The following is a 56,012-nucleotide window of genomic DNA, read 5'->3' as shown; positions in this document are numbered from 1 at the left end:
CTACTACGTGAGCAACCGCGTGACCACCATCGAGGATGCCGTCGCGCGCGTTCAGGAGGCGGCCCCCGAGGCGCGCGTGGGCGTGGCGCACGGTCAGATGAGCGCAGCCCAGGTCGAGGACGTGATGATGGAGTTCAGCGAGCGCGAGATAGACGTGCTCGTGGCCACGACCATCATCGAGAGCGGCATCGACAACCCGCACACCAACACGCTGATCATCGAGGACTCCCAGCGCCTGGGCCTGGCCCAACTCTACCAGCTCAAGGGTCGCGTGGGCCGCGGCCACGTCCAGGCCTACGCCTACTTCATGTTCCCGGGCGAGATGCCCCTCACGCCCGAGGCGACGGACCGCCTCACGGCCATCAACGAGTACCAGGACCTGGGCAGCGGCATGCGCATCGCCATGCGCGACCTCGAGATCCGCGGCGCCGGGTCGCTCATGGGCGGCGAGCAGCACGGCAACCTCTCCAGCGTGGGCTTCGACCTCTTCACGCAGATGCTCGGCGAGGCGGTGAGCGAGGCGCGCGGGGAGGCTGCCGACGTCTCGCAGGCGGAGGTCAACATCAACCTTCCGGCCGACTTCTACCTGGCCGAGGAGTACCTGCCCGAGGTGGACAGGCGCGTGCTGGCCTACCGCAGGCTGGCGGTGGCGGCGGAGCTCGCGGACGTCGACGCGCTGCAGGGGGAGCTTGAGGAGAGCTTCGGCGCGCTCCCGCTGGCGGGCAAGAACCTCTTCGACCGCGCGCGCGTGCGCATCCGTTGCCAGAGGCTGGGCGTGACGAGCGTCTCGCTCTCCAATGGGCGCATCACCTACCAGGGCATGGAGGTCCCGCGCTCGGTGGTGGCAAAGCTCAAGGCAGAGCGGGCGATCGTGTACCCAAAGAGCAAGAAGCTCAGCTATCCCTTCCGGACCGGCAGGGAGGAGCTGCTGCCGGTGGCGCTGCGGGTGCTCGAGGCCGTGGGCGGGGACGACGAGGGCGAGTAGGCGAGAGGGGCATGCCGCGGTGGGCGGCAGGGCTGTAGGGCTGCCGCCGAGGGGCAAGGGCTGCCGCCGGCTGCGGCTTGTCGGTACCTCTCGCCTCGAAATGTGCCGACAAACGGATGATTTATAGCCCGAGTGGGCTGGCGCCGCGAGTTTGTCGGTACTTTTTTCCCAAGGGAGTACCGACAAGCTTGGCGGGGTCGTCGGCCGCTCTTCGTGAGGCCATGGCTTGCGGGCTGTCGTGCTCCCTGCGGGAGTATGCTCATTGAATCAACGGGCGAGAGGAGCCTCCATGAAGCAGCTGCTGATTCGTGCGGACGACCTGGGATACTCCTATGCGGTCAACGTCGGGCTCGTGCGCAGCGCGGCCGAGGGGCTCGCTCGCTCCGTGGGCGTCATGCCCAACATGCCCGAGACGGAGCGGGGGCTTGCGTGGCTGCGCGACTCCGGCGCCGACGTGGCCCTGGGGCAGCACAGCAACGTCTGCCTGGGCGCGCCGGTCGCGGCAGCATCGCTCGTGCCCAGCCTCCTCGGGCCAGACGGCAACTTCAGGAGCAGCCGCGAGTACCGCGCCAGCTACCAGCGCGGGGAGGACTTCGTCGCCTTCGACGAGGCGGTGGTCGAGCTCGAGGCGCAGCTCGCCCGCTTCCGCGAGCTCACGGGCAGGGACCCGGACTACTTCGAGGCGCATGCGGTCCTCTCGCCCAACCTGAACCGGGCGGTCTCGCATGTCGCGCACACGCATGGCCTGCTCGAGCAGCCGGTCTCCTTCGATCCGGCCGCGACCGTGGACTGCGGTGGGACGCCCGTGCGCATGGTCATGCGCAGCATGAGCCCCGACTACGACCCCGCCGCAGCCATTAGGCAGACGGTCGAGTCCATGGCGGACGGCGAGACGGTCGTCTTCGTCTGCCATCCCGGCTACCTGGACGACTTCATCCTGCACAGCAGCTCCCTGACCACGGACCGAACGAAGGAGGTCGACGCGCTCGTCGACCCCGCCCTGCGCGCCTGGCTCGAGTCGCGCGACGACCTGAGGCTCATCGACTACCGTGACTTTGCGTAGCCCGCACCTGCCGCCCGCATGCTGCGGGGACGGTTTGTCGGTACTTCTCACCTTGAAAGGTGCCGACAAGCGGACGGGTTTGCGCTCGAGCGTCAAGTTGCTGCGAGGTCGTCGGTACTTTGGACCGGAGGAAGTGCCGACAATTGCGGCGAAGAAGTCGGTTTGCCGCCAACGCCGTTGCTCGCGGGCCACTGGGCCCCTCCAGGGCTATGCTCTTCGCTAGGACCAACTGCGCTCTGGCGGGCGCGTGGGCAGACGAGCAGACGGGGAGCGAGACATGGCAGAGGAACAGAGCGACCTGAGCAGGCTTGCCGACGAGGTGGACGCCCAGACGGCCGCCCGTCCCGGGGCGCCTGCGTCACATCCGGAGTTCGACCGCCTCGTGCGCACCATCTGGCGGCTGCGCCAGCCCGACGGTTGCCCCTGGGACAAGGTCCAGACCCACTCCTCCATCACGCGCAACATGATCGAGGAGGCCTACGAGGCGGTCGACACCATAGCCGCCGGCGACATGCCCCACCTGCGCGAGGAGCTCGGGGACGTGCTCGAGCAGGTGCTCCTCCACGCGCAGATCGCCCAGGACGAGGGTGACTTCGACGTGGACGACGTCTGCCGCGAGCTCAACGAGAAGCTCGTCCGTCGCCACCCCCACGTGTTTGGCGACGCCGCCGCAGCGGGTGCGGTGGACTCGGCCGGGAAGGTCCTGGACATCTGGGACGAGGTGAAGAGGTCCGAGCGAGAGGGGCGCTCGTCCGACGTCGCGCCCGAGGGGCTCCTGGACTCCGTACCGAGCTCGATGCCCTCCCTCATGCAGTGCCAGAAGATCTCGAAGCGCGCCGCGAAGGCGGGCTTCGAGTGGGAGTCCATCGCCGACGTGTGGGACCAGTTCGCCAGCGAGCGCGCCGAGTTCGAGGCCGAGGAGCCCGGAAGCCAGGAGGCGGCAGAGGAGTTTGGCGACCTGCTCTTCTCACTCGTCAACGTCGCGCGCCATGCCCGCATCGACGCAGAGGAGGCGCTCGCGAGCTCCAATCGCAAGTTTCGTCGTCGCTGGGCGCGCATGGAGGCGCTTGCCCGCGAGTGTGGCCTCGCGATCGACGAGCTGGGGACATCTGCCCTCAACGAGCTTTGGGACGAGGTCAAGAAAGAGGAGCGTGCCGCTCGCGGCTAGCTATCGAAACGCCGCCAGACCTACGCCGCCCCAGCCCCTCCGTGGTGTNAACGTCGAGGGTGTGGCGGCGTCCGTGCTCGGGCGCCTGGCGTCGCTGTAGCGGTGGTGGCCTGGCGGTGCGCCCGCGGCTGGTTGGGCTGTAGGGTGCCGGCGGCTCGTCCGTTGGCATCGGATGAGGGGACTGACGGTGCGATTAGTGTGCACAAACTGGGAAATGCAAAAATATTGCAACTAGTTACCTGGGATTTTTTTCATAATGCACCAAGTTTGTGTACACTAGTTTGCCTGGATGGACGCTGACGCAGCCTCGAGGCGCACTGCATCGCCGCCAGCCTCCCGCAACCGGAATGTGACCAGAGGCGCAAAAAGTCGAGCCCGCCGGCAGCTGCCAGGCGGGCTCGCTTCGCTTGCGATGGTGCCCCCAACGAGACTCGAACTCGTGTCGTCGCCTTGAAAGGGCGATGTCCTGACCGCTAGACGATGGGGACGCGGGCCAAAGTATAGCAAAGTCGCAGGCGCGTCCCCTCCGCGTCCCCGTCTACCAGTCGTAGCCGGTCTTCCGCGCATAGTCGCGCGCCGCGCCCTCGATCTCGGGAATGGCCTCCGCCCAGGCGGGCAGGTCGGGCACGTCCACGATGACGGGGTCGGCCTCGTGGACGGNCGCGAGCGCCACGGGGCGCGAGGCGGGAGGAGGCCTGGGCGGGCTGGCCGCGTCTGCCGCCCGCAGGCTGTCCTCCCTCAGGGGGTTGGACCCCTCGGACGTCGCAGACTCCGCCCGCAGCTTGGGTACTCGCCTGCTGGGGCACAAGGTGGCCCTCGTCGTCCTGGTCGTCCTGGTCGTCGTGGCAGCCTCGCTCTATGGTCCCGTCAAGGGCTATTACGCCGCGCGTCGCAGCGGCGAGGACCTGCAGAGGAGGTACGACGAGCTGAGCGAGAAGAACGACTCGCTCCAGGGCGACCTCAAGAGCCTGACGTCCAAGGAGGGCATCGAGGACGAGGCGCGCAAGCGCGGGTACGTCCAGGAGGGCGAGACCAGTGTGACCGTCGAGGGCTTGGACAGCCAGGGGAAGGCCGACCCCTCCGCCCCGGTCGAGTACCAGGACACGCGTGCGTGGCCCACGAAGGCCCTCGACTTCGTCTTTGGCTACGACCCGGAGGCAGTATGGGACGAGTAGCCTGCATCGACGTCGGCACGGTGACCGTGCGCCTCGCTGTGTGCGACGTCGAGGGTGGCCGCGTGAGGCGCATGGCCAAGACCTCGACCATATGCAACCTGGGCGAGGGCCTCTCTGCAACCGGCAGGATCGGCGATGCCGCCAGGGCGCGCGTCCTCGACTGCGTGGACCGCTACCTCGCCAACGCCCGACAGGCCGCGGCGCGGGTCGTCTGCTGCACGCTCACCTCTGCCGCGCGGGACGCCTCCAACTCGGCCGAGCTCGAGGGCGACCTCATCGCACGTGGCCTCCTGCCCGAGGTCATCGCCGGCCGCGTCGAGGGCTCGCTTACCTTCCTGGGCGTTGCGCAGGACTTCCCCGACGAGCGGATCCTGGTGGCGGACAACGGCGGCGGCTCCACCGAGTTCGCCGTGGGCAGCCTGGGCGAGAGGGGCCTGCGCCTCGAGGCCGTGACCTCGGTGGACGTGGGATGCCGCCGCGTGACCGAGCGCTTCCTGCCAGGGGACGGCCCGGCGTCCGACGACCAGGTCGCTGCCGCCCGCGCGTTCTGCCGCGGACCCTTCGAGACGGCGTTCGAAGGCGAGGGCCTGCGCGACCGTGCCAGTCGCCTGGTGGTCACGGGTGGCACCGTGACGAGCCTCGTCGCCGTGCGCGACGCCCTCGTGCCCTACGATCCCCTGCGCGTGCATCTGAGCGAGCTTGGCCGCGGTGACGTGGAGTCGCTCGCCGTGCGCATCGCGGGACTCTCGCTGGGCGAGAGGGCCGAGCTTCCGGGGCTTCAGCCCAAGCGCTCCGGAGTGATCCTGGGCGGGGCCCTGGCCGTGGCGGAGCTCATGGGCGTCGCGGGCTTCGACCGCCTCACGGTGAGCGAGAGCGACCTTCTCTTCGGCCTTGCCATATGCGCCGAGGCGACACGCACCGGCGCGGAATCGCCCCTGGGCTGGCACCCGCGCCTCGCCCCGCTGCGCTAAGATGCCCTTGTCGCGCGGGCCGCATCGAGCTGTCCGCGTCCGCTGGACCTTGGGGGCGTGGCGGAATTGGCATACGCAGGGGACTTAAAATCCCTCGCCGAAAGGATTGTGGGTTCGAACCCCACCGCCCCTACCAGCCAGCCGCCGCCGGTGGCCGGATTCCGCGAACGGGCGTCTTGCCGCCTTGCGCGAGGCCCCTCTCCCCGGCACTCTCCCTTTTTTCATGGGCTTGGCTTGGATGGACTATCCTGTACACAAGTTGCCTGTACAGTAGTTGTCCTGTATACGACCTATCCATGTCATGGACCAAAGCGAAAGAGGGATCCCGTGAGAGAGCAGCGCTTTGGGTTTCCGACGCTTCCTGACCCCCTTGCGGCAGACGCCAGCTGCATTCTGACCCAACCAGCGCTTGCCTCCGAGGGCCCCCTGCACGTCCAGCTCGCCTCGGCGCTGCGCCAGGCCATCGCCACGAAGGAGTGGCGGCAGGGCGACGCCATCCCCTCGGAGTCCGAGCTCATGGCCCGCTACGGCCTCAGTCGCGGCACGGTGAGGCGTGCCATCCGCACGCTGGTGGAGGAGGGGCTGCTCGTCAGTCGCAAGGGGAGCGGCACCTTCGTCACCGAGGGAGGGCTTGCCAGGCCCAGCGTGCTGAGGCCCCTCTCGTTTGCCACCCTCCTGCACGAGCGCGGCGTGGCCTACGTCACCGACGTGCTGGCCAAGGAGGTCGTCGAGGCTCCTCGCAGCGTGGCCGGCGAGCTGGGAATCGCCCCCTCCGCCCCCGCGCTCTTCATGCGCCGCGTACGCTCGTCGGCCGGCTCGCCGCTACTCTGTCAGGAGAGCTGGTCCAACCTCTGCGCCTGTCCGGGCCTCGAGGCCTCGGACTTCTCGCGCGAGTCGCTCTTTGACGCTGTCGAGCGCTGCTCGGGGCGCAAGATCCTCAGGTCCAGCGTGCGCTACCTGTCATGCCCGGTGGACGAGGAGCATGCCGGCTACCTGGGCTGCGACGACGGCGAGCCCATTCTGGTCCTGGAGCAGAACNTGGGAGCGGCGCGACCGCCTGGTCGTCTCGAAGGCGCACTGCTCGGTGGCGCTCTATCCCGCCATGCTCGCGGCGGGCCTCATCAGCCAGGACGACCTGGACCGCGGGCTCTTCGGCCCCGACGCCGTCCTGTTCAAGCACCCCCACCGCGACCCCTCCCGGGGGATCGAGACCTCGGGCGGCAGCCTGGGCATGGGGCTGGGCTACTCGGCCGGCCTCGCCCTGGCGATCAGGAGGCGCGGGCTCGACTCGCGCGTGTTCTGCGTGGTGGGCGACGGAGAGTGCGACGAGGGCTCCATATGGGAGTCCGCCGGCTTCGCTGCGTTCAGGCGCCTGGACAACCTGACGGTGGTCGTGGACGCGAACGGGATGCAGCTGGACGGCTCGACCTCGGACATCCTGGACAACGGTCCCATCCAGCGCAAGTTCGCCTCCTTCGGCTTCGAGGTCTGCGAGGTGGACGGCCATGACGTCATGGCGCTGCGGGCAGCCCTGAGGGCACGCTCGACCCGGCCTCGCGTCGTGGTGGCGCGCACGGTGAAGGGCAAGGGCCTCTCCTTCGCCGAGATGAGGGTGGAGTGGCACGACTGCGCCCTGGACGACGAGCTGTACGTGCGTGCCATGGAGGAGCTGGACGCCCGCGAGAGGGAGATCTGCGATGAGTGAGAGAGGCGCTGGCATGCCGGTTGGGGGCGCGGGCGAAGGCATTGGCCTCGTCTCGCCCGAGGAGGCGGCGCGCTTCGCCGGCATGTCTCACAAGGCGGTCTTCGGCGAGGTGATGGAGGGGCTCGCCCGTGGCGGCGACGAGCTATCCGTCGTGGTGTCCGACTACGGGCGCCGGCTCAACCTGGGCGGCCTCCGCGAGCTCTGCCCCGAGGCCTTCGTGCAGTGCGGCATCGCCGAGCAGAACCAGATCGAGGTCGCGGCCGCCCTGGCCAACGAGGGGTTCTGCACCTTCGCGCCTTCGTATGCGACCTTCATCACGGCGCGCGTCCTGGACCAGATCCGCGTGAACCTGGGCATCATGCGCTCGCCGGTGATGCTGGTGGGCGTGAGCTGCGGCTGCGACTCGGCGATTCTGGGGGCGAGCCACATGGCCCTGGAGGACGTCGCCTGCGTGCGGTGCATCCCCGGCATGGTGGCTGCGAGTCCGGCGGACAACGCCGAGTTCGCGGCGGTGCTGCGCTGGCTTGCCGCCAACCCGCGTCCGGCCTACGTGNCTCGTCCGCCTTGCGGTAGCGGGCGGAGTCGAAGAGCGCCCTCACGATCGCCGCGCGCACGCGCAGGCGGGGGCGGGCAAACACGTCGTCCCAGGCGTCCGCAGCGCCCCCGTCGGACCAGGACGGCTCGGGCGAGTCGTCGAGTATGTCCAGCAGCAGCTCGAGGTAGGGGTCGACGTCCAGGTCCCGCGCGATGGCGTCCAGGAGCCGGGCATCCGTGCACTGTGGGTCGACCGCAAGCGCGGCCGCGCAGTCCTGGCGCATGCGCGCCATGCGCCGCTGCCGCGTCTGCAGGTAGGCGTCATCGTCCAGGAGGTCGTCGTCCTGGAGCGACGCGTCGTAGCGCTCCAGGGCCTTCTGCACCAGCAGCAGGGCCTCGTCGCCCTTGTCGTCCATGAAGGAGCTGGGGTCCTCGCGCACGGCGAGGAGGAGCTCCGCGTACCCGCTGGACGAGAGCCCCAACGCGATGCTGCGCTTCTGGGCGAGCCTGAGCACAAGCTCCTCGTGCGCGTCCACCTACTCCGCCTCCCTGCCGACGCCCCACTCGACCTCGTCGGCAAACACGTGGGCGCGCTCGTCGTGGCCCAGGCGCCCCAGGCATTCCTCGCGCAGCCACGCGCCCAGGGCACCGCGCCCTTCCTTGTCGCGACCCTCCTGCAAGAGGACGGTGCCCTCGGATATGGCCAGGATGAGTTCGTCCTCGCTCCTAGGCTGCGTGACCAGGCGAGAGAAGACCCCATCTGGGAGCTCGCGCTGTATGGCCAGGGCCGAGAGGGCGTTGGGATGGGTCTCGGCGAGCCTCGTGATGGCGTCGCGCGCGCCGACCAGGTCGTGGCTCTTGTAGGCAAGGGCGATGCGCGCGAGCTGCGTCCAGGCGTCCTGCGTCGCGGGCATGCCGCGCCGCGCCTCGATCTGGGCGCCCTTTCGACAGAGCTCCTCGAGCCCCTGCTCGTCCTCGACCTTCGCAAGGGCGATGAGCGCGGTGTACCTCACGTCCGCCTCGTCGTCGGGGTCGATTCGCATGAGCTCGCGGGCGATGTCGATGGCGTCCTTGTTGCGGCCGCAGATGACTGCCTTGCTCGCCTGCATGGCGCGCCAGCGGATGAAGGGCCGCAGGGCCAGGTTGGCGGCGATCCTGCCGCGCTCCCCGCCCTCGCGCTTAAGCGCGTGCTCGTGCTGGCGCAGGCACCATGCGCGCACGTCGTCGCCCTCGGTCCTGAGGAAGTCATAGTAGCCGTCGAAGGAGTCTATCTGGGAGGCCTGCTGCATGCGCAGGGCGTCATAGCAGTGCGCGTCGAGGACGAGCGCCTCGTCCAGGAGCTCGTGGCCCTTCTGCACCAGCGCCGCCGCCTTGTCGTCGTCCGAGAAGGGAAGCTCGTAGTCTATGACCGTGGTGGCGCGCGCGACGAGGCCGAAGGCGCGGTCAGCGTCGTCCTGCGGGAGCGAGTCGCGGTCCTGCGAGAAGCGGCGGCCGAATCCGGCGAAGGCCCTTGCCGCGGCAAGCGGGCCCATGCGGTCGGCGCTGCGCATGAACTGCAGGCTCAGACGCTGGTAGTCCTCCCTGTTTGGCTCGTATGCCAAGCGTGCCTCCCTTGCCTCTTCTCCCGGGTCCGAGCCCGGGAGCTGGTGCGACAATCGTAGCGGAGCGCGTCCCGCGGCGCGCGTGACGGCTGCGGCGAGGGTGGCCTGTTTGGGCTGTTATGGGGGAAGGTGGCCGGGCCTCTCTCTCGCCCAGGCATGAATATAAATGTACAGTAAATACTGGTCATTCAATTTTGTCAATACATGTAGGTAAAATATTCAGCAATCGGGCCTTAAAAGTCGACAAGTGGTTTCGTATACCCAATTTTATTTCATGCAGGTATCCTCAGGAGGATATGGGGCTGAGCCAGGTCGCGTGCGACAGTCTGCGCGTCCTGGGGCACAGGGCCTCTCTAACCATCGCGGCTCCGCGGGGGCGGGGCCAGTTGAAGGAGGAGAGTTTATGGGACGTTTCACCAACCCGCGTGACCTGTACTTCGGCGAGGGCGCCCGTCACGAGGTGAAGAACCTCAAGGGCTCCAAGGCCATCATCGTCTCGGGCGGCAGCTCCATGCGTCGCGGCGGCTTCCTGCAGGACGTCGAGGCGGACCTCAAGGAGGCCGGCTTCGAGGTGGCCTTCTTCGAGGGCGTCGAGTCCGACCCCTCCGTCGAGACCGTCATGAAGGGTGCCGCGGCCATGTCCGAGTTCGGCCCCGACTGGATCATCGCCATCGGCGGCGGCAGCCCCATCGACGCAGCCAAGGCCATGTGGATCAAGTACGAGTACCCCGAGTGCACCTTCGAGGACATGTGCAAGGTCTTCGGCCTGCCCGAGCTGCGCAAGAAGGCCCACTTCTGCGCCATCAGCTCCACCTCCGGCACCGCGACCGAGGTCACCGCGTTCTCGATCATCACGGACTACCAGAAGGGCATCAAGTACCCCCTCGCCGACTTCGAGATCACGCCTGACGTTGCCATCGTCGACCCCGAGCTCACCTACACCATGCCCGCGAAGCTCTGCTCGCACACCGGCATGGACGCCCTGACCCACTGCATGGAGGCCTACGTCTCGACCGTCGCCTCCACCTTCACCGACGGCCCCGCCCTCCACGGCATCCGCGAGATCACCACGTGGCTGCCCGTCTCCTACACGGGCGACAAGGTGGCGCGCCAGCACATGCACGACGCGCAGTGCATCGCCGGCATCGCCTTCTCGTCGGGCCTGCTAGGCATCGTGCACTCCATGGCCCACAAGACCGGTGCCGCCTTCAGCGGCGGCCACATCATCCACGGCTGCGCCAACGCCATGTACCTGGGCAAGGTCATCCAGTTCAACGCCAAGGACGCCCGTGCCGCCGAGCGCTACGCCTTCGTCGCCAAGGAGATCCTGCACCTCGAGGGCGAGACCAACGAGGAGCTCGTCGCTGCCCTGGTCCAGTACATCCGTGACCTCAACGACAAGCTGGACATCCCCCAGGCCATCAAGAACTACGGCGAGGGCGGCGTGAAGTCCGAGACCTCCATCATCGACGAGAAGGAGTTCCTCGAGAAGCTCCCGACCGTCGCGGCCAATGCGATCGCCGACGCCTGCACCGGCGCCAACCCCCGCCAGCCGTCCCAGGAGGACATGGAGCAGCTCCTCAAGTGCGTCTACTACGACCTGCCCGTGGAGTTCTAGTTCCCGTTCCACAGAGTCGAGCATTTGGGTCCCGTCGGTCTTCCGGCGGGACCCTTCTTTCTGGCGGGGGGCACCGCAGTGCGTGCCGTCGTGACGCGCGCAATCATGCGGGCGAGAGTGGCGTGCCACCTTGGCCGGGCGTCAGCCCCAGACGCGACGGAGCTCGGTGCCCTCGGTGCTGAGGCTCACGACGAGGCGGCTGCGGTCGCCGGGCTCGATGAGCACTGAGGCCTCGAACGCGCGTCCCGTGGTGTCGAAGGAGGTCCTGAGCACCCTGAGCGCCGCGCTGCCCACCCTGACACCCAGGGCCTTCGCCTCGCGTGCGTCGAGGCAGACCGCCTCGTAGCTCTCCTCCGCTCGGGCGGGCAGGGCCCCCGAGCCCTGAGAGATGAGCGCATAGAGGGAGGTCGAGAGGTCCTCCTCGCTGAGGTTCGGGCAGAGCTCGCAGGGGACGTAGGCGATGGCGAGCTGCAGGGGGAGGCCGTTGCCCAGGCGCAGGCGTCTGATCTCCCACACGGGTGTGCCCTCGGCAACGCCGAGCCTGCGGGATATGCCACCCGAGGCCTCGCGTCGTCTCAGGCCCAGGAGCCGCGACGCGGGCAGGAGCCCCGCAGACTCCATCTCGGACGAGAAGTTGAGGGGGACGCTGCTCTCACCGCGTGTCGTCTCTGGCCTCACAAAGGTTCCGTGGCCCCTCCTGCGCACGACACGGCCCTCGTCCACAAGGTCCTTGAAGCAGCGACGCACCGTCGCGCGAGAGAGGCCGAAAGCCTGGCAGAGCTGCATCTCGGTGGGCAGCGGTGTCGTCTCGTCGAGGGAGCCGCTGGCCATGAGCTGCAGCATGCGTTGCTTGAGCTGCTGGTAGAGGGGCAGCTGCGAGCTGTCGTCCAGGGGGCTGGATGCGATGGCGGCGAGGTTGTCCACGAGCTCCTCTCCCATGATTTGAATATATGTACGGTACATACGAACAAATAACGAGACATATCCTACACCCCCAGACCGGGGTGGTACATTCCCGTCAGCAAAAGTACGGTAGGTGCCGTACAAAAAGACAAGAGAGAGGACATGCCATGAACCCCAGCAAGAAGGCGGCGGAGATGAGCGAGCGCGAGCTCGCGAGCTACATCGACCAGTCCGTGCTCAAGCCCGAGTTCACCGCGGAGGACATCAAGAAGTACAGCCAGGAGGGCATCGACTTCGGCTGCAAGACCATCTGCGTCAACCCCGCCTCGCTGGACATCGTCGCCCCCATGGTCAGGGGCACCAACACGGGCATCTGCGTCGTGTGCGACTTCCCGTTCGGTCTCTCCACCACCGCGTCCAAGGCGCTCCAGGCCGAGGAGTACTGCAGGAACTACGAGATCGAGGACCTGGACATCGTGGCCAACTACGGGCGCCTGCGCTCCGGCGACCTCGACTACGTGACCGCGGACATAAAGGCAGTCGTCGACGTCTGCCACGGCTACGGCACCAACGTGAAGGTCATCGTCGAGACCGACTCCCTCACCATCGACCAGGTAAAGGCCGGCACGCGCTGCGCCGTGGCCGCGGGCGCCGACTTCATCAAGAGCTCGACCGGGTTCTATACCGGTGGCGAGCAGCGCGCCGCGACCAACGAGGTCGTCGCGGCGATGATCGAGGCCGGCGAGGGCAGGATCAAGGTCAAGGGCTCCGGCGCCATCCGCACCCGCGAGCACTTCCTCGAGCTCATCGACATGGGGATCGACCGCATGGGCGTCGGCTACCGCTCGACGCCGGTGGTGCTGGGCATGAGCGCCGATGAGGCAAGGAAGCTGGGGTAGGATCCAGCTGCGGTGGCGTCGGGCGGGTCTTGGCGCCACCGAGGTGGAAAGGCGTATGTAGCCCGCAGGTCGTCCGGCTCCATGAGGGGAGAGGCCATGTGCCGCGAAGTCGAGTTCGATGAGCTTGGGGATGGCAGCGCAAGGACAGGGGGACCATTGGTCGTGCACGTGCTCTCTGACGCGCTGGGCGAGACGGGGCTTGCGCTCGTGAGGGCCGCCGCGATCCAGTTCAGGCGCGAGAGCGTCGTCGTCTCTCGCCTAACGCATGTCGAGGGCATGGAGGGGGTCCGCCGTTACCTGGATCGCTACGTTCCAGACGGCAGTGCGACGGTGCTCTTCCACACCATACTCGACGAGGGACTGCGCGAGGAGCTCCGCCAGGAGGCGGAGGAGCGCGGCATGGCGACGGTCGACCTCCTGGGCCCTTCCTTGAGCATGCTGGAACGGCTTCTGGGCGAGGCTCCGATGGACGTGCCCGGCCTCGTCGTGGAGCGCGAGAGTAGGCTCGTCCGTAGCATCGACGCACGACGGCTCTAACGCCGGGACATGCCGGGGGAGTGACGAGGTGGCAGAGATGGTCGCAGTTCAGCTGGCTCACGACATGAACGTTCTGGCGAGGTTCCTGGGAAGGCGTGACGTCCCCACGCTGACCCGGGACGCCCTCCAGGGGCGCTATGGCTTCGCCCAGGCCGACGTGATGGCGCTCTTTGGCGGGAGCATCCTCGCAGGCGGGGACGTGCTGGCGGCGGCGATGCGCGCGGACGTCGCGAAGGCCTACGTGATCGTGGGTGGGGCCGGTCACACGACCCAGACCTTCCGTGAACGCGTGCGCGGGCTCTGCCCCGACCTCGACTTCGAGGACGACGCCTGCGAGGCGGACGTCTTCGCCGCGTACCTCCGCACCAGGCACGGGCTGGAGGCGGACCTCCTCGAGCGGCGGTCAACCAACTGCGGAAACAACACCGGCTACCTGCGCGAGCTCCTGGACGAGAGGGGCGTTCCCTGTCGCTCGCTGATACTCTCGCAGGACGCCACCATGCAGTTGCGCATGGAGGCCATCGCACGGCACGACTGGCCGGACGTACTTCCCGTGAGCTATGCGACCTATGCGACGCGTGTTGTGGCGCGAGGCACGGACCGCATGAGCGAGACGGCCGATCCTCTCGCCCGCCTTGACTTCGAGGAAGAGCCTCTGGGAATGTGGGGGCTGCGGCGCTACCTGACCCTGCTTATGGGGGAGCTGCCCCGCCTGACTGACGACGAGGGTGGTTACGGCCCGCGTGGCAGAGACTTCCTGGTCCATGTGGACGTGCCGACCGAAGTTCAGGAGGCGTTCGGGCGCCTGCGCGAGGAGTTTCCCGACTGCGTGCGCGTCGCCAATCCCAAGTTCGCGTAGCGCCGTCGCGTGGCAGCAGACCGCGTAGGAGTGGCTCAAGCACCCCATGGCGTCACGTGACTCTCGCACGAAACGAGAATGATGCGAGCGCGACCATTGCGAACCTGCGCGTATTACAAAGCCCCTCGCACGAAATCGAATTCGTGCGAGGGGCCCTCGTCTACTTATGCCTGACGCTTGAGTTCCAGCAGCGTGCGCATGGCCTGGCAGAAGCCGTCGGTCGAGTCCTGGGCAGACACGAAGGCGTTGCCCGCCGTCGCCAGCGCGGCCTGGGCCTTCGGGTTGCTGATGCCGTTGCGCATGAGCAGGAAGGTGCCGACCTCGCCCGCCATGGCGCAGTCCGCGGGAGAGTCGCCACAGGCCATGACCTCGGCGGGGTCCCAGCCCATGAGCTCGATGTAGCGTCGCGCGGCCGAGCCCTTGTCCAGCCCGCGCGGCGTGATGTGGTAGGTGTGCACGTCCTCGACGCGACCGTCCTCGAAGCTCGGCAGGATGGTCTTGCCGGTGATGCGCGTCACGAAGCCGTTGTCGGCCAGGTAGAGAGGCAGGCCCGTCTCGTCCAGCATGGCCTGGGCCTCGTCCTCGATCACCGCACCGCGCAGCGCCACCGTGACCTCGCGGTACTGGTAGCCGATGTTGTTGTCGTTGTAGGTCTCGAGGCAGTCGTACCAGCGGGCGAGCATGCGGTCCACCACGCCGGTCTCCATGATGAGGTCGTGAGGGGTCTTGCTGCAGGCCTCGTCGAAGGGCATCTGGGCGGTGAAGTAGTGCCACACCGCGTCGGAGCCCTCGTGCAGGCAGAGGACGCCGCCCATCTCGCCTATCCAGCCGGGAAGGCCCAGGATGCGAGCGTCCTCGCGGATCATGGCTCGGTTGCGTCCGGTGCATGGAATCACCTGGACGCCGGCGCGTCGCAGGTCGACCAGGGTCTGCGCGAGCTCGGCGGAGGGGGTCCCGTCCGTGGTCGAGAGCGCCTGTCCGTGGCTCACCATGGTGTTGTCGGTGTCGCTGATCACATATTTTATGCGAGAGAGGCGCTCGGCCATGGGGTCTGGGACCTTGCTGGCGTCGACGGGGAAGGTGGGGAGCGAGAGGGCAGTGGGCATGGCGGTCCTTTCTCGGCCTGCGTTCGTCTTGTGGGAGGGTTGAGCTAGCCGCGGTCCGTTCGCGCCGTGCGTGCGGCGACGGCCCGCTCGAAGAGGGTCGCATCGGTCTCGCAGGGAACGAAGGAGTCCCCCTCGTGCTGGCGGGTCTCGTCTCCCTTCGCGAGGAGGCATACCACGGCCCCGCGTGGGCTCTGGAACGCCCGTTCGACCGCACGCCCAATGGCGCGCGGGCGGTTGACGATGACCTCGAAGTCCTGGCCCTCGGGTGTGGCCGCGGCCATCTGGGCACAGATCTCCTCCACGGGGTCGTGCGCTGGATCCTCCTCCGTGTAGACGACGAAGTCCGCCCAGCGCGACGCCTCCTCGGGGAGCTCCCGGCGCCGCTCGTAGGCCTTGCCTCCCGGTGCGCCGAAGACGGCGATGACCTCGCGGCCGGGGTACTCCTTGGCCACCGAGGCGAAGAAGCGCTGGTACGACAGCTTGTTGTGGGCGTAGTCCACGATGCCGGTGATGTGGGGGTCCGACGTGCGCAGGAGCTCCATGCGACCGGGGACGCGCACGTGCGCAAGGCCAGCCTTGACCTGCTCTTGCCCGATGCCCAGCACCTCGCAGGCGGCGATGGCGCAGAGGGCGTTCTCGGCGTTGAAGAGGCCCGCCATGCCCACCTCGACCTCGCCCTCCCAGCTGGGGGTGTGGACGAAGAGGTGAATTCCGGAGTCGGAGGGGCGCGGGTCCCTACACCATACGTCGGCGTCGGAGCCGGCGGCATCCCCGTCTGCGAGGAAGGTCACGACGTGCTTGCAGCGGCCCGCCGCCGCCAGGACCTCGTCGGCGTGGTCGCTCCCCAGGTTCACGACGGCCACCCGGGCCTGCTCGAAGATGCGCAGCTTGCTCGCGAAGTAGTCCTCGAAGCTGGGGTGCTCGCGCGGCGATATGTGGTCGCGGCCTATGTTGAGGAAGCAGGCGACGTCGAGGCCGAGCCCCACGACGCGCTCGTACTTGAGCGCCTGGCTCGAGACCTCCATGGTGAGGTAGGGGAGCCCGCTTTGCGCCGCGTTGGCAACGTGGCGCCAGAGGTCGGGCGGCTCGGGAGTGGTGTTGACGCTCTCTGCGTCCTCGATGCCGTCGAAGGTGTCGATCGAGCCCATGATGGCGCTCTGGGGCGTGTCGTGGCACGCGTCCAGGATCGCCCGGAGCATGTAGGCCGTCGTGCTCTTGCCCTTGGTGCCGGTGATGCCCACGACCTCAAGCTTGTTGTCGGGGTGGCCCCAGCAGGCAGCGGACGAGAGGGCCATCGCCGTGCGGAGGCCGTCGTCGCGCACGACAAGCGCGGAGACGTGCGGCGCGACTGCCGCGAGCTCGTCTGCGCGGGAGTCATCGCAGAGGTAGGCCACACACCCGGCCTCGAGCGCCTGCTCAAGGTACGCCGGCTTGAAGGCGGCGCCCTTGCAGACGAAGAGGTGGTCTGGCCCGGCGAAGCGGGAGTCGCAGTCTGCCCCGGTGAGCGAGACGGACGCAGCGTCAACGGACTGCGGGCCACGTGCCAGCAGTCCGTGGTCGCGCAGCAGGGACGCGATGGATTTCACTGTGGCGTTCATGCCTGACAGTATACGACGCGAATGGTCGGGAGGAACCCGCGGGTGAGGTGCGACGCAGGCCATGGCGCCTGGCGTGCGCCTCCCGAGCAGGTGCCGCATGGCCCCTCCGTGCTACACTTTGTCCCTACGGGCGATTGGCGCAGCGGCTAGCGCAGGTGCCTTACACGCACAAGGTCGGCGGTTCGAATCCGTCATCGCCCACCATCGCATCCAGGACGGGCCCCGCGGGGCCCGTCGTCATATGGGGAGGAACCATGGGAGCATCCGGTGCGTACGAGCTCGTCCGTGCGAACGGCCGTGCCGACGACCAGCTGAGGCCCGTCACGCTCACGCGCGACGTCATGAAGAACGCGGACGGCTCCTGCCTGGTGGAGTTTGGCGACACGCGCGTGCTCTGTGCCGCGACGGTGGAGGAGGGCGTGCCGGCCTGGCGCAAGGGCCAGCATGCGGGCTGGGTGACCGCCGAGTATGCCATGCTCCCCGCGGCGACCAACACGCGCGGACGCCGCGAGTATCGCGGGCGCAAGGGGCGGTCGATGGAGATCGAGCGCCTGGTGGGGCGCAGCCTCAGGGCGGTGTGCGACCTGGGGAGGTTGGGCGAGTACACCGTGACCTGCGACTGCGACGTCATCCAGGCGGATGGCGGCACGCGCACGGCATCCGTGACCGGGGCCTGGGTGGCCCTGCACGACGCGCTGAGGTCCTACATGGAGGCGGGACGCATCTCTCGCCTGCCCCTTACCGGCCAGGTGGCGGCAATAAGCATGGGGCTCGTCGGGGGCAGGCTGCTGCTCGACCTCGACTACCCCGAGGACTCGCACGCACAGGTGGACATGAACCTGGTGGCCACGGGAGACGGCGGAATCGTGGAGCTGCAGGGCACCGGTGAGCGCTCCACCATGGACCGCGACCAGCTGAACGGCCTCCTCGACCTCGGGCAGGCGGGAATCGCCCGCCTGGTCGAGCTGCAGCGCAAGGTGACGAACTTCGGCGCATAGGGGAGGGGCCCGGGGCGGATGCTGCGCCGGCTCTGCAAATCAGGGAATCTTAACGTTGAAAATCAGGGAATCTCGACCAGCAAAATAAGGGAATCTCAATGTTGAAAATCAGGGAATCTCAACTCGAAAAATCAGGTATAGTTGCAGTTAAACGAAGCGTATATCCATCCTGATAGTAGGAGGTCAACGGCTTGATTCCCCGAGACATCTCGCGGGCCATCAGAGAGGCGCTGGAAGAGTATCCAGTGGTGTCGTTGACGGGCGTCCGGCAGACGGGCAAGAGCACTCTTCTGAGGAGTATGCTTCCCGACTGGACCTGTCTCTCGCTCGAGGACCCTGACCTGCGTGCGCTGGCTCGGGACGACCCGCGAGACTTCCTCGCCCGCCATGCCCGCCACGTGATTCTGGATGAGGCGCAGCGCGTCCCCGAGCTCTTCTCCTACCTCCAGACAGTCGTCGACCAGACCGGTGACGCCGGCCAGTTTGTGGTCTCTGGCTCCCAGAACTACCTCCAGCTCGAGCAGGTGTCCCAGAGCCTGGCGGGTAGGGTGGCGCTCGTGACCATGGCACCGTTGACGCGCGCCGAGCTGCTGGCGGCCAGGCCGGGAGACCTGTCGGCGCCAGAGAAGGGCGCGCGCCTCCTCGACGCCGTTCGCAATGACAGGTGGGCTTGGGTGCTGTACGGCGGCTATCCGCGACTGTATGACTACGGAGTGCATCCCGCGCGGTACTTCGCCGACTACGTACGGACTTATGTGGACCGTGACGTACGCGAGGAGCTGCGCGTCCTCAAGCTGGCCGAGTTCGAGCGCTTCATGGGGTTGTGCGCCGCACGTGCGGGGGAGCTGATCAACTACTCGGCCCTGGCAAGTGACGCTGGGGTCGACGTGAAGACTGCGAAGTCGTGGATCTCGGCCTTGAGCGCCAGCAACATCCTGTTCGAGCTTCGGCCTTACAGCTCGAATGCCAATGCACGTCTCGTAAAGTCTCCCAAACTCTATTTCATGGACACAGGCCTCCTGTGCCACCTGCTGGGAATCGACGACACGGAAGCGCTGGCTGCATACGCGAAGCGTGGCAACGTCTTCGAGAACGCCGTCATTGCCGAATACGCCAAATGCGTGCAGTCGTCGAGGGGACGGCTACACGCGTCCTTCTACAGAACCAGCGGCAGGGACGAGGAGATCGACCTGGTCATAGAGAGAGGCCTCACGCCCTTCGCGGCGTTCGAGGTCAAGTCGAGCGCGACCTACAACTCGAAGTTCTTCAAGAACGTGAGTTCCGTGGGAGAGGCCCTTGACATACCCCCCGAGCGACGTGGCGTCATCTACAACGGCGGTCAGGTCATGGTGGGAGGCACCCGCGGCCTGCTCATCACGCCCGACCAGATTCCAGACGTCGTGGACGAGAGCATCTTCGGCTAGCCTTCGAGCGGCGCGCCCTACGTGACGTTGGAGGTGCCGCACGCGACGGACCAACTCCCAAAGGAGGACCACATGTCGGATGTAGCAGACGCAGGAAGCCTGGACCCGGCCACCACGATCGTGGTGGCCACGGGCAACGCGCACAAGCTCACGGAGATAGAGGCAATCCTCTCCCAGAGGCTCGAGGGATATCGCTTCGTGGCCCTGGACGAGCTCGGCGACTTCCCTGATCCCGTCGAGGACGGTGAGGACTTCTTCCAGAACGCCCTCATCAAGGCGCGTGCCGCCTTGGACGAGACGGGCCTCTCCATGGCCGTTGCCGACGACTCTGGGCTCTGCGTCGATGCGCTCGGCGGTGCCCCCGGAATCTTCTCCGCGCGCTGGGCGGGGGAGCACGGGAACGATGACGCCAACAACGACAAGCTCCTCGCCGAGCTTACGGACGTCCCCGAGCGCGAGCGCGGCGCGCACTTCCACTCCACCGTGGTGCTGGTCGAGCGCGACGAGGACGGCGAGGGGGTTCTCCGCGGCGACGGCGACGTGCCCGGGACCATCGGCTTCGAGCGCCGCGGAGCCAACGGCTTCGGCTACGACCCGCTCTTCAACGTGGCGGAGCTCCCCGGCAAGACCATGGCCGAGCTCCTGCCCGAGGAGAAGAACGCCATCTCGCACCGCTTCCACGCCCTCATGGACCTCGCGGCGAAGCTCTAGTCCGTTGTCGCGTCGGGCGGCGCGCCAGTCGCCTCCATCCACGCCGCCGGCGCGCCCCACCCTCCGCATGCCGAGCGCTTCCTGGGGTCCGCAACCGCCCTTTCTATAATGTCCTTGTCCAAGGGCGCGGGCCCGCGCGCCGCCGCACAACGTGAGCGTCTACGGAGGAAGCATGAGAATCATTCGCGTCGCAGACTACGATGAGATGAGCAGCCGTGCGGCTGACGTCATCGCCGCCCAGCTCATCCTTGACCCCAGGAGCGTCCTGGGCCTCGCCACGGGCACCACGCCCGTCGGCGCCTACCGCCTCCTCGTCGAGAAAAACCGTCGCGGCGAGATAGACTTCTCGCAGGTCCGCACCTATAACCTGGACGAGTATCGCGGGCTCTCGCACGACGATTCCCAGAGCTACCACTACTTCATGGCCGACAACCTGTTCAAGCACGTGAACATCGACATGGCAAACACCCACGTGCCAGACGGCTCCGACCCCGACGCCGAGTCCGCCTGCCGAGCCTACGACGCCATGGTCGAGGAGGCGGGCTACCCGGACCTCCAGCTCCTGGGCATCGGCAACAACGGTCACATCGGCTTCAACGAGCCTGCCGAGGGCTTTCCCGTGGGCACCCACTGCGTCGACCTGACGCCCAGCACCATCCAGGCCAACAGTCGCCTCTTCGACGACCCCGACGACGTTCCCCGCCAGGCCTACACCATGGGCGTGGGGACCATCATGAAGTCCCGTCGCGTGCTCGTCCTGGCGAGTGGCGCCGCCAAGGCCGATGCGGTCAGGGCCATGTGCTACGGCCCCGTGGTTCCGAGCTGCCCCGCGTCTGCGCTGCAGCTGCATCCCGACTGCATCGTCATCGCCGACGAGGGCGCCCTGGCTAACTGCCCCCAGGAGTAGGCCCCTCGACCCTCTGCACCTATAGCTCGACCACGCGGGGCTCGTGGCTGTAGTGGTTGAGCATCTCGCAGCCGTCCTCGGTGACGATGAGCAGGTCCTCGATGCGCACGCCGATCTCTCCCGGGATGTAGATGCCGGGCTCGATGGAGAAGCACTGGCCGACCCGGACCGGCTCGTCGTGGGTCGCGCTGACGTCGCCGGGCTCGTGGTCCTGCAGGCCGATCTGGTGCCCCAGGCGATGCGTGAAGCGGGGGCCGAACCCGGCGTCCTCGATGACCTTGCGGGCCGTGAGGTCGATCTGGGCAAAGGTCACGCCGGGGCGCACGATGGCCTCGGCAGCCTCGTTGGCGCGGCGCACGGTGTCGTACACCAGGAGCTGGCGCTCGCTGGGACGGGCGGTGAAGAAGGTACGGGTCATGTCCGAGCAGTACCAGTCGCGCTTGCAGCCCACGTCGAAGAGGACCATGTCGCCCTTGGCCAGAGCGGTCTGGTCGGGCTCGTGGTGGGGGTCGGCGGCGTTGGTGCCAAAGCTCACGATGGGCGTGAAGGAATGGTCCTGCGCGCCAAGGCGCCGGTACTCCGCCAGCAGCCCCTCGGCTATCTGCTGCTCGGTGACGCCCTCGCGTAGCTGTGCCACGAGCCAGTCCATGGCCTGGTCATTGGTGAGGCTGGCGTCGCGCATGAGCTGGCGCTCGCGCTCGTCCTTGACGGAGCGCGCCTCGTCGACGGCGGAGGAGGCGAGCCTGAAGCCGCTCGCCGCGCCGGCGTCCATGAGGGGCAGGAGCCAGCGCGCCGCGAGCTCCTTGTCCACGCCCAGCGGCGCGTCGTAGCGCGTGACCTCGGCCACCAGGGGTATGGGGTCCTGGGTGTCGTCGAAGCCCACGACGCGGTCTGCCGCCCCCGTGGCGTCGGGGAAGAGGCGGTTGGCAAAGAGGACGGTCTGGCCCTTGCCCAGGTAGAGCGCCAGGAAGCGCTCGTAGGGCTCGGTGTAGTAGCCGGTCAGGTACCAGATCGAGAGCGGGTCGCACACCAGCATCTGCTCGAGTCCCAGCGACTCGAGTCCCTCGAGCACGCGTTCCTTGCGTCCCTGGTTCATGGGTCCTCCTCGTGATGGGCCGCGTTCTGGCGCGCTGGCCTGGGGTCGCGCTGCCCGAGGTGCCGTCTCGGCGCGTTGCGGCTGTCTACCTTTGGTGAATACTCACCTGCTGATATACACTCAAAGACTGCATGGTACAAGGCTGCGGAATCGCGTGCACGCCGCGGCCACTTCTTGGAGGTAAGCGATGGATAACGAGACTTCCCCCGTCAACCGGGTGGACGAGATCCGTGACGAGCTGGTCAGGCTGCAGGGGAAGCGTGTCAGGGTCCGCGCGAACATGGGTCGCTCCCGCGTCATCGAGCGCTCGGGCACCCTGGTGGGCGCCCACCCCTCCCTCTTCGTCATCGAGGTGGAGGAGAGGCGCGGTCGCACCGCCCGCCAGTCCTACCAGTACGTGGACGTGCTGACCTCCACCGTCGAGCTCTATGATCCCGACACCGGGGAGCGCCTGCTCGATTACTCGCAGGTGGAGATGTAAGAGGGAAGCGCGCCCCGTCGGATGCCGGCGGGGCGCTCTTGTCGGCATGAGGGATCGGGGGAGAGGCGCATGGGCACGGAACGAGTCAGAATCGCCGCGCCGGCCAAGCTGAACCTGCACCTGGGAATCCATCCGGGCAGGGACGAGCGTGGCTACCACCGGGCCGACTCCGTCATGGTGGCCGTCTCCCTTGCCGACGAGCTGCTCGTCTGGGAGGAGTCGGGCCGCGAGCCCGGCCTGCGCATGAGCGAGGACGTGGGGGTCGACCCACGCAAGAACACGGTGTGGGTCGCGGCGCAGCGCCTCTGCGAGGAGTACGGCCATGAGCCTTGCTTCCAGGTCGAGGTCACCAAGCGCATCCCGGCACAGAGCGGGCTCGGCGGGTCGTCGTCGGACGCGGCGGCCATGCTGCTCGCCCTCTGCGAGCTCTGGGGAGAGGACCCCGCCGACGAGCACGTGGTCACGGTGGCCCGCGGCGTGGGTGCCGACGTGCCCTTCTTCCTCAACCTGGCTCCCTCCTTCCTGGGCGGCGCGGGAGACGTGCTGCGCGAGTCCTTCCCCCCGCTCGACGGTGTTCCCGTGGCGCTGGTCAGACCCAGGGGAGGCGTCTCCACGGCCGAGGCCTACCGGGCCTTCGACCTGGCGCCCAGCGAGCCGCCCTCGCCGGAGGGCATGTGCCGGGCCCTTCGTGCGGGAGACGTGCGCACGGTCGTGGATGCCCTCCACAACAACCTCGCCGAGGCCGCCGCCCGGGTCGAGGGAGGGGTCGCGCTCGTCGAGGGGTGGCTGCGCGAACAGGAGGGCGTGCTTGCCGCGCAGGTCACGGGCTCGGGGAGCTGTGTGTTCGCGATTTGCGAGGACGAGGTCGCGGCGTCTCGCGTCGCCGGTCGCGCGAGCTCGGAGCTCGGCCTCTGGTCCCGCGCCACGCGTACGGTTTCCAGGCGAGGGGGGCTTCTCGCCTAGGGCGGCAGGCTGACGGCACGAGGCAGTACGAGGCGCGTTTGCGGCGATTGTCTTCACGTCACTCTCGCCCGGGCAAATCTGCTAGAGTAGACAAGCTTTTCGGGACGTAGCGCAGTTTGGTAGCGCGCACGGTTCGGGACCGTGAGGTCGCTGGTTCGAATCCAGTCGTCCCGACCACGAGAGTTCGGCCGTCGGCATCCGTGCCGACGGCCTTTTTGATGCCGGGCGCCGCTCTGCGACCATCCCGGCGTGAGGAGTCGCATGGGCGTCAAGGAAGCTTCAGCGATTGCGGCGGCAACGGGCAACGGCGACGAGGGCGCGCGGCTCTCGCCCTTCTTCACCTCCGGCTGGGGAGTCTTCCTCCTCTGCACGTTCTGCTGCCTGCTCTGGGGCAGCGCCTTCCCCTGCATCAAGCTCGGGTATCGCCTCTTCTCCATCCCCGCAGGGGACTATGGCTCCCAGCTCCTCTTTGCGGGCGTGCGCTTCTTCCTGGCAGGTGTCATGGTCACTGCGTTCATGAGCGTCAGGCGCGGTCACTTCCTGCGTCCCCGCGTGGACGAGCTTCCGGTGGTGATGCTCCTCTCCACCTTCCAGACCATCGTCCAGTACCTCTGCTTCTATGTGGGGCTCGCCTTTGCGATGGGCACCACGAGCTCCATCATCACGGCGAGCTCCAACTTCTTTGCCATCCTGCTCTCGGCGTTGGCCTTCAGGCAGGAGAGACTCACCGGCCGCAAGCTCCTGGGCTGCGCCCTGGGCTTCGCCGGCGTCGTGGTGGTCAACCTGGGGAGCCTGGGGAGGGGCGGCTTCGCCTTGGGGGGCGAGGGTCTCATCCTCCTCTCTGCGCTTTCCGGTGGGCTCGTGACCTGCCTCCTGCGCCGCCACACCCAGGAGCACGACCCCGTGATGCTGAGCGGCTGGCAGTTCATGCTGGGCGGCCTGGTGCTCGCGGGCCTCGGACTCGCCCTGGGCGGCCACCTCTCGAGCCCCGGCATCGCTGGCGTGCTGCTGGTCCTGTACATGGGGTTCATCTCTGCCGCCGCGTACTCCGTCATGAGCCAGCTGCTCTCGGTCAACGCGGTGTCGCGCATCGCGGTCTTCCGCTTTATGACGCCGGTCTTCGGCTTCCTGCTCTCGGCGCTTTTGCTGGGCGAGGCCGGTTCCATCGACCCGCTGCGCTCGGTCCTGGCGCTCGTGCTGGTCTCGGCCGGAATCGTGGTGGTCAACGTGGCGCCGGGGGCGAGGGGCAGGGCGGCGTAGGGCCGCCTCTTCCGAGGCCGTTCGTCGCCCTTGCCGCAGGGCCGAGAGCCGCCGGCCGAACCGCGCGCTCCGCTCGGCAGGGACGCATGCCTTGGGCTCCGTGGCATTGGGCATAAGAGTCGAAGGGGCCCTTCGACCCCTCTGCCTGCTCTCCTACGTCCGGAGGTGGTTGTGATGCACGTTCTTGGGCTCGGATTGCCGGAGCTTGTCGTCCTCCTGGTCTACGTCGCGCTTCCGGTGGTCGTGATCGTCCTCGTGGGTCGTGGCGTGTACCGCTGGGGAAGGGCGGTGCGGGAGGACCTGGACTCCATCGCCAGGAGCCTCGAGCGCCGGGGTTCGGACGACGCCCTTCTCCCCAAAGATTAATCGCGAAAAATTAAATAGCGCACTGTATATCTCTGCGCGCAGAGGGTAGAAGCCTACCAACGAGGACGGGCGACGCAGGGTCGCGCGTCGCAGGGGAGGGTCGAACCCGGACGCGTCCGGGCCAATCGAGAGGAAACTACCATGAAGAAGGTTCTCTTCGTGCAGGGCTCGCTCCGCAAGCAGTCCTTCAACCGCCAGGTCCAGGCCGCAATCGTCGAGGAGTTCGGCGACTCCGTCGAGGTTAGCGAGCTCGACTACTCCGAGCTGCCCCTCATCAACCAGGACGTCGAGTGGCCCACCCCCGCCGCCGTCGCCAAGGTGCGCGAGCGGGTCATGGCCGCCGACGCTATCTGGGTCGTCACCCCGCAGTACAACGCGAGCTTCCCCGGCCACGTCAAGAACCTCTTCGACTGGCTGTCCCGCCCAGTCGAGCAGGGTAAGCCCGCCACCGCCATCAAGGGCAAGAAGGTTACCGTCACCGGCATCGGTGGCAAGACCGCTACCGCCCAGATGCGCGCAGCCCTGAGTTCGCTCCTGCGCTTCATCGGCATGGACACCATGGACGAGGAGGGCACCGGCTACGCCGTGAACGGCAGCGCATGGATGAGCAACGTGGTCGAGCTCAGCGACGAGTAGGTCGCGGCGCTCAAGAAGCAGGTCGCGGACTTCCAGGCCTTCATCGAGGCGTAGGCGCTCGCTGGCGGGACGCTCTCCGCGCGACTCATCGCTTGCAGCACCCGGGCGGGTGGCACATCGCGTGCCGCCCGCTTTTTTGTGCCGGGGGAGGCTCGCAGGACGGTGGGCGCCAATCTCCCTCGGCGTCTGCGCCTCTGTCTTTATGGAGCAGCGACGCCGACCGCGAGCAAGCCCGCGTCCGCCCCCTGTACCATGGAGCCAGGTCCCGTGCGCCATCATCGCGCGGGCACACCAACACGCGAGCCGCTTCCGGAGGCATCATGGAGCTGCAGAAGATCGACTACGACGAATACCGCCAGATTGCCGAGGGCATCGGGCGTCCCCTCCCCATTGAGCAGACCGAGTCCTGGGCCGAGTACCAGAAGACCGTCGAGGGTCGCACCCCCTACGGTTACTTCAAGCTGGTCGACGGCACGAGCGTCGCCGCCATCATGTCGGTCATGGACTTCCAGACCCACGGCTATCACTACCTGCGTTCGGAGCATGGCCCGGTCTGGCTCGACGAGCCCGACGAGGCCCAGGAGCGCCAGGCCGTGGAGGCGATTCGCTCCTGCCTGCGTGGCATGGGCTCCCACGCCGTCTTCGTTCGCATGGCCGTGGCGCACGAGCTCGACGCGACTCGCCCCACGCTCTCCACGATCCCCTACGACCGCACGGTGATCGTCGACGTCACGGGAGGCGACGAGGCGATCCTCTCGCGCATGAAGCCGCGCGGCAGGCGAGACGTACGCAAGGCCCTGCGCGAGGCGCCCGTCACCTGCGCGGACGAGACCCAGCGCGCGATCGAGTCCTTCGACGAGTACTACGAGGTCATGGTCGAGACGGGCGAGCGCGACGGCTTCGTTCCCGCCCCCGCGTCCGACTATGTCACGATGCTCGAGGTCCTTGGCCCCGAGCACTGCCGCCTGCTCGCCGGGCGCGACGAGGGCGGCCGCGTGGTGACCTGGTCCATCTGCACCATCTCGGGCACGCGCGCCACGCGCTACTACGCCGCCTCGAGGAACGAGACCATGCGCAGGCACGTCTCGGACAAGCTGGTCTACTTCGAGTGCTGCGAGATGGGTCGCCTGGGTTGCGAGGAGTACGACCTCATGGCCATCGGCTCCGAGTTCTCGCCCAGCCTGATGGGCCTCAACGAGTTCAAGACCAAGTTTTGCAAGGAGGTCGCCGAGGTCGCCCCCGACCGCGACGTCCCCCTGAGGCCCGCCGCCTACGCCGCGCTCGTGCAGGCGCGCAGGCTCGTGGTGGCCCGCCGGCAGCGGCGCGAGGACAAGGCTCGCAAGGGCACCCGAGGCGAGAAGAGCGAGGGCTAGCGCATGGCGGTCAGGTACAACGACGCCCGCTTCGTCGCGTCCTATGGCAGGGCGGAGCAGATCCCCGAGCCCAGCATGCCGGAGGTCTCGTTTGCGGGACGCTCCAACGTGGGCAAGTCGTCGCTGCTCAACAAGCTGCTGGGGCGCAAGGCGCTGGCGAAGGTCTCGAGCCAGCCGGGTCGCACCGCCAACGTCAACTTCTTCGAGGCCGACGGCATCGACTTCGTGGACCTGCCGGGCTACGGCTTCGCCAAGGTCAGCAAGGCCGAGCGCGCCCGCTGGGCGGCGCTCATCTCGGGCTACTTCGAGCAGGAGCGCAGCTTCAACCTGGTGGTCGTGCTCGTGGACATCCGCCACGACGCCCAGGACCTGGACCGCCAGATGATCTCGTTCCTGCAGGGGGGCGGGTATCCCTTCGTGGTGGCGCTCACCAAGGCGGACAAGATCGGCCGCTCCAAGCAGGGGCAGCAGAGGGCGGCCCTCGCCCGCGCCTTCGGCGTCGACGTGGACCGGTTCGTGGTCACCTCGGCGCAGACCGGCCAGGGCATCGACGAGCTGCAGCGCAGGATCGAGCTTGCCGTGGACGAACCGGAGGGCGAGGGCGAGCTCGCGGTCGACGACGGGGGCGGTACGTCCTAGCGCACGCGGTAGCGCTCGGATATCCCCAGCGCCCGGTCGCTGGCAACGAGCACGTTGTCCCCGTCCTTGCGGGGTTCCTCGGGTCGCTCGGGAATCAGGTACAGCCGGGAGAACTCCCGACCAAAGACGCGCAGGGTCTCGTCCAGGGGGCGAGATCTGCGCCCCTCGAGCGGGCAGATGAGATTGGCCAGGTAGATGCCGTCGTCGCTGAGGTGCTCGTGGATGATGCGCGCCCCCTCCTCCGTTCCCATGGGCCCCAGGGGCCTCTTGCCGCTGAAGGCGTCGTTCACGACGAGGTCCCAGCGGCGGTCGCTCTGGCGCAGGAACTCCCAGCCGTCGGCGCAGGCTATGCGCAGGCGCCCGTCCCTCTCGGCGTGGAACTCCTCCTCCAGGCGGTCGAGGAAGAAACTCTCGCGCGCGATCCGGATGATGGCGGGGTCCACCTCGATTACGTCGACCTCCGTACGGGGGCAATGGGCCACGAGCCACTTGGGAAACGAGAAGCCCCCGCCGCCTATGACGCAGGCGCTCCCCACGCCGCCGGCGATGTCCACGACCTCGGCGAAGTACTGGTGGTAGAGGGTCACGAGCTCGTGCCAGTCGTCGTCCGAGGTGTAGCTCAGGCTCTGGAAGGTGCCCCGCACGTTGAGCAGGCGCAGGCTGTGCCCGTTCGCCTCCGAGTCGAAGACCAGGGCGGGCCCGAACTTGGTGCGCCTGAGCAGGACGCCGCGTCGCGCGAGCAGCCAGGGCAGGGCAAGAATCACCAGGTCAAGGATACAGACGAAGACGAAGAGCGCGATCAGCGGCTTGGGCATGGAGACCTCCCTGGACGGTGCGCGCGGACGGGCTTTTGATGCGGAGTAGAGATTGTGAGTACGTGCCCGCCTCGGCTATACTAACGGATGCTTTATCGCGAAAACAGCCTGAGCCATCGCTCGAAACCTATGGAGGCCCCCATGATCCTTGGACTTGGCATTCCCGAGATCCTGTTGATCCTCGTCGTCGTTCTGCTCATCTTCGGGCCCAAAAACCTTCCCAAGCTGGGGAAGTCCCTGGGCAAGACCGTGAAGAACATCCGCGAGGGCATGGAGGAGGTCGACGAGGATGGCAACGCGGTGAGCGACGTCGTCTCCGAGGTCGTGGAGGACGTCACCTCCGCCGCCAAGGGCGAGGCCGCCGGCGCGGTCGAGGACGCCGCCCCCGCAGAGCCCGCGGGCGACTCCGTCTTCTGCGGCCACTGCGGCACCAAGAACTCCGCCGACGCGGACTTCTGCAGCCACTGCGGCACCAAGCTCTCCAAGTAGCGACCGCTCCACCACCCCACAGAAGGACACGCATGGACAACAAGGAAATCATCCTCACCCCCGAAGGCCGCCAGCGTCTGGTGGACGAGCTCGCGTTCCGCGAGGGGGAGAAGCACGACGAGATCGTCGAGCGCATCAAAGAGGCGCGTGGCTTCGGCGACCTCTCCGAGAACGCCGAGTACGACGCCGCCAAGGAGGAGCAGTCCCAGAACGAGTCCCGCATCAACGAGATTCGCCAGATTCTCTCCATCGCGAAGGTGGTCGAGTCCTCGAGCGACATGCACCTCTCCGTCTCGATCGGCACCACGGTCGAGCTCGAGGACAAGGGCGGCAAGCGCACCAGCTTCATCATCGTGGGCACCACCGAGACCAACTCCCTCGAGCACCGCATCTCGAACGAGTCGCCGGTGGGCGCCGTGCTCATCGGCCACGTGGTGGGCGACCAGGTCTCCTACGCCACGCCCAACGGCAAGGTCCGTGAGTACACCATCACGAACATCACCCGATAGGCAAGGCAGATCGCAGCAAGCGCGCCCCGTGCCGGCGAAGTTCGCAGGCGTGGGGCGCTTCTATCTATGAGGGAGGCGCGAGGTGGGGAGACTTGTCCCCTCCCTCGCACGTGACGGAGGCGCCGAGGGCGCCCCGGGACCAAGGAGAAGGATCAGACAGATGGCCGACCAGAGCCAGGGCGCAGCGCCCCAGACCTCGATCAACGACGAGCGCGCGGTACGCCGCGCCAAGCGCCAGGCGCTCATCGACGCGGGGGTGAACCCGTACCCCGTGAGGAGCGCCATCGACGCCCATGCCGCCGAGCTGGCAGGGCGCTACGAGGAGCTCGAGGCCGGAGCCTCGACCGAGGACTCCTACACCGTCGCGGGCCGCATCCGCGCCTACCGCAAGCAGGGCAAGGCCTGCTTCGTGGTGCTCGAGGACGTGTCTGGCCAGATCCAGCTCTTCTGCCGCGTCAACAACCTCAGCGAGGCCGACTGGTCCCTCCTGGGCCAGCTCGACCTGGGAGACATCCTGCAGGCGACCGGCACCGTCATGCGCACGCGCCGCGGCGAGCTCTCCGTCTCGCCCAGCACGGTCACGCTGCTCTCGAAGTCCGTGCGCCCCCTGCCCGAGAAGTTCCACGGCCTCACCGACCGCGAGGTCCGCTACCGCCAGCGCTACGTCGACCTCATCATGAACCCCGAGGTCCGCGAGGTCTTCCGCAAGCGCTCGCAGATCGTCTCGCTCATCCGCCGCTACATGGAGGACGACGGCTACATGGAGGTCGAGACCCCCATGATGCACGCCATCCTGGGCGGTGCCAACGCCAGGCCCTTCGTGACCCACTTCAACGCCCTCGACCGCGACTTCTACCTGCGCATCGCCACCGAGCTCCCGCTCAAGCGCCTCATCGTGGGCGGCCTCGAGCGCGTGTACGAGATCGGTCGCCAGTTCCGCAACGAGGGCATGGACCTCACCCACAACCCCGAGTTCACCTCGATGGAGGCCTACTGCGCCTACTCGGACCTCGACGGCATGAAGCGGCTCACCGAGGGCCTCTTCAAGACCATCGCCCGCGAGGCCTGCGGCTGCGCGGAGGGCCACGAGGTCATCAGCTTCCAGGGCCAGAGGGTGGACATGAGCGGCACCTGGCGCTCCGTGCCCCTCTCGGAGGTCGCCTCGGAGGTCGTGGGGGAGCACGTGGACATGGACACGCCCGTCGAGCGCCTGCGCGAGCTCTGCGACGCCCACAAGATCGAGTGGCAGGAGGGCTGGGGTGCCGGCAAGCTCCTCTTCGAGCTCTACGACGAGCTGGGGGAGTCCACGCTGGTCGATCCCACCTTCGTCTGCGACTACCCCGAGGAAGTCAGCCCCCTCTCCAAGCGCAAGGACGAGGACTCGCGCCTCACCGACCGCTTCGAGCTGGTCATCTGCGGCCACGAGTACGCCAACGCCTTCTCTGAGCTCAACGACCCCGTCGACCAGGCCGGGCGCTTCGCCCAGCAGGTCGCGGCCAAGGGCATGGGCGACGACGAGGCCATGGGCTACGACTACGACTACGTCCGCGCCCTCGAGTACGGCATGCCCCCCGCAGGCGGCATCGGCTACGGGATCGACCGCATGGTGATGCTGTTCTGCGACCAGCCCGCGATACGCGACGTGCTACTCTTCCCGCAGATGAAGCCCGAGGTCATCACCAGGGCTGACATCGAGGCCCAGGTGAGCGGTGCCTTCACCGACAACGCCACGGCCTCGGTGGCGGACATCGCGGCGGATGCCGAGGCGGGAGCCTCGGACGTCGCGCAGGAAGGGAGAAGCGACCAGATGGCAGAGAAGATTGAGAGTGGCCTCACCCGCGAGCAGGCCTTCGAGCTGCTCAAGAAGTACAACGAGGACCCCTACCACATCGAGCACGGCGAGACTCTGGAGCGCCTCATGCGCCACTACGCCGGGCAGTACGACCCCCAGAACGTCGAGTTCTGGGGCCAGGTGGGCCTGCTCCACGACCTCGACTGGGAGAAGTGGCAGGACGACCAGCTGCACACCGTGAAGGCGGCGGAGCTCCTCGCGGAGGCGGGTGCCAATCCGGCGCTGGCACACTCCATCCAGACCCACAACTACGACATGAACCCCGAGCTCCCGGCGCCCGAGCACCAGATGGAGAAGGTCCTCTTTGCCATCGACGAGCTCAGCGGCCTGATCAACGCCTGCGTGCGCATGCGCCCCTCGGGCTCGGTCCAGGACTTCGAGCTCAAGAGCCTCAAGAAGAAGTTCAAGAACAAGAAGTTCGCCGCCGGCTGCGACCGCGACGTGATCGCCCACGGCGCCGAGCTCATGGGCATGGAGCTCGACGAGCTCTTCGCCAACGTGATCGAGGCCACCAAGCTCACCGACCCCGACCGCGACGTCTGGCTGGCCGAGCACCCCGAGGCCTAGCTGGGGGCGGGTGAGAGGGGCTTCCTTCCGGCTTGCGGTTGACGCCCGGCGGCCCTGAGGACGCCGGGCGTCGGCGTCCGTGGTGCCCTCCGCGCAAGCGCGGGGCGCCCGGGCTGGCAATGGCTGGATGCCTGGTCACGGCTCCGGCCCGGAATGTGGCGTTTCTCGCCCGCGTGGGGCGAGGGAAACACTCCCGTGTCGATGGGGTACACACCAACAAGCAAACGACGCCGCCCCCGGGGCGGCCCTTCGACAGGGGGGCAAGACCGCATGTTCGAGAAGTTCACCGACAAGGCGCGCAAGGTCATGAGCCTCGCGCAGGACGAGGCCCGCAACCTCGGCAAGATGTATGTCGGCACCGAGCACCTGCTGCTCGCGCTGATCAAGGAGGGGGAGGGCATCGCGGCCCAGTCGCTGGCGAAGCTCGAGGTCACCTACGACGAGACCCTCCTCACCATCAAGGAGATCTCGTCCGAGGAGTCGGAGCCGGTCCCGGGCGGGCACATCCCCTTCACGCCGCGCGCCAAGCGCGTGCTCGAGGACGCCTACCGCGAGACCATGACCCGTGGCCAGACCTACATCGCCACGGAGCACCTGCTCCTCGGCATCGTCGCCGAGGGGGACGGGCGTGCCATGACGGCGCTCTCGCGCATGGGCATCTCGGGAGACGCCATCCGCAACGCCGTGGGCGAGCTCATGGAGCAGACGAGCGAGGAGAACTCGCGCCGCCTGCCCCAGGGCGTCGGCGCGGCCTTCGGCCAGCAGTTCGGCGGCAGCCAGCCCTCCCAGCCCTCGGGTGACGCCTCCATGCTCGAGCAGTACGGCCGCAACCTCACCAAGCTGGCGAGCGACGGCAAGCTCGACCCTGTTATCGGCCGCGACCGCGAGGTCGAGCGCGTGATGCAGGTCCTGGCCCGCCGCCAGAAGAACAACCCGCTCATCCTGGGTGACCCGGGCGTGGGCAAGACGGCCGTGGTCGAGGGGCTGGCCCAGCTCATCGCTTCGGGAGACGTGCCTGACATCCTACGCGGCAAGCAGGTCTGGACCCTGGACGTCGCCTCGCTGGTCGCGGGCTCCAAGTACCGCGGCGAGTTCGAGGAGCGCCTGAAGAAGGTCATCGGCGAGGTGATGGAGTCCAAGGAGGACATCCTCTTCATCGACGAGATGCACACCATCATCGGCGCGGGCTCGGCCGAGGGCTCCATCGACGCGGCCTCCATCCTCAAGCCTCCCCTGTCTCGCGGCGAGATCCAGGTCATCGGCGCCACCACGGCGGAGGAGTACCGCAAGCACATCGAGAAGGACTCGGCCCTCGAGCGCCGCTTCCAGCCGGTCAACGTGGGCGAGCCCAGCGTGGAGGACACGCTCTCGATCCTGCGTGGACTGCAGGACCGCTACGAGAAGCACCACCACGTCCATTACACCGAGGGCGCGCTGGCAGCCGCCGTGACGCTCTCGAACCGCTACGTGCAGGACCGCTTCCTGCCCGACAAGGCGATCGACATCATCGACGAGGCTGGCGCCCGCACCCGCGTGCACAAGACGAGCCTGCCGCCCGAGCTCGCTCAGGTGGACGAGGAGCTCGCCCGCGTCAAGGACGAGAAGGCCCAGGCCGCCAGCGCCCAGGAGTTCGAGGAGGCCGCCCGCCTGCGCGACCGCGAGAAGGAGCTCAGCGCGAAGCGCGACGAGCTCGAGGCGGCCTGGCGCGAGCGCCTGGACGCCAACGTCGTCGTGGTGGACGAGGCCGACATCGCGGACGTGGTGTCAGAGATCACGGGCGTGCCCGTCTCCAACCTCACCGAGGCCGAGGCCAGCAAGCTGCTGCGCGCCGAGGAGGCCCTGCACCAGCGCGTCGTGGGCCAGGACGAGGCCGTGACCAAGGTGTCCAAGGCCATACGTCGCAGCCGCTCGCCCCTCAAGGACCCGCGCAGGCCCGGCGGCTCCTTCATCTTCCTGGGCCCCTCGGGCGTGGGCAAGACGGAGCTCGCCAAGTCGCTCGCGGAGTTCCTCTTTGGCAGCGAGGACGCCCTGATCAGCTTCGACATGTCCGAGTTCATGGAGAAGCACAGCGTCTCGAAGCTCGTCGGCGCCCCTCCGGGATATGTGGGCTACGACGAGGGCGGCGAGCTCACCAAGGCCGTGCGCCGCAGGCCCTACTCCGTGGTGCTCTTCGACGAGATCGAGAAGGCCCACCCCGACGTCTTCAACATCCTCCTCCAGATCCTGGACGAGGGCAGGCTGACCGATGGCCAGGGCCGCACGGTGGACTTCTCCAACACCGTCATCATCATGACCTCCAACATAGGTGCCCGCGAGATCGCACAGACCGCGCCCATGGGCTTCAGCGCCCAGGGCAACGGTGGGCTGTCTGACAAGGAGATCCGCAGCCGTGTGGAGGGCGAGCTCAAGCGGCTCTTCCGCCCGGAGTTCCTCAACCGCGTGGACGAGATCGTGGTCTTCAAGTCGCTCGAGGCTCAGCAGCTCCGTGGCATCGTGGAGCTCATGGTGGGCGAGCTGCGCAACCGACTCATCGGCCAGGGGATGTCCATCGAGCTCACCGACGCCGCTCGCGACTTCGTGGCCAAGGAGGGCACCGACCCTGTCTATGGCGCGCGACCGCTGCGTCGGGCCATCCAGACCCTCATCGAGGACCGGCTGGCCGAGGAGCTGCTCCAGGGCAAGTGGAAGGCCGGCGACATCGTGCTGGTCGACTCCGACGGGAAGGGCCTGAGCTTCTCGCGCGGCGAGGGGGAGATTCCCTCCATCACCGAGCGGGTGCACATGGAGCTCCCGCGCGCCAGGAGCCACTGGTCTCCCACGCCCCACGCACCCGAGGGTGCGGTCTCCTCGGAGGGCTAGGGCGAGAATGGCGCGCTGCCTGAGCTTGCGCGCGGACAGCCGTTGATTGCGACCGGCCCCGGGGCGTGCCGCGAACGGCGCCCCGGGGCCGATTTCTGTCGTGGCAGCGTTCCGTTGCGTCTCTGCTGCAACGCCGCCGCCCCATCGCCACCCTGCCGCCGCACGGGCCGGTGCTGCTACTCCTTTCGAAGGTAGCCCGCGACTCGGGAGCGCCAGTTCTCGGAGGCATGAAACAGGTCCAGGAGCACCACTGCCTCGTCCTCTTCGATGGCGCGATACACGGCTATGTACCTCTCGACCTTCACCCATCCGAGGGCTCCTGACTCGGGGGCGGTATCCGTCTTGACCAACGATGCGCCCATGAACGGCGTGCCGCCGAGCAGCGACTGCGCCCTTTCTTGTGCTGCAACGAGCCTCTCTGCGGACCTTCGGCCATAGTATTTGAGCCGATAGTCCAGGACGGTGGAGAAACGTTCCTCGTAGGCGGGGGTCGTGAGCACCCTATAGGTCACGGCTTGCTCTCAGGCTGTCGGTGAAGTCGGAAGCGCTGCGGGTGGCTCCGGCGCCGTACGCCTCGTCGGCGGCCGCAACGCGAGCGAGAAACTCCTCGCGAGTTCCCAGGCCGAGGGGGTTGCGAGGGACGGCTACGAGTTCGACGCGTTCTCCATCGCTCAGGAATGCCACCTGGTCGCTCGGGTGAACCCCCAGGATCTCTCTAATGGACTTGGGGAGAGTCACCTGCCCCGTTTGTGTGATGGTTCCCGCCGCAACAGGCATGCAGCGCTCCTTCCTTTGGCCATCCTTTATTCGCCTCTCGATATTAATATTAATATCGAGAGGTGTCGATGCCAGAAGCACCAATGCGGGCTGCCGACTCGGTATCCGGTGCTCGTGGAGGCGGGGATGCGACGCTGGTGTGGCGCGTCTCGCCTGGAGTTGTTCTCTACTGCGTACCGCGGCGTATTGCCGTCGCGGCACGCCCTTGCTCCGGCGGGGGACGCTCGCGCGCTGAGGTTTGTTCTTTACTGCGGCGTTCCGGGGGATCCTCTCCCCCTGGGGGCGGGTAGGGAACACGCGGCGCCCGGGGTTGTTCTCTACTGCGCCGCCGCGCGGGATTCTCGCCCGCGAGGCAGAGTAAAGAACGCGCCTGCCGACGTCTTCCCAGTTGCGGCCCGGGACGGCGTTCCTNCCCGCGACTCGGGAGCGCCAGTTCTCGGAGGCATGAAACAGGTCCAGGAGCACCACTGCCTCGTCCTCTTCGATGGCGCGATACACGGCTATGTACCTCTCGACCTTCACCCATCCGAGGGCTCCTGACTCGGGGGCGGTATCCGTCTTGACCAACGATGCGCCCATGAACGGCGTGCCGCCGAGCAGCGACTGCGCCCTTTCTTGTGCTGCAACGAGCCTCTCTGCGGACCTTCGGCCATAGTATTTGAGCCGATAGTCCAGGACGGTGGAGAAACGTTCCTCGTAGGCGGGGGTCGTGAGCACCCTATAGGTCACGGCTTGCTCTCAGGCTGTCGGTGAAGTCGGAAGCGCTGCGGGTGGCTCCGGCGCCGTACGCCTCGTCGGCGGCCGCAACGCGAGCGAGAAACTCCTCGCGAGTTCCCAGGCCGAGGGGGTTGCGAGGGACGGCTACGAGTTCGACGCGTTCTCCATCGCTCAGGAATGCCACCTGGTCGCTCGGGTGAACCCCCAGGATCTCTCTAATGGACTTGGGGAGAGTCACCTGCCCCGTTTGTGTGATGGTTCCCGCCGCAACAGGCATGCAGCGCTCCTTCCTTTGGCCATCCTTTATTCGCCTCTCGATATTAATATTAATATCGAGAGGTGTCGATGCCAGAAGCACCAATGCGGGCTGCCGACTCGGTATCCGGTGCTCGTGGAGGCGGGGATGCGACGCTGGTGTGGCGCGTCTCGCCTGGAGTTGTTCTCTACTGCGTACCGCGGCGTATTGCCGTCGCGGCACGCCCTTGCTCCGGCGGGGGACGCTCGCGCGCTGAGGTTTGTTCTTTACTGCGGCGTTCCGGGGGATCCTCTCCCCCTGGGGGCGGGTAGGGAACACGCGGCGCCCGGGGTTGTTCTCTACTGCGCCGCCGCGCGGGATTCTCGCCCGCGAGGCAGAGTAAAGAACGCGCCTGCCGACGTCTTCCCAGTTGCGGCCCGGGACGGCGTTCCTTACTTCCCCCATCCGCCGCAATGGCCCGCCCGTGCGAGAGAAAAGAACGTCCGCCGTCGCGGTGCCGGCCGCCGCGCCCTGATGTGGGCGGGCGTGGCGAGAGAAAAGAACATCCGTCGCCGCCGCGCCGTCCGCCCCGTGGCCCGCCGTCGCGCTCTCACCCCTGCACCCCTCTCGCCCAACCCCAGACTGCCTGGGCCTGCGCCGCCGCAGCGCCCTATACTGTGAGGTACTGTCCGGGCGGCCCCGTCGTGGGCCGGCAGCAGAGGAAAGGAGACCCATGGAAGCAGCGATCGCCGAGGCCGATGCCAACGACACCAGCAGGCGATTCAGGGACGCCATCGCCCAGACGGCTCCGGGAACGGCGCTGCGCCTCGCCCTGGACATGATCATCGCCGGACACCTTGGCGCCCTCATCTGCATAGGAGACACCGACAACGTCCTTGCCGCCGGCGACGACGGCTTCAGGCTCGATATCTCGTTCACGGCGAACCGCCTCTTCGAGCTCTCGAAGATGGATGGCGCCATCGTGGTGGACAAGGGCCTCACGCGCATCCTTCGCGCCAACTACCACCTCAACCCCGACCCGTCTCTGCCCACGAGTGAGACCGGCATGCGCCACCGCACCGCGGCCCGCATGAGCCTGCTCACCGACGCCATGGTCATCTCGGTCTCGGAGCGGCGCCAGGTCGTTACCGTTTTCATCGACGGCAAGGGCCACCAGCTGCGCTCCGTTGCGGACATCATGGGCACCGTGAACCAGCTCCTGGTCTCGCTCCAGTCCACGCGCACCCAGCTCGACCGCAAGCTGCTTCGCCTCACCACCCTCGAGCTCGACAACTACGTGACGCTCTCTGACATCTCGCAGACCATCTACCTCTTCGAGGTGCTCATGACGGCCTCGGAGGAGCTGGGCAACCTCCTCCTCCAGCTGGGCAGCGAGGGCAAGACCATCGCTATGCAGCGCGAGGAGTTCATCGGCGGCATGGACGAGGAGTACACCCTGCTCGTCCGCGACTACGCCGCCGACTCCAGCGAGGAGAACGCCGCCGGCGTACGCCGTCGCCTGCACGAGACGGTCAACGCCCAGCTGCGCTCCTCGAAGCGGATCGCCAGCATCCTGGGCTACGAGGACAAGGGCGAGGATTCGGTCATGACGCCCCTGGGCCTACGCACCCTCTCGGGCATCTCGGTCGTGCGCGAGGGCATGGCGGACAAGATCGTCGACGAGTTCGGCTCGCTGCAGCAGCTCCTCGACGACATCGAGCAGAACCCCGCCCGCCTCGATCGCGTGGGGGTCGAGAACCCCGGCATCCTGGCCGACAGCCTGTATCGCATGTGGGGCAAGCGCGCATGAGCGGGAGAGAGGCGCCTCGTCCCGCCGCGTGCGCCTGCCCCCAGCGCGTGGACGAGGCCAGCCCCGAGCCCGACGCCTGCGCAGTCGTCGTCGCGGGCGGCTGTGGCGAGCGCTTCGGCGATCCGCGCGGCAAGCAGTTCGTGGAGCTGAGGGGCCTGCCCCTGGCCTGCTGGTCGCTTCTCGCCTTCGACCGCGCGCCCTCGGTGGGCCATGTCGTGGTGGTCTGCGCGCCAGAGCGTGCGGACCAGATGCGCGACGAGGTCCTTTCTCGCGTCTCGCTCAGGTGCGAGGTGAGCCTGGCGCCGGCGGGCCAGACGCGCCAGCAGTCGGTGCACTCGGGGCTCGACGACGTGCCCGACCGCTTCGACCTCGTGGCGATCCACGACGCCGCGCGGCCGCTCGTCTCCACCGCCTCCATCGAGGAGGTCCTGGCGGCGGTGCGCCGGGACTCCGGTCTCGGCGGGGCCATCTGTGCCACCCACGCCACCGACACCCTGAAGCTTGCGGAGGCCGGCGTCATAGTGGCGACGCCCGACCGCAGCTTCTACTGGATGGCCCAGACCCCCCAGGCCTTCCGCCGCCGCGACATCCTCATGGCGCACAAGGCCGCCGCCTGGGATGGTTACGAGGGGACGGACGACGCCTCGCTCGTGGAGCGGCGTGGTGGCAGGGTGCTTTGCGTCCAGACCTCGCGCGACAACATCAAGGTGACGCTTCCGGAGGACCTGGCGATTGCCGAGGCGCTCCTGGAGCGCAGGCTCATCCGGGAGGGCTGCGGCCTCGGGGACTGACGTGCCCCATCGGGATGCGGCCGCGGCGCCAACTCCGGGAGGGCGTGTTCCTCCCAAGCACGACCCGACACGGCTCACAGAACGGGGAAGACATGCTTCGCATAGGTCACGGCTACGACGTCCACCGCCTGGTCGAGGGAAGGCGCTGCATTCTGGGCGGAGTGGACATCCCTTCCAGGCTCGGCCTGCTGGGGCACTCGGACGCGGACGTGCTGGCGCATGCGCTCTCCGACGCCCTGCTCGGGGCCCTCCGTGCCGGGGACATCGGCCAGCTCTTCCCGGACACCGACCCGGCCTACAAGGACGCGGACTCGCTCGCCCTCCTCTCGCGCGTGGGCGAGCTGGCGGGCGAGAGGGGCTTCTCCATCGTGGACTGCGACTGCACCGTGGCCGCCCAGGTGCCCAAGCTGATGCCCTACCGGCAGCAGATGAGGGAGAACCTCGCCGCCGCCCTCGGGCTCGACGTCGAGCGGGTGGGCGTCAAGGCGACCACGACGGAGGGGCTGGGCTTCGTGGGGCGCGAGGAGGGCATCGCCGCCTGGGCGGTCGTCCTCCTGGAGCGGCCGTAGGCGCCTCTCGCCCGAGGGGTCGCCTCCGCATGTCGCTGCATGACGAAGCATGCGGAGGCCGCAGGGCAAGGGCGCGCCCCCGCGGCAAAATGCGCAGCTACGCGGCGGGGCTCGCGGTCGCGGGAACTCCGATGTGGGTGGTTCCTGACCCGACCCAGGCGAGAAAACCACCCACATCGGGGCTGTGGCGGCGACCCGACCACCCACTTCGGGCCCCTCGCGGCAGGCGCGCCGGGCTGCGGGCCATCCCTACAGCCGTATCACGTGGTCGCAGGCATCGATGAGTCGGTCGTCATGCGAGACCAAGAGGATCAGGTGGTCCTTCTTGAGCTGCCCCAGGATTCCCACGAGGGAGTCGATGCTTTTCGCGTCCAGTGCGGAGCTTGGCTCGTCCATGAGCATGACCTTTGGGTCCTCGAGCAGCATCCGGATGATCGCTACCTTCTGCTTCTCGCCTCCGGACAGGCTCGCGTGCGTCCCGTCGACCATCGTGTCCAAACCCTTGGGTGACTCGTCGACAAGCCGCCCGAGCCCCAGGCGCCCGCAGAGCTCCATGACTCGCTCTCGTGGCGGCTGGACGTCGCAGAGCAAGGTCAGGTTGTCCCACAGGCTTCCCTCGATGACGCCGGGCTCCTGCTCCACGTACCCGACGAGATGCTCTCGCAGGTCGTAGTGATCCATCTCCCTCAGTTCCGCGTCGTCATAGCGGATGTCCCCTCCGTAGAAGTCGCTCCATTCGCCGCTGACGAGTTTGAGGAGGGTCGACTTCCCGCTGCCGTTGCCACCGACGAGCCCATAGAGTCCCCGCCCCGAGAAGCTCATGTCGAGGCCGCGTAGGGTCGGCTCCTCGTTTCCGGGGTAGGTGAAGCTCAGGTCATGGCAGGTGATGGCGCGGACGTCAGGGGCAGCCTTGCCCGGGCCGTTCTTCTCCAGGGGCGCGTCGGCGAGCTTGCGCAGCCGCTCGAAGCTCGCCCTGCAGCCCTGGTACTGGGTCCCGAAGTCCGAGAAGAAGCTCGCGGCCTGCGCCAGTGCGTTGAAGTACCCCACCGCCGTGGCTATGAAGCCCACCTCAAGGGCGCCCGCCGCCACCTGCTGCGCGCTGACGAGGATGACCACGGCGAGCAGAGCCGTCTTGGTGGCCTCGACGCCCCCGTCGACCGCCCCACCAAGCCGGTTCGTGCGGTAAACGCACGTCCTGGTGACCCCGTAGGCACGTTCGAGCGTCTGGGCGTAACGGTCGAAGAGGACGTGCCTCCTAATGAACGCCACGTCACTGAGCTGGTGCAGGAGCATCGACATCTCTTGGGCCTCGGCCTCCTTGAAGGCCATGCTCCTCCTGTATATCTCCTTGCTGGTGAGCGTGTACGAGAGCACGACGACCGCGGCGAGCATGGCGCAGAGGATGGCGAGCCAGGCGTTGGCGCGAAACATGAGCACGAGGACCAACACTGAGGTCGTCGCGTTCGCGAGCGCCTGGTTGCCCGTCCAAAGGAAGAAGATGGAGAGCTCCTCGGAGTCGCCGTTGACCCGCTTGGAGTAATAGCCGGCGTCGAAGTCCTTGAAGAAGTCGGCAGGGAAGCGCTGCATGCGCCGCAGGGTTCGGGAGGTGAGCGCGAAGGAGGCGTCGAAGTGCAGCTTCGTGTAGAGCATCGCGATGCCGTACTGGGCAAGTCCCGCGGCGACTCCGAGCACGGCGATCGTTGCGCTCCAAAATGCCACACGGCCCAGTCCCTCTCCGGCGACCAGGAGGTTTATCACGAAGCCCGTGAGCAGGGGGATGACAACTTCTATGGCGCTCAACAGGAGGGCGAGGGCCATGTACAGGAAGAGCCTCGCCTTGTCGTCGACCGACCTCCAGAAGTACCCGAGCATCTCTCCCATTCGCCGCCTCCTAGCATTCGTCCGGAGCAAGTCGTCCCTGGCCCAACTTTAGGTCATATTGCCCCCCCGCACGCTAAAGGTCGAGCTGGCAACGATGCCGAGGCGTCGCACGCGGCAGCAGGGCGGGGGTCCGCGGCCGCGAGAAGGGACCCGCGGTCGCAGGAGCCTTGATGTGGGTGGTTTCGGGTCGGCTCCAGGTGAGAAAACCACCCACATCGGGGCTGTGGCGGCGACCCGACCACCCACTTCGGGCCCCTCGCGGCAGGCGCGCCGGGCCATGTGCCAGGGGGCCTTCTCGCGTTCTCGGCGTCCCGTGCGCCGCGATGGGTATAGCATCTTGCGCAACGACGTCTCGTCATCACGCACTGACCCCCGCGCAAGGAGAAGCCAGCGATGCTCATATATAACAGCCAGAACCACCGCAAGCAGGAGTTCGAGCCCCTCGAGCCCGGCAAGGTCCGCATGTACGTCTGCGGCCCCACGGTCTATGACCAGATTCACATCGGCAACGGGCGCACGTTCCTCTCGTTCGACGTGATTCGCCGCTACCTGCAGTACAAGGGCTACGAGGTCACCTTCGCCCAGAACCTGACCGACGTGGACGACAAGATCATCAACCGCGCCAACGAGCAGGGGCGCAGTGCCGCCGAGGTGGCGGAGGAGTTCAGCGCCGCCTTCATCGAGCAGATGCATCGCTTCGGCATCCTCGATCCCGACATCCGCCCCCGCGCCACGCGCGAGATCGAGGCCATGCAGGACATGATCGAGGTCCTGATCGAGAAGGGCAACGCCTACGTCGCCCCCAACGGCGACGTCTACTTCTCGGTCCGCTCCGACCACGACTACGGCGTGCTGAGCGGCCGCGAGCTCGACCAGATGCGCGCCGGCGAGCGCGTCGAGGTCAACGACATGAAGCGCGACCCCTTCGACTTCGCCCTCTGGAAGGCCGCCAAGCCCGGCGAGCCCAGCTGGCCGAGCCCCTGGGGCGAGGGTCGTCCCGGCTGGCATACCGAGTGCTGTGCCATGATTCACCGCTACCTGGGCACGCCCATCGACATCCACGGCGGTGGCGCCGACCTCGTCTTCCCCCATCACGAGAACGAGACTGCCCAGGCCATGTGCGCCTGGGGCGAGCCTCTCGCCAAGACATGGATGCATGCGGGCATGCTCCGCGTCGACGGGGAGAAGATGTCCAAGAGCCTGGGCAACTTCTACACGCTCAAGGAGGTCCTGGACAAGTATCCCGCAGATGCCGTGCGCCTGCTTATGCTCCAGACCCACTACCGTGCACCGCTCGACTTCTCGTTCGAGCGCCTCGAGGGCGCGGTGGGCACCCTGGGCCGCCTGGCCAGCTGCGTCAAGAACCTCCGCTGGGCGGCGGGCAACGCGCCCCTCGACGGAGAGCTCAACGAGCTCGACCGTAGCCTCTCGGCCGCGACCAAGGAGGCCGAGGCGGAGTTCGTGGNAGCGCGGGGAGCGACGGCGCGGACCCGACTCTCGCCTCGCTCGTGGGCAGGCTCGCCGACGCCGGCGTCCCGGTCCAGACGGTTCCGCGCGCCAAACTCGACGCCATCAGCTCGCATGGTGCCCACCAGGGCATAGCCGTGCAGGTGAGACCCTATACGTATGCCAGCCTCGAGGACGTGGTCGAGGCCTCCGGCCAGGGTCCCGCCCTGGTGCTGGTGCTCGACCACGTGACCGACGAGGGCAACTTCGGCGCCATAGTCCGCTCCGCAGAGGTCGTCGGCGCCGCGGGCGTCGTCATCCCCAAGGTGCGCTCGGCTGGCGTGGGCGTGGGCGCCTACAAGACCTCCGCCGGGGCTGCCCTGCACCTGCCCATCGCACAGGTGCCCAACCTCGCCACAGCCCTCGATCGCCTCAAGGGGGCGGGCTTCTGGGTCGCGGGTGGCACCGAGCATGCCGAGCAGGACCTCTGGCACGCGCCCCTCGAGGGGAGGCTCGCCCTAGTCGTGGGCTCGGAAGGGGATGGCATCTCCCGTCTGGTACGTGAGAAGTGCGACTTCGAGTGTCGCCTGCCGCAGCGCGGGCGGGTCGAGTCGCTCAACGTGGCCCAGGCCACGACCGCCCTCTGCTACGAGTGGCTGCGACGGACCATGGCGGGAGAGGCGGATGAGTAGGCCCTCCGAGTTCCTGGTGGTCGACGGCTACAACGTCATCTTCAAGTCCAGCCGCTACATGGCCGTCGTGGACGAGACCGCAGGGGAAGGCGATCCCTTCGACCGCGCCCGCGAGCTTCTCATAGCTGACGTGGCCGCCTACGCCCAGGGGAGCTACGACGCCGTCGTGGTCTTCGACGCGGCGGGCAACGTCTCTCCCGACCGCCCCAACCTGGGCAAGGCCGGGATCCGCGTGATGTTCTCGCAGGCGGGCGAGTCCGCCGACTCCGTCATCGAGCGACTGGTCACGAGCGCGCGCCTGCAGCCTCGCGAAGTCACGGTCATCACCTCCGACAACACGATTCGTGCGACGGTGGGCGGGGTTCCCGTCACCAGAATCTCGAGTGACGTGCTGGTGGCCAACGTCGCCCACATGAACGCGGACATCGGGCGCGAGCTCGCCGACCGCACCCATGCCAAGCTCACGCTCGAGGACCGCCTCGACGCCAGGACGCGCGCGAGGCTCGACGAGCTGCTGGGGAGGTCGTAGCCCCTCTCGCCCCGCCCTCGGCCGCGCAGGCCCACGCCGGGTCGCGCTTTCGCTATCATCTATGCGCACGCTGGTGTAGCTCAGTTGGTAGAGCCCTAGTCTTGTAAACTAGTCGTCGCCGGTTCGAGCCCGGCCACCAGCTCCACGCGCGCGCGGGCCCGCCCATTCGGACGGGCCCCCTTCATGCGTCGGGCCCGATGCGACGGGGCAAAAAAATATCTGTCCCACCACCAGTCATGCGTGCCGGAATCCCCCACAAAAATGGCTTTCGGCAAAACGTTTGTGCAGGATTCGTGCGTGAGATACGCCCGGGTGCGTGGATTAGAGCATATTCCGTTGACAACGCTTTTTTGGCGTCGTAATATCACTTCCGCTTGCAGGGGGTAACCCAGGCAGGCGGCTTGAAAATTGGAATGGGGATGTGGCACAGCGGCAACTGCGGCGGACTGTAAATCCGCTCCCTCTGGGTTCCCTGGTTCGAGTCCAGGCATCCCCACCATTCCAAGCCCGTGTAGCTCAGTCGGTAGAGCACTTCGTTGGTAACGAAGAGGTCACCGGTTCGAATCCGGTCGCGGGCTCCATTTCAAGCAGGCACCTGCCGGTGTAGCTCAGCTGGTTAGAGCACGCGGCTCATACCCGCGATGTCACTGGTTCGAATCCAGTCACCGGTACCAGAATTCTTACGGGGCTTCGGCCCCGTTTGAAGTATAAAAGCAGCAAAGGCCGTAAGGGTTGTTTCTAAAGGAGGACGGCAATGGCCAAGCAGAAGTTCGATCGTAGCAAGCCGCACGTAAACATCGGTACCATTGGTCACGTCGACCACGGCAAGACCACGCTGACCGCGGCCATCACCAAGGTCCTCTCCGAGACCGAGGGCTGCAAGGCCGACTACACCGCCTTCGAGAACATCGACAAGGCACCCGAGGAGCGCCAGCGCGGCATCACCATCTCCGTCGCCCACGTCGAGTACGAGACCTGGGAGCGCCACTACGCCCACGTCGACTGCCCCGGCCACGCCGACTACGTCAAGAACATGATCTCTGGTGCCGCCCAGATGGACGGCGCGATTCTCGTCATCGCCGCCACCGACGGCCCCATGGCCCAGACCCGCGAGCACATCCTCCTCGCCCGTCAGGTCGGCGTGCCCTACATCATCGTCTTCCTGAACAAGTGCGACATGGTCGACGACGACGAGCTCATCGACCTCGTCGAGATGGAGACCCGCGACCTCCTCTCCGAGTACGACTTCCCCGGAGACGACCTCCCCATCATCCGCGGCTCCGCGCTGGGCGCCCTCAACGGCGAGCAGAAGTGGGTCGACTCCGTGGTGGAGCTCATGCACCAGGTCGACTCCTACATCCCCACGCCCGCCCGTGACAACGAGAAGCCCTTCCTGATGGCCATCGAGGACGTCATGACCATCTCCGGCCGCGGCACCGTCGCCACCGGTCGTGTCGAGCGCGGCGAGCTCAAGCTCAACGACCAGGTCGAGATCGTCGGTATCAAGGAGACCCAGACCTCCGTCGCCACCGGCATCGAGATGTTCCGCAAGACCATGGACTTCTGCGAGGCTGGCGACAACGTGGGCATCCTGCTCCGCGGCGTCAAGCGCGAGGACATCCAGCGCGGTCAGGTCCTCTGCAAGCCCGGCTCGGTGACCCCCCACAAGAAGTTCACCGGCGAGATCTACGTCCTCACCAAGGAGGAGGGTGGCCGTCACACCCCGTTCTTCTCCGGCTATCGTCCCCAGTTCTACTTCCGCACCACTGACGTGACGGGCGACATCCAGGAGCTCACCGACGCCAACGGCGCCAAGGTCGAGATGGCCATGCCTGGCGACCACGTGACCGTCACCTGCGAGCTCATTCACCCCATCGCCATGGAGCAGGGCCTCAAGTTCGCAATCCGCGAGGGCGGCCACACCGTCGGCGACGGCCGTGTCTCCACGATCGTCGAGTAGCTAGGCCTCCTAGTCTCTAGAACGTCCTTTGGGCCCGGTGCCCTCCTCGGAGGGTGCCGGGCCCTTCTCTGTCCCTGGGCCGAGCGCCAGGCGAGAGCAGCCCCACTTTTGGTGGTTTTGTTGAGGCCAGGCGCGAAGAGCAAAATAGTTGACAGAATCGGCTGACGGATAGTAACGTATTCCATCGCGTCGCCATCGAGATAGTCTCGAAGGCGGCTGTCCTACAGGAGGATCTATGCGCACAATGGTTACCCTCGCATGCACCGAGTGCAAGCGTCGCAACTACACCACCGACAAGAACAAGTCCAACACTCCCGATCGCATGGAGTTGAAGAAGTATTGCCCGTGGTGCCACAAGCATACCCTTCACAGGGAGACTCGCTAAAATAGAGTCGACATAGGCCAGTAGCTCCAATGGTAGAGCGGCGGTCTCCAAAACCGTTTGTTGAGGGTTCGAGTCCTTCCTGGCCTGCCAGCTAACACCACCGGCTTTCCTCCTCGGAGGTTAGCCGGTTTCTATGAGAAGGGGCATTTGCCCCAGAGGGGTTTGAGGATGGCAAAGAAAGAGCGTCAGAAGAGGAGCGCACGCCAGGCACGCCAGCAGGAGCGTGCCGAGCGCGAGGCCGCAAGGGCCTCGGCCTCCGCCGAGGATGCCAAGTCGACTTCCAAGAAGTCCGGCCAGTCCTCCAACCTGTCTTCGTCCAAGGCGTCGAAGCCGGCCAAGGCCAAGAAGAGGTCCAGGCTCCGGAGCTACCTCTCTGACGTCAAGACCGAGATGCGCCGCGTCGTGTGGCCGAGCAAGCCCGAGCTCAAGAGCTACTCCGTCGCGGTCATCGTGATGCTGATCGTCTTCGGCATCCTGGTCTGGCTCGTGGACACCGGCTTCGTCGCCCTTCTCGTCGGCTTCACCGGACTGAGGGGGTAGGGCATGGCTAAGCGCTGGTACGTCGTTCACACCTATTCGGGCTACGAGAACAAGGTCAAGACCGACCTCGAGCACCGCATCGAGACCTACGGCCTCGAGGACCAGATCGTCGACATCCAGATTCCCACCGAGCAGGTGACCGAAATCAAGGACGGCGGCAAGAGGGAGACCAAGGAGAACAAGGTCTTCCCCGGCTATGTCCTCGTCCGCATGGAGGTGGACGACAACTCCTGGGCCGTCGTCCGCAACACCCCCGGCGTCACGGGCTTCGTCGGCATCGACGGCAAGCCCACGCCCCTGCGCCGCAGCGAGTTCAACAAGATCATGCGCCGCACCAACCCGCGCGGCGCGCAGGAGGTCCCGAAGCACACCACCACGAACCTCGAGCCCGGCATGGCCGTCAAGGTCGTCAACGGCCCGCTCGCAGACTTCGACGGACAGGTGGCCGAGGTCATGCCCGAGGCCGGCAAGGTCAAGGTCATGCTCGCGATCTTTGGCCGCGAGACCTCCGTCGAGCTCACCCTGGACCAGGTCGTCACCATCGCCTAGATTTCCCTTCGACCCCGGTATCGGTGAGGATTGCTTCTCGGGGCCGGAACTAGATATGCCGCACGCACACGTCGAACGCAGGAGACAGAGATGCCCAAGAAGAAGGTCACTCGCTTCATCAAGCTTCAGATTCCCGCCGGCCAGGCCAACCCCGCGCCTCCGGTAGGCCCCGCCCTCAGTGCCGCCCAGGTCAACATCATGCAGTTCTGCCAGGCCTTCAACGCGGCCACGCAGGACAAGGCCGGAGACATCATCCCCGTCGAGATCACCGTCTACGAGGACCGCTCCTTCGACTTCGTGACCAAGACCCCTCCCGCGGCCCAGCTCATCAAGAAGGAGCTCAAGCTCAAGAGCGGCTCCGGCGTCCCCCAGCGCGACAAGGTCGGTCAGCTCACCCAGGAGCAGCTCACCAAGATCGCCGAGATCAAGATGCCCGACCTCAACGCCAACGACATCGAGGCCGCCAAGGCCATCGTCGCCGGTACCGCCCGCTCCATGGGCGTCACCATCGCCGAGTAGCACGGGCTACCTGGCAACTACCACGTGGGAGGGCTCGCGCCCGCTTGACCACATAGGAGGAAAGCATGCCTAAGCACGGAAAGAACTACACGGGAGCCGCCGCCAAGGTCGAGGCCGGCAAGGCCTACGGCCCCAAGGAGGCCATGGCCCTCGTCAAGGAGCTCTCGACTGCCAAGTTCGACGAGACCGTCGAGGTCGCCGTCCGCCTGGGTGTCGACACCCGCAAGGCCGACCAGAACGTCCGCGGCTCCATCTCGCTGCCCAACGGCACGGGCAAGGACGTGCGCGTTGCCGTCTTCGCGGAGGGCGAGAAGGCGCGCGAGGCCGAGGCCGCCGGCGCAGACATCGTCGGCTCCGACGAGCTCGTCGCCGACATCCAGGCCGGCAACATCAATTTCGACGCAGTCATCGCCACGCCCAACCTCATGGGCAAGGTCGGTCGCCTGGGCCGCATCCTCGGCCCCCGCGGCCTGATGCCCAACCCCAAGCTGGGCACCGTGACCATGGACGTCGAGAAGATGGTCAAGGAGCTCAAGGCAGGCCGTGTCGAGTACCGCGCCGACCGCTACGGCATCTGCCACGTCCCCATGGGCAAGGTGTCCTTTACCGCCGAGGCGTTGGCCGAGAACTACGGGGCCCTGTACTCCGAGCTTCTCCGCGTCAAGCCCTCCACCGCCAAGGGTCGCTACGTCAAGAGCGTCGTCGTGTCCTCCACGATGGGCCCCGGCGTGAGGGTCGACTCCTCCGTCACGCGCGACTTCACCGCGTAGGCCGAGGCAAAGCCTGATTTGACGAAGCCCCATGGCAGCGGCCATGGGGCTTTCTTGTGAAGAGGGCCGTGCGGCACAGGTGAGCTTGACAGCCCGATTCTTGGGTGCAAGAATCTACAATGCTCGAAAGAGCAAACCATACATCGCACGTCCGCTGCCAAAGACAGTCGGTGCCGCAAGGCTCAAAGGGGAGACCCGCCTGCCGAGGTGGTCTAAAGAAACGTCTTCTTGGACCCCGCTTTGGCCGCGCGCCTAGCGGGGTCTTTCGCGTGAAGGCCCGCCCGTGTCGGCGGCTCGTGCCCTAGCGCGTTCCAAGGAGGTGTATTCAATGCCAGCACAGTCCAAGATCAACATGCTCGAGAAGGTCAACAAGTCTATCGAGGCGTCGAAGGGCGTCTTCTTCATCGACTATCGCGGCCTCTCAGTCAAGGAGACCCAGGAGCTGCGTCGCGCCCTGCGCGAGGCCGGTGCCACGATGAAGGTCTACAAGAACAGCATCGTGAGCATCGCCCTCAAGGAGGCCGACCTGCCCGACGTGAGCGAGAAGCTCGTCGGCACCTGCGCCTACGTCTTCTACGGGAACGACCCCGTCGATGCCGCAAAGGTCATCAAGAAGGAGGCCGAGGCACTCAAGAAGATCGAGTGGATCGGCGCCATCGCAGATGGCAAGGCGCTCGACGCCGACGAGGCCAAGGCCTACTCCGAGCTCGCCTCCCGCGAGGAGCTCATGGCCAAGCTCGTCTACGTGGTCGCCAGCCCGCTTTCGGGCATCGCCCAGGTTTGCGCCGGTCCCGCCCGTGGCCTCGCCACTGCGCTCCAGGCCGTCGTCGACCAGAAGAACGCCGCGTAAGCCCCATCGCACCAAGCAAAGGTCGCAGGGCACGCCCGTGCCCTCACACAAAGGAGAATTGACATGGCTGTCACCAAGGATGAGATCATCGAGGCCCTCAAGGAGATGCCCGCCCTCGAGCTTTCCGAGCTGGTTCACGAGCTGGAGGACGTCTTCGGCGTCTCCGCCGCCGCTCCCGTCGCCGTCGCCGCCGCCGCTCCCGCGGCTGCCGCCGAGGAGGAGGAGAAGACCAACTTCGACGTCGAGCTGACCTCCTTCGGCTCCAACAAGATTGCCGTCATCAAGGTCGTCCGCGCCCTCACCTCCCTTGGCCTGAAGGAGGCCAAGGAGGCCGTCGAGGGTGCCCCCAAGGTGCTCCTCGAGGGTGCCAAGAAGGAGGACGCCGAGGCCGCCAAGAAGCAGCTCGAGGAGGCCGGCGCCACCGTCACCCTGAAGTAACTGGGGTCTTGACACGCTAGCTCAGCGACTCAGGTCGCTCGGGGTCCGGGCATATGCCCGGACCCTTTTTCGTCCGAAGCGGGCGTCGCCCGTCCGCCACAACAGCGCGCGTGGACAATCTTTGCCGGCTGGCTGGGGCATCAACTGACGAAAGCGACGGAATGGAGAACGTCTCCGTGTCGGAATCGCCCGTTTTCTCGCCTGACGTATTCTTTCGTAACGCCGATGGCGCGAAAGTCCCAACGAGCCACCGGCAAGGAACGCGCGGCGAGCGGTTTCCTGGGGAAACCCGCCGAGAGCCGTTCCGTACGAGGCTCCCGCGAGCGAAAGCCTCTGGAGCAGACGAGAAAAGAACGTCGCCACCCTCTCGAGGCACAGACGGAGCCCCGTTCTTGCGCTCGTTCTTGTGCCTGTGGACAGAATCGCTCCCTCTAGGCGAGAAGACCGTCCACACCCACAAGATCGGGCAAGCCAACTCCAGGAGCCTCTCACGTCCCATCACAGCCGCTCCACAATTGCCGTGGCAAAACCGCAGGTAGTCGGAGCGTGGTTCTCCCATACAAAATAATGACGAATATGTCAAGGCTTTTCATTGACCAAATGGCAGCCCTTAGGTACTTTATTAGATTGCGACAACTGCCGCTATTTAACCGTTGAAGGAGGAAGTGCCTGGTGCCTACCGCAAAGTCTTCCCAAGCCGCACAGGCGGATCAGCGCGAGCGCATGAGCTTTAGCAAGATCCCCAGCGCTATGGAGCTGCCAAACCTCATCTCCGTGCAGAAGGAGTCGTTCGAGCGCTTTATGGGCGAGGGTCTCGCCGAGTCCTTTGCCGAGTTCTCTCCCATCGAGAACTCCGCGAAGACCATGGAGGTCTCCTTTGGTGACCACCAGTTCGGCGATGCCCCCAACAGCATGGCCGAGTGCCGCGCCAAGGACATCTCGTACCAGGCGCCCCTCTTCGTCGACGTGCGCTTCGTCAACAAGGAGACCGGCGAGATCAAGGAGCAGCTCGTCTTCATGGGCGACTTCCCGCTCATGACCGACCGCGGCACCTTCATCATCAACGGCACCGAGCGTGTCGTCGTCTCGCAGCTCGTGCGCTCGCCCGGCGTCTACTTCTCGTCCGAGCTGGACAACGGCGTCCAGGTGCATCACGTGCAGTTCATTCCCGCGCGCGGCGCTTGGCTCGAGTTCGAGATTGACAAGCACGGCCACCTCGTGGTCTCCATCGACCGCAAGCGCCGGCAGAGCGCCACGGTCCTCCTGCGCGCCCTGGGCATCGCCGAGTCCGACGACGAGATCATGAACCTCCTGGGCGACTCCGAGGTCGTCCGCTCCACCCTCGAGCGTGACGTCGCGACCACCCGCGACGACGCGCTGATCGAGATCTACCGCCGCCAGCGCCCCGGCGAGCCCCCCACCGTGGACTCCGCCCGCTCGCTGCTCGACAGTCTGTACTTCAACAACCAGCGCTACGACCTCGCGCGCGTGGGCCGCTACAAGATCAACAAGAAGCTCGGCCTCGAGATCGACGCCCAGCAGAAGGTCATCACCAGTGAGGACATCGTCAGCGCCCTACGCTACCTCCTCGCGCTGCACGAGGGTGACCCCACCAAGAAGCTGGACGACATCGACCACTTCGGCAACCGTCGCGTCCGCACCGTGGGCGAGCTGGTACAGAACCAGTTCCGCATCGGCATGAGCCGCATGGAGCGCGTCATCCGCGAGCGCATGGCCTCCCAGGACGCTGACGACATCACGCCCCAGTCGCTAATCAACATCCGCCCCATCGTCGCGGCCATCAAGGAGTTCTACGGCTCCTCCCAGCTGTCGCAGTTCATGGACCAGTCTAACCCCCTGGCCGGGCTTACCCACAAGAGGCGCCTCTCGGCCCTCGGCCCCGGCGGCCTTGCCGGCCACAAGTCCGGCTCCAGCCGCCGCACCAACGTGCCCACGGCCGTCCGCGACGTCCACAACTCGCACTACGCGCGCATGTGCCCCATCGAGACCCCCGAGGGCCCCAACATCGGCCTCATCGGCTCGTTGGCCCTCTTCGCCCACGTCAACGAGTACGGCTTCATCGAGTCGCCCTACCGCCGCGTCGTTGACGGAAAGGTGACCGACGAGGTCGACTGGATGACCGCCGACGAGGAGGAGCTCCACAACATCGCCCCCGCCGACGTGCCCGTGGACCCCAAGACAGGCAAGTTCGTGGCCGTCGACTCCAAGGGCAACATCTACGCGCCCGAGACCGTCGTCGCGCGCACCCGCAACTTCGACGGCTCCTTCGGCGCACCCGCCCAGATCGAGGTCTCGGCCGTCGACTACATGGACGTGTCGCCTCGCCAGATGCTCTCCGTCGCTGCCAACCTCATCCCCTTCCTCGAGCATGACGACGCCAAGCGAACCCTGATGGGTGCCAACATGCAGCGCCAGGCCGTGCCCCTGATCACCTGCAACGCCCCCCTCGTCGGCACCGGCCTCGAGGCCCGCGCCGCGCTCGACTCCGGCGAGCTCATCAGCGCCTCCCACGAGGGCGTCGTCACCGAGGTCGACGCCGCCCACGTGGTGGTCAACACCGAGAGGGGCCCCGAGCGCTACGACCTCCCCAAGTACCAGCGCTCCAACCAGAGCACCTGCAGCAACCACCGCCCGGTGGTCAAGGTGGGCCAGCACGTCGCCCAGGGCGAGCCCCTGACCGACGGCCCCTCCGTCGACCACGGCGAGCTTGCCCTCGGCGCCAACCTCACCGTGGCCTACATGCCGTGGGAGGGCTACAACTACGAGGACGGCATCATCGTCTCCGAGCGCGTCGTCCGCGACGACCTGCTGACCTCCGTCAACATCTCGCGCCACGAGATCGACGCCCGCGACACCAAGCTCGGTCCCGAGGAGATCACCCGCGAGGTCCCCAACCAGTCCGAGGAGATGCTCGCCAACCTAGACGATGACGGCATCATCCGCATTGGCGCCGAGGTCGGCCCCGGTGACATCCTGGTGGGCAAGGTCACCCCCAAGGGCGAGACGGCCCTCACCGCCGAGGAGAGGCTGCTCCGCGCCATCTTCGGCGCCAAGGCACACGACGTCCGCGACACCTCCCTCAAGATGCCCCACGGCGCCTATGGCCGCGTCGTCGACGTGGTGCGCTTCAGCCGCGAGGCGGGCGACGACCTCCCGCCAGGAGTCAACGAGCTCGTCCGCGTCTTCGTCGCCCAGCGCCGCAAGATCCAGCAGGGCGACAAGATTGCCGGCCGCCACGGCAACAAGGGCGTCGTCTGCAACGTCCTGCCCGTGGAGGACATGCCCTACATGACTGACGGCACCCCCGTCGACGTGCTCCTCGACCCCCTGGGCGTCCCCTCTCGTATGAACGTCGGCCAGCTGCTCGAGTGCCACCTCGGCTGGGCCGCCGCCCACGGCTGGGACACCGAGGACCCCGACTCGAAGAGGGTCGTCGAGGGCAACATGCGCGTCGCCACGCCCGTATTCGACGGCGCGACCGACGTCGAGGTCGCCGAGGCCCTGCGCCGCACCAACATCAACCTGGTCAACAAGGCCATGCGCGAGTACGGCAAGCACATGGACATAGACTTCGTCCCCCAGCTCAACGAGAAGGGCAAGACGACGCTCTACGACGGTCGCACCGGCGAGGCCTTCAAGAGCCCCATCACCGTGGGCACCTCCTACATCCTCAAGCTGGGCCACATGGTCGACGACAAGATCCACGCGCGCTCGACCGGCCCGTACTCCCTGGTCACCCAGCAGCCGCTGGGCGGCAAGGCCCAGTTCGGCGGCCAGCGCTTCGGCGAGATGGAGGTGTGGGCGCTCTATGCCTACGGCGCCTCCAACGTGCTGCACGAGCTCATGACCGTGAAGTCCGACGACACCAACGGCCGCGTCAAGACCTACGAGTCCATCGTCAAGGGCGAGAACGTCCCCAATCCGGACATCCCCGAGTCCTTCAAGGTCCTCGTCAAGGAGATTCGCTCCTTGGCCCTGGACATCGAGCCGATCACCTACAAGAAGGTCGGCGAGGACGAGGCCGGCGCGCAGGACGAAGCGACCGTCAGCCCCGTGGACGTCTTCGCGGGCGCCGAGAGCGCCGACGACCTGATCGGCGGCCTCTCCGCCGACCTCGACAAGGGCGAGGACGCGCTTGTCGGCGACATCACCAACGATAAGGAGTAGCGAACGTGGCAGATTTCGATACCACCGATTTCGACGCTATAAAGATCTCGCTCGCCTCCGCCGACGAGATTCGCAGCTGGTCGCACGGCGAGGTCAAGAAGCCCGAGACCATCAACTACCGCACCCTCAAGCCCGAGAAGGACGGCCTCTTCTGCGAGAAGATCTTCGGTCCCACCAAGGACTGGGAGTGCGCCTGCGGCAAGTACAAGGGCATCCGCTTCAAGGGCATCGTCTGCGAGCGCTGCGGCGTCGAGGTCACCAGCGCCAAGGTGCGACGCGAGCGCATGGGCCACATCGAGCTCGCCGCTCCCGTGAGCCACATCTGGTACTTCAAGAGTCCCACGAGCTTCCCCCTGGCCCGCCTGCTCGACATCAAGAGCAAGGACCTGGAGAAGATCCTGTACTTCGCGAGCTACGTCATCACCTCCATCGACGCCGAGGCCCGCGAGGCCGACGCCGACGAGCTGAAGGAGGAGCTGGCAGCGGACCTCGAGGAGCTCGACGCCGAGCGCGACGACGAGATAGAGCGCCTGAAGGCCCAGGGCGAGCCCTCCGAGGACGAGTTCAGCGACATCGAGCCGCTCTCGGCCGACGAGGTCCGCGCGGGCATCGCCGACCTCGAGGAGGAGTACGAGGAGGAGAAGCAGCTCCGTCGCGACGCCTACGAGCGCTTCATGCAGCTCCAGGAGCGCGAGCTCATCTCCGACGAGGGTCTCTTCACCGAGATGAAGCGCTACTACTCCATCTACTTCAAGGGCGGCATGGGCGCCGAGGCCGTGCGTGAGCTCCTGCGCTCCATCGACCTGCCCAAGGAGGCCGAGGAGCTGCGCGCCATCGTCGCCTCTCCCGACTCCCAGAAGCAGAAGAAGGAGAAGGCCGTCAAGCGCCTGGAGGTGGTCGACGCCTTCCTCAAGGGCAACAACGACCCCGCCAACATGATCCTGGACGTCGTGCCCGTGATTCCGCCCGACCTGCGCCCCATGGTGCAGCTCGACGGCGGCCGCTTTGCCGCGTCCGACCTCAACGACCTCTACCGTCGCGTCATCAANCTGGCCGGGCTTACCCACAAGAGGCGCCTCTCGGCCCTCGGCCCCGGCGGCCTTGCCGGCCACAAGTCCGGCTCCAGCCGCCGCACCAACGTGCCCACGGCCGTCCGCGACGTCCACAACTCGCACTACGCGCGCATGTGCCCCATCGAGACCCCCGAGGGCCCCAACATCGGCCTCATCGGCTCGTTGGCCCTCTTCGCCCACGTCAACGAGTACGGCTTCATCGAGTCGCCCTACCGCCGCGTCGTTGACGGAAAGGTGACCGACGAGGTCGACTGGATGACCGCCGACGAGGAGGAGCTCCACAACATCGCCCCCGCCGACGTGCCCGTGGACCCCAAGACAGGCAAGTTCGTGGCCGTCGACTCCAAGGGCAACATCTACGCGCCCGAGACCGTCGTCGCGCGCACCCGCAACTTCGACGGCTCCTTCGGCGCACCCGCCCAGATCGAGGTCTCGGCCGTCGACTACATGGACGTGTCGCCTCGCCAGATGCTCTCCGTCGCTGCCAACCTCATCCCCTTCCTCGAGCATGACGACGCCAAGCGAACCCTGATGGGTGCCAACATGCAGCGCCAGGCCGTGCCCCTGATCACCTGCAACGCCCCCCTCGTCGGCACCGGCCTCGAGGCCCGCGCCGCGCTCGACTC

Annotated in this window: 49 protein-coding genes, 9 tRNA genes and 5 pseudogenes (1 of these 63 cut by a window edge); 52 read left to right on the top strand and 11 right to left on the bottom strand. The window is 67.0% G+C overall.

The genetic code is table 11. The features are described 5' to 3' along the window. The 3 genes and pseudogenes from BQ7388_RS07575 to mazG form a co-directional block, all read left to right on the top strand. A pseudogene (locus tag BQ7388_RS07575) lies at positions 1-985 on the top strand (DEAD/DEAH box helicase); its annotated part reaches 875 nt to the left of the window's first position; the annotation flags it as partial. 289 nt (positions 986-1,274) lie between these two features. Continuing rightward, complete coding sequence (locus BQ7388_RS07570; protein WP_072500164.1) at positions 1,275-2,048, top strand: ChbG/HpnK family deacetylase; 774 nt, start codon at positions 1,275-1,277, stop codon at positions 2,046-2,048. Positions 2,049-2,325: 277 nt separating this feature from the next. Beyond that, entirely contained in the window at positions 2,326-3,216 is an 891-nt protein-coding gene (mazG, locus tag BQ7388_RS07565; RefSeq protein ID WP_072500163.1) for a nucleoside triphosphate pyrophosphohydrolase, read from the top strand. A 413-nt stretch (positions 3,217-3,629) separates the two neighbouring features. Here the strand turns inward: mazG and BQ7388_RS07560 are convergent. Continuing rightward, positions 3,630-3,704, bottom strand: a tRNA-Glu gene (locus BQ7388_RS07560). A 108-nt stretch (positions 3,705-3,812) separates the two neighbouring features. On the opposite strand from BQ7388_RS07560, the gene BQ7388_RS12360 reads away from it, so the two are divergent. From BQ7388_RS12360 to BQ7388_RS13525, 6 genes and pseudogenes are all read left to right on the top strand, one after another. Continuing rightward, positions 3,813-4,391 (top strand): septum formation initiator family protein, encoded by a 579-nt coding sequence (locus BQ7388_RS12360; protein WP_083558322.1) that lies wholly within the window; start codon positions 3,813-3,815, stop codon positions 4,389-4,391. Next, positions 4,379-5,362, top strand: coding sequence for a Ppx/GppA phosphatase family protein (locus tag BQ7388_RS07545; RefSeq protein WP_072500160.1), 984 nt, complete (start codon positions 4,379-4,381; stop codon positions 5,360-5,362). Before BQ7388_RS12360 ends, BQ7388_RS07545 begins: the two co-directional genes overlap by 13 nt. A gap of 51 nt (positions 5,363-5,413) precedes the next feature. Beyond that, a tRNA-Leu gene (locus BQ7388_RS07540) sits at positions 5,414-5,498 on the top strand. Continuing rightward, positions 5,471-6,337, top strand: a pseudogene (locus BQ7388_RS13530) (GntR family transcriptional regulator); the annotation flags it as partial. The gene BQ7388_RS07540 and the pseudogene BQ7388_RS13530, both read left to right, overlap by 28 nt. A 109-nt stretch (positions 6,338-6,446) precedes the next feature. Then, positions 6,447-7,067, top strand: coding sequence for a thiamine pyrophosphate-dependent enzyme (locus BQ7388_RS07525; protein ID WP_234946893.1), 621 nt, complete (start codon positions 6,447-6,449; stop codon positions 7,065-7,067). Next, complete coding sequence (locus BQ7388_RS13525) at positions 7,060-8,019, top strand: transketolase family protein (protein WP_200781447.1); 960 nt, start codon at positions 7,060-7,062, stop codon at positions 8,017-8,019. Before BQ7388_RS07525 ends, BQ7388_RS13525 begins: the two co-directional genes overlap by 8 nt. Positions 8,020-8,137: 118 nt before the next feature. Here the strand turns inward: BQ7388_RS13525 and BQ7388_RS07510 are convergent, their stop codons facing one another. Continuing rightward, positions 8,138-9,202: a response regulator receiver protein gene (locus tag BQ7388_RS07510; protein ID WP_072500158.1), complete on the bottom strand. Its 1,065-nt coding sequence runs from the start codon at positions 9,200-9,202 to the stop codon at positions 8,138-8,140. A 403-nt stretch (positions 9,203-9,605) separates the two neighbouring features. Here BQ7388_RS07510 and BQ7388_RS07505 point away from each other — a divergent pair, with 403 nt between their 5' ends. Then, positions 9,606-10,820: an iron-containing alcohol dehydrogenase gene (locus BQ7388_RS07505; RefSeq protein ID WP_072500157.1), complete on the top strand. Its 1,215-nt coding sequence runs from the start codon at positions 9,606-9,608 to the stop codon at positions 10,818-10,820. A gap of 141 nt (positions 10,821-10,961) precedes the next feature. Here the strand turns inward: BQ7388_RS07505 and BQ7388_RS07500 are convergent, their stop codons facing one another. Then, positions 10,962-11,783: a GntR family transcriptional regulator gene (locus tag BQ7388_RS07500; RefSeq protein WP_083558321.1), complete on the bottom strand. Its 822-nt coding sequence runs from the start codon at positions 11,781-11,783 to the stop codon at positions 10,962-10,964. Between the two features lie 107 nt (positions 11,784-11,890). Between BQ7388_RS07500 and deoC the strand changes: the two genes are divergently transcribed. From deoC to BQ7388_RS07485, 3 genes are all read left to right on the top strand, one after another. After that, positions 11,891-12,622: a deoxyribose-phosphate aldolase gene (gene deoC, locus BQ7388_RS07495; RefSeq protein WP_072500155.1), complete on the top strand. Its 732-nt coding sequence runs from the start codon at positions 11,891-11,893 to the stop codon at positions 12,620-12,622. Positions 12,623-12,718: 96 nt separating this feature from the next. Then, a complete protein-coding gene (locus tag BQ7388_RS07490) occupies positions 12,719-13,159 on the top strand; it encodes a kinase/pyrophosphorylase (RefSeq protein WP_159430812.1) in 441 nt (146 codons plus the stop codon). A 28-nt stretch (positions 13,160-13,187) separates the two neighbouring features. Then, on the top strand, positions 13,188-14,018 hold the full coding sequence (locus tag BQ7388_RS07485) for a YdcF family protein (protein WP_200781446.1): 831 nt from the start codon (positions 13,188-13,190) through the stop codon (positions 14,016-14,018). A gap of 164 nt (positions 14,019-14,182) precedes the next feature. Here the strand turns inward: BQ7388_RS07485 and BQ7388_RS07480 are convergent, their stop codons facing one another. Beyond that, positions 14,183-15,124, bottom strand: coding sequence for an HAD family hydrolase (locus BQ7388_RS07480; protein ID WP_072500153.1), 942 nt, complete (start codon positions 15,122-15,124; stop codon positions 14,183-14,185). Positions 15,125-15,168: 44 nt separating this feature from the next. Then, positions 15,169-16,722 carry a Mur ligase family protein gene (locus BQ7388_RS07475; protein ID WP_072500152.1) on the bottom strand — a complete coding sequence of 518 codons (1,554 nt, stop codon included), beginning with the start codon at positions 16,720-16,722 and terminating at the stop codon, positions 15,169-15,171. 128 nt (positions 16,723-16,850) lie between these two features. On the opposite strand from BQ7388_RS07475, the gene BQ7388_RS07470 reads away from it, so the two are divergent. The 5 genes from BQ7388_RS07470 to nagB all read left to right on the top strand — a co-directional run bounded on the left by BQ7388_RS07470 (position 16,851) and on the right by nagB (position 20,762). Then, positions 16,851-16,926: transfer RNA gene (locus tag BQ7388_RS07470), tRNA-Val, on the top strand. A gap of 50 nt (positions 16,927-16,976) precedes the next feature. Then, the gene (gene rph / locus BQ7388_RS07465; RefSeq protein ID WP_072500151.1) at positions 16,977-17,720 is read left to right on the top strand and encodes a ribonuclease PH; all 744 of its coding nucleotides are present in this window, start codon (positions 16,977-16,979) and stop codon (positions 17,718-17,720) included. A gap of 245 nt (positions 17,721-17,965) precedes the next feature. Beyond that, positions 17,966-19,144, top strand: coding sequence for an ATP-binding protein (locus BQ7388_RS07460; RefSeq protein ID WP_327196111.1), 1,179 nt, complete (start codon positions 17,966-17,968; stop codon positions 19,142-19,144). 72 nt (positions 19,145-19,216) lie between these two features. After that, positions 19,217-19,855 carry an RdgB/HAM1 family non-canonical purine NTP pyrophosphatase gene (rdgB, locus tag BQ7388_RS07455; protein WP_072500149.1) on the top strand — a complete coding sequence of 213 codons (639 nt, stop codon included), beginning with the start codon at positions 19,217-19,219 and terminating at the stop codon, positions 19,853-19,855. 172 nt (positions 19,856-20,027) lie between these two features. Beyond that, a complete protein-coding gene (nagB, locus tag BQ7388_RS07450) occupies positions 20,028-20,762 on the top strand; it encodes a glucosamine-6-phosphate deaminase (RefSeq protein WP_072500148.1) in 735 nt (244 codons plus the stop codon). Positions 20,763-20,781: 19 nt separating this feature from the next. Here the strand turns inward: nagB and BQ7388_RS07445 are convergent, their stop codons facing one another. Next, on the bottom strand, positions 20,782-21,858 hold the full coding sequence (locus tag BQ7388_RS07445; protein ID WP_072500147.1) for a M24 family metallopeptidase: 1,077 nt from the start codon (positions 21,856-21,858) through the stop codon (positions 20,782-20,784). A 187-nt stretch (positions 21,859-22,045) separates the two neighbouring features. Between BQ7388_RS07445 and BQ7388_RS07440 the strand changes: the two genes are divergently transcribed. From BQ7388_RS07440 to yihA, 8 genes are all read left to right on the top strand, one after another. Then, on the top strand, positions 22,046-22,339 hold the full coding sequence (locus BQ7388_RS07440; RefSeq protein ID WP_009278373.1) for a Veg family protein: 294 nt from the start codon (positions 22,046-22,048) through the stop codon (positions 22,337-22,339). A gap of 69 nt (positions 22,340-22,408) precedes the next feature. Further along, complete coding sequence (locus BQ7388_RS07435) at positions 22,409-23,302, top strand: 4-(cytidine 5'-diphospho)-2-C-methyl-D-erythritol kinase (protein ID WP_072500146.1); 894 nt, start codon at positions 22,409-22,411, stop codon at positions 23,300-23,302. A gap of 100 nt (positions 23,303-23,402) precedes the next feature. Continuing rightward, positions 23,403-23,479 (top strand) — tRNA-Pro (locus BQ7388_RS07430). An 84-nt stretch (positions 23,480-23,563) separates the two neighbouring features. Beyond that, a complete protein-coding gene (locus BQ7388_RS07425) occupies positions 23,564-24,562 on the top strand; it encodes a DMT family transporter (RefSeq protein ID WP_072500145.1) in 999 nt (332 codons plus the stop codon). Positions 24,563-24,736: 174 nt separating this feature from the next. Then, positions 24,737-24,928, top strand: coding sequence for a hypothetical protein (locus BQ7388_RS07420; protein WP_062531599.1), 192 nt, complete (start codon positions 24,737-24,739; stop codon positions 24,926-24,928). 141 nt (positions 24,929-25,069) lie between these two features. Next, positions 25,070-25,564, top strand: coding sequence for an NADPH-dependent FMN reductase (locus BQ7388_RS07415; RefSeq protein WP_072500144.1), 495 nt, complete (start codon positions 25,070-25,072; stop codon positions 25,562-25,564). A 320-nt stretch (positions 25,565-25,884) separates the two neighbouring features. Continuing rightward, a complete protein-coding gene (locus BQ7388_RS07410) occupies positions 25,885-26,937 on the top strand; it encodes a lipid II:glycine glycyltransferase FemX (protein WP_072500143.1) in 1,053 nt (350 codons plus the stop codon). A gap of 3 nt (positions 26,938-26,940) precedes the next feature. Continuing rightward, positions 26,941-27,576: a ribosome biogenesis GTP-binding protein YihA/YsxC gene (yihA, locus tag BQ7388_RS07405; RefSeq protein WP_062531602.1), complete on the top strand. Its 636-nt coding sequence runs from the start codon at positions 26,941-26,943 to the stop codon at positions 27,574-27,576. On the opposite strand, the gene BQ7388_RS07400 is transcribed toward yihA, so the two are convergent. Next, positions 27,573-28,391: a spermidine synthase gene (locus BQ7388_RS07400; RefSeq protein ID WP_072500142.1), complete on the bottom strand. Its 819-nt coding sequence runs from the start codon at positions 28,389-28,391 to the stop codon at positions 27,573-27,575. The genes yihA and BQ7388_RS07400 overlap by 4 nt on opposite strands. A 141-nt stretch (positions 28,392-28,532) precedes the next feature. Here BQ7388_RS07400 and tatA point away from each other — a divergent pair, with 141 nt between their 5' ends. The 4 genes from tatA to BQ7388_RS07380 all read left to right on the top strand — a co-directional run bounded on the left by tatA (position 28,533) and on the right by BQ7388_RS07380 (position 34,667). Further along, complete coding sequence (gene tatA, locus BQ7388_RS13520) at positions 28,533-28,880, top strand: twin-arginine translocase TatA/TatE family subunit (RefSeq protein ID WP_009278382.1); 348 nt, start codon at positions 28,533-28,535, stop codon at positions 28,878-28,880. Positions 28,881-28,912: 32 nt separating this feature from the next. Next, entirely contained in the window at positions 28,913-29,389 is a 477-nt protein-coding gene (gene greA, locus BQ7388_RS07390) for a transcription elongation factor GreA (RefSeq protein WP_072500141.1), read from the top strand. A gap of 160 nt (positions 29,390-29,549) precedes the next feature. Beyond that, positions 29,550-31,808, top strand: coding sequence for a lysine--tRNA ligase (gene lysS, locus BQ7388_RS07385; RefSeq protein WP_062531605.1), 2,259 nt, complete (start codon positions 29,550-29,552; stop codon positions 31,806-31,808). A gap of 270 nt (positions 31,809-32,078) precedes the next feature. Beyond that, positions 32,079-34,667, top strand: a complete 2,589-nt coding sequence (locus tag BQ7388_RS07380; protein ID WP_062531606.1) for an ATP-dependent Clp protease ATP-binding subunit — start codon at positions 32,079-32,081, stop codon at positions 34,665-34,667. A 176-nt stretch (positions 34,668-34,843) separates the two neighbouring features. Here BQ7388_RS07380 and BQ7388_RS07375 read toward each other — a convergent pair whose 3' ends face one another. The 3 genes from BQ7388_RS07375 to BQ7388_RS07365 form a co-directional block, all read right to left on the bottom strand. Next, positions 34,844-35,179 (bottom strand): type II toxin-antitoxin system RelE/ParE family toxin, encoded by a 336-nt coding sequence (locus BQ7388_RS07375; protein WP_062531607.1) that lies wholly within the window; start codon positions 35,177-35,179, stop codon positions 34,844-34,846. Beyond that, positions 35,169-35,444 (bottom strand): AbrB/MazE/SpoVT family DNA-binding domain-containing protein, encoded by a 276-nt coding sequence (locus BQ7388_RS13620; protein ID WP_009278387.1) that lies wholly within the window; start codon positions 35,442-35,444, stop codon positions 35,169-35,171. Before BQ7388_RS13620 ends, BQ7388_RS07375 begins: the two co-directional genes overlap by 11 nt. Before the next feature lie 718 nt (positions 35,445-36,162). Continuing rightward, positions 36,163-36,438: an AbrB/MazE/SpoVT family DNA-binding domain-containing protein gene (locus tag BQ7388_RS07365; RefSeq protein WP_009278387.1), complete on the bottom strand. Its 276-nt coding sequence runs from the start codon at positions 36,436-36,438 to the stop codon at positions 36,163-36,165. Between the two features lie 691 nt (positions 36,439-37,129). On the opposite strand from BQ7388_RS07365, the gene disA reads away from it, so the two are divergent. From disA to ispF, 3 genes are all read left to right on the top strand, one after another. Beyond that, positions 37,130-38,206: a DNA integrity scanning diadenylate cyclase DisA gene (disA, locus tag BQ7388_RS07360; protein WP_072500139.1), complete on the top strand. Its 1,077-nt coding sequence runs from the start codon at positions 37,130-37,132 to the stop codon at positions 38,204-38,206. Further along, positions 38,203-38,997, top strand: a complete 795-nt coding sequence (ispD, locus tag BQ7388_RS07355) for a 2-C-methyl-D-erythritol 4-phosphate cytidylyltransferase (RefSeq protein WP_083558318.1) — start codon at positions 38,203-38,205, stop codon at positions 38,995-38,997. Before disA ends, ispD begins: the two co-directional genes overlap by 4 nt. A 92-nt stretch (positions 38,998-39,089) precedes the next feature. Next, positions 39,090-39,566 (top strand): 2-C-methyl-D-erythritol 2,4-cyclodiphosphate synthase, encoded by a 477-nt coding sequence (gene ispF / locus BQ7388_RS07350; RefSeq protein ID WP_062531610.1) that lies wholly within the window; start codon positions 39,090-39,092, stop codon positions 39,564-39,566. A gap of 249 nt (positions 39,567-39,815) precedes the next feature. Here the strand turns inward: ispF and BQ7388_RS07345 are convergent, their stop codons facing one another. Next, the gene (locus tag BQ7388_RS07345; protein ID WP_009278391.1) at positions 39,816-41,447 is read right to left on the bottom strand and encodes an ABC transporter ATP-binding protein; all 1,632 of its coding nucleotides are present in this window, start codon (positions 41,445-41,447) and stop codon (positions 39,816-39,818) included. Between the two features lie 393 nt (positions 41,448-41,840). Between BQ7388_RS07345 and cysS the strand changes: the two are divergent. The 19 genes and pseudogenes from cysS to BQ7388_RS13610 form a co-directional block, all read left to right on the top strand. Next, positions 41,841-42,911, top strand: a pseudogene (gene cysS, locus BQ7388_RS07340) (cysteine--tRNA ligase); the annotation flags it as partial. Between the two features lie 44 nt (positions 42,912-42,955). Further along, positions 42,956-43,585 carry a 23S rRNA (guanosine(2251)-2'-O)-methyltransferase RlmB gene (gene rlmB, locus BQ7388_RS07335; RefSeq protein ID WP_083558317.1) on the top strand — a complete coding sequence of 210 codons (630 nt, stop codon included), beginning with the start codon at positions 42,956-42,958 and terminating at the stop codon, positions 43,583-43,585. Further along, positions 43,578-44,114, top strand: coding sequence for an NYN domain-containing protein (locus BQ7388_RS07330; protein ID WP_072500138.1), 537 nt, complete (start codon positions 43,578-43,580; stop codon positions 44,112-44,114). Before rlmB ends, BQ7388_RS07330 begins: the two co-directional genes overlap by 8 nt. A 69-nt stretch (positions 44,115-44,183) precedes the next feature. Beyond that, positions 44,184-44,259 (top strand) — tRNA-Thr (locus BQ7388_RS07325). 270 nt (positions 44,260-44,529) lie between these two features. Next, positions 44,530-44,613: transfer RNA gene (locus BQ7388_RS07320), tRNA-Tyr, on the top strand. A 6-nt stretch (positions 44,614-44,619) separates the two neighbouring features. After that, a tRNA-Thr gene (locus BQ7388_RS07315) sits at positions 44,620-44,695 on the top strand. A gap of 16 nt (positions 44,696-44,711) precedes the next feature. Then, a tRNA-Met gene (locus tag BQ7388_RS07310) sits at positions 44,712-44,788 on the top strand. Positions 44,789-44,868: 80 nt separating this feature from the next. Beyond that, positions 44,869-46,074, top strand: coding sequence for an elongation factor Tu (tuf, locus tag BQ7388_RS07305; RefSeq protein ID WP_009278395.1), 1,206 nt, complete (start codon positions 44,869-44,871; stop codon positions 46,072-46,074). 235 nt (positions 46,075-46,309) lie between these two features. Continuing rightward, complete coding sequence (gene rpmG / locus BQ7388_RS07300; protein WP_009278396.1) at positions 46,310-46,459, top strand: 50S ribosomal protein L33; 150 nt, start codon at positions 46,310-46,312, stop codon at positions 46,457-46,459. A gap of 14 nt (positions 46,460-46,473) precedes the next feature. Further along, positions 46,474-46,549: transfer RNA gene (locus BQ7388_RS07295), tRNA-Trp, on the top strand. 78 nt (positions 46,550-46,627) lie between these two features. Next, on the top strand, positions 46,628-46,999 hold the full coding sequence (gene secE / locus BQ7388_RS07290) for a preprotein translocase subunit SecE (RefSeq protein ID WP_062531613.1): 372 nt from the start codon (positions 46,628-46,630) through the stop codon (positions 46,997-46,999). Positions 47,000-47,002: 3 nt separating this feature from the next. Next, positions 47,003-47,548 (top strand): transcription termination/antitermination protein NusG, encoded by a 546-nt coding sequence (gene nusG, locus BQ7388_RS07285; protein WP_009278398.1) that lies wholly within the window; start codon positions 47,003-47,005, stop codon positions 47,546-47,548. 90 nt (positions 47,549-47,638) lie between these two features. Continuing rightward, positions 47,639-48,067, top strand: a complete 429-nt coding sequence (gene rplK / locus BQ7388_RS07280) for a 50S ribosomal protein L11 (RefSeq protein WP_062531614.1) — start codon at positions 47,639-47,641, stop codon at positions 48,065-48,067. 65 nt (positions 48,068-48,132) lie between these two features. Then, positions 48,133-48,837 (top strand): 50S ribosomal protein L1, encoded by a 705-nt coding sequence (gene rplA, locus BQ7388_RS07275; protein ID WP_009278400.1) that lies wholly within the window; start codon positions 48,133-48,135, stop codon positions 48,835-48,837. A 328-nt stretch (positions 48,838-49,165) separates the two neighbouring features. After that, positions 49,166-49,687, top strand: coding sequence for a 50S ribosomal protein L10 (gene rplJ / locus BQ7388_RS07270; protein WP_072500137.1), 522 nt, complete (start codon positions 49,166-49,168; stop codon positions 49,685-49,687). Positions 49,688-49,750: 63 nt separating this feature from the next. Continuing rightward, positions 49,751-50,125: a 50S ribosomal protein L7/L12 gene (gene rplL, locus BQ7388_RS07265; protein WP_009278402.1), complete on the top strand. Its 375-nt coding sequence runs from the start codon at positions 49,751-49,753 to the stop codon at positions 50,123-50,125. Positions 50,126-50,848: 723 nt separating this feature from the next. Further along, positions 50,849-54,313, top strand: coding sequence for a DNA-directed RNA polymerase subunit beta (gene rpoB, locus BQ7388_RS07260; protein WP_232202823.1), 3,465 nt, complete (start codon positions 50,849-50,851; stop codon positions 54,311-54,313). Between the two features lie 5 nt (positions 54,314-54,318). Beyond that, a pseudogene (locus BQ7388_RS13615) lies at positions 54,319-55,359 on the top strand (DNA-directed RNA polymerase subunit beta'); the annotation flags it as partial. Then, positions 55,360-56,012 (top strand): annotated as a pseudogene (locus tag BQ7388_RS13610) (DNA-directed RNA polymerase subunit beta); the annotation flags it as partial.

Origin of the sequence: Olsenella phocaeensis (assembly GCF_900120385.1) — a bacterium.
GTDB classification, from domain to species: Bacteria; Actinomycetota; Coriobacteriia; order Coriobacteriales; family Atopobiaceae; genus Olsenella_I; species Olsenella_I phocaeensis.
This window is presented reverse-complemented; position numbering and strand designations above follow the sequence as displayed.

Bases quoted from the DNA above. Each gene is read 5' to 3' on its own strand.
- BQ7388_RS07420 (WP_062531599.1), top strand. From the start codon at position 24,737: ATGCACGTTCTTGGGCTCGGATTGCCGGAGCTTGTCGTCCTCCTGGTC.
- nusG (WP_009278398.1), top strand. From the start codon at position 47,003: ATGGCTAAGCGCTGGTACGTCGTTCACACCTATTCGGGCTACGAGAAC.
- BQ7388_RS07475 (WP_072500152.1), bottom strand. From the start codon at position 16,722: ATGAACGCCACAGTGAAATCCATCGCGTCCCTGCTGCGCGACCACGGA.
- BQ7388_RS07345 (WP_009278391.1), bottom strand. From the start codon at position 41,447: ATGGGAGAGATGCTCGGGTACTTCTGGAGGTCGGTCGACGACAAGGCG.
- BQ7388_RS07570 (WP_072500164.1), top strand. From the start codon at position 1,275: ATGAAGCAGCTGCTGATTCGTGCGGACGACCTGGGATACTCCTATGCG.
- BQ7388_RS07440 (WP_009278373.1), top strand. From the start codon at position 22,046: ATGGATAACGAGACTTCCCCCGTCAACCGGGTGGACGAGATCCGTGAC.
- BQ7388_RS07480 (WP_072500153.1), bottom strand. From the start codon at position 15,124: ATGCCCACTGCCCTCTCGCTCCCCACCTTCCCCGTCGACGCCAGCAAG.
- yihA (WP_062531602.1), top strand. From the start codon at position 26,941: ATGGCGGTCAGGTACAACGACGCCCGCTTCGTCGCGTCCTATGGCAGG.
- rpoB (WP_232202823.1), top strand. From the start codon at position 50,849: ATGAGCTTTAGCAAGATCCCCAGCGCTATGGAGCTGCCAAACCTCATC.
- BQ7388_RS07400 (WP_072500142.1), bottom strand. From the start codon at position 28,391: ATGCCCAAGCCGCTGATCGCGCTCTTCGTCTTCGTCTGTATCCTTGAC.
- rplL (WP_009278402.1), top strand. From the start codon at position 49,751: ATGGCTGTCACCAAGGATGAGATCATCGAGGCCCTCAAGGAGATGCCC.
- ispD (WP_083558318.1), top strand. From the start codon at position 38,203: ATGAGCGGGAGAGAGGCGCCTCGTCCCGCCGCGTGCGCCTGCCCCCAG.
- mazG (WP_072500163.1), top strand. From the start codon at position 2,326: ATGGCAGAGGAACAGAGCGACCTGAGCAGGCTTGCCGACGAGGTGGAC.
- secE (WP_062531613.1), top strand. From the start codon at position 46,628: ATGGCAAAGAAAGAGCGTCAGAAGAGGAGCGCACGCCAGGCACGCCAG.
- greA (WP_072500141.1), top strand. From the start codon at position 28,913: ATGGACAACAAGGAAATCATCCTCACCCCCGAAGGCCGCCAGCGTCTG.
- disA (WP_072500139.1), top strand. From the start codon at position 37,130: ATGGAAGCAGCGATCGCCGAGGCCGATGCCAACGACACCAGCAGGCGA.
- rplK (WP_062531614.1), top strand. From the start codon at position 47,639: ATGCCCAAGAAGAAGGTCACTCGCTTCATCAAGCTTCAGATTCCCGCC.
- deoC (WP_072500155.1), top strand. From the start codon at position 11,891: ATGAACCCCAGCAAGAAGGCGGCGGAGATGAGCGAGCGCGAGCTCGCG.
- BQ7388_RS07545 (WP_072500160.1), top strand. From the start codon at position 4,379: ATGGGACGAGTAGCCTGCATCGACGTCGGCACGGTGACCGTGCGCCTC.
- rplJ (WP_072500137.1), top strand. From the start codon at position 49,166: ATGCCAGCACAGTCCAAGATCAACATGCTCGAGAAGGTCAACAAGTCT.
- rph (WP_072500151.1), top strand. From the start codon at position 16,977: ATGGGAGCATCCGGTGCGTACGAGCTCGTCCGTGCGAACGGCCGTGCC.
- BQ7388_RS07490 (WP_159430812.1), top strand. From the start codon at position 12,719: ATGTGCCGCGAAGTCGAGTTCGATGAGCTTGGGGATGGCAGCGCAAGG.
- rpmG (WP_009278396.1), top strand. From the start codon at position 46,310: ATGCGCACAATGGTTACCCTCGCATGCACCGAGTGCAAGCGTCGCAAC.
- BQ7388_RS07410 (WP_072500143.1), top strand. From the start codon at position 25,885: ATGGAGCTGCAGAAGATCGACTACGACGAATACCGCCAGATTGCCGAG.
- BQ7388_RS07330 (WP_072500138.1), top strand. From the start codon at position 43,578: ATGAGTAGGCCCTCCGAGTTCCTGGTGGTCGACGGCTACAACGTCATC.
- BQ7388_RS07500 (WP_083558321.1), bottom strand. From the start codon at position 11,783: ATGTACCGTACATATATTCAAATCATGGGAGAGGAGCTCGTGGACAAC.
- rdgB (WP_072500149.1), top strand. From the start codon at position 19,217: ATGTCGGATGTAGCAGACGCAGGAAGCCTGGACCCGGCCACCACGATC.
- ispF (WP_062531610.1), top strand. From the start codon at position 39,090: ATGCTTCGCATAGGTCACGGCTACGACGTCCACCGCCTGGTCGAGGGA.
- BQ7388_RS07505 (WP_072500157.1), top strand. From the start codon at position 9,606: ATGGGACGTTTCACCAACCCGCGTGACCTGTACTTCGGCGAGGGCGCC.
- lysS (WP_062531605.1), top strand. From the start codon at position 29,550: ATGGCCGACCAGAGCCAGGGCGCAGCGCCCCAGACCTCGATCAACGAC.
- BQ7388_RS07425 (WP_072500145.1), top strand. From the start codon at position 23,564: ATGGGCGTCAAGGAAGCTTCAGCGATTGCGGCGGCAACGGGCAACGGC.
- nagB (WP_072500148.1), top strand. From the start codon at position 20,028: ATGAGAATCATTCGCGTCGCAGACTACGATGAGATGAGCAGCCGTGCG.
- BQ7388_RS07415 (WP_072500144.1), top strand. From the start codon at position 25,070: ATGAAGAAGGTTCTCTTCGTGCAGGGCTCGCTCCGCAAGCAGTCCTTC.
- BQ7388_RS07445 (WP_072500147.1), bottom strand. From the start codon at position 21,858: ATGAACCAGGGACGCAAGGAACGCGTGCTCGAGGGACTCGAGTCGCTG.
- BQ7388_RS07435 (WP_072500146.1), top strand. From the start codon at position 22,409: ATGGGCACGGAACGAGTCAGAATCGCCGCGCCGGCCAAGCTGAACCTG.
- BQ7388_RS13620 (WP_009278387.1), bottom strand. From the start codon at position 35,444: ATGCCTGTTGCGGCGGGAACCATCACACAAACGGGGCAGGTGACTCTC.
- BQ7388_RS07380 (WP_062531606.1), top strand. From the start codon at position 32,079: ATGTTCGAGAAGTTCACCGACAAGGCGCGCAAGGTCATGAGCCTCGCG.
- tuf (WP_009278395.1), top strand. From the start codon at position 44,869: ATGGCCAAGCAGAAGTTCGATCGTAGCAAGCCGCACGTAAACATCGGT.
- BQ7388_RS07365 (WP_009278387.1), bottom strand. From the start codon at position 36,438: ATGCCTGTTGCGGCGGGAACCATCACACAAACGGGGCAGGTGACTCTC.
- tatA (WP_009278382.1), top strand. From the start codon at position 28,533: ATGATCCTTGGACTTGGCATTCCCGAGATCCTGTTGATCCTCGTCGTC.
- rplA (WP_009278400.1), top strand. From the start codon at position 48,133: ATGCCTAAGCACGGAAAGAACTACACGGGAGCCGCCGCCAAGGTCGAG.